The organism is Paractinoplanes ovalisporus, from assembly GCF_016834655.1.
Lineage (GTDB): Bacteria > Actinomycetota > Actinomycetes > Mycobacteriales > Micromonosporaceae > Actinoplanes > Actinoplanes ovalisporus.
Window position 1 is genome coordinate 1 of the sequence record NZ_JAENHP010000035.1, and the last position, 57,671, is coordinate 57,671.

The 57,671-nt window shown below is 65.2% G+C and carries 45 protein-coding genes (1 of these 45 running past the window's edge); 24 read left to right on the forward strand and 21 right to left on the reverse strand.

Annotation, left to right across the window (positions count from 1 at the left end):
- Positions 1–190: 190 nt before the first annotated feature.
- From JIG36_RS48515 to JIG36_RS48525, 3 genes are read left to right on the forward strand one after another with little or no spacing between them, the layout of a single operon-like run.
- A complete protein-coding gene (locus tag JIG36_RS48515; RefSeq protein ID WP_236049937.1) occupies positions 191–484 on the forward strand; it encodes a hypothetical protein in 294 nt (97 codons plus the stop codon).
- A gap of 49 nt (positions 485–533) precedes the next feature.
- Positions 534–1,793, forward strand: coding sequence for an MFS transporter (locus JIG36_RS48520; protein ID WP_203383724.1), 1,260 nt, complete (start codon positions 534–536; stop codon positions 1,791–1,793).
- Positions 1,794–1,819: 26 nt separating this feature from the next.
- Entirely contained in the window at positions 1,820–3,031 is a 1,212-nt protein-coding gene (locus tag JIG36_RS48525) for a histidine decarboxylase (protein WP_203383725.1), read from the forward strand.
- Positions 3,032–3,335: 304 nt separating this feature from the next.
- On the opposite strand, the gene JIG36_RS54560 is transcribed toward JIG36_RS48525, so the two are convergent.
- Together JIG36_RS54560 and JIG36_RS48535 are read right to left on the reverse strand one after the other, a co-directional pair.
- Positions 3,336–4,784: a deaminase gene (locus JIG36_RS54560; RefSeq protein ID WP_203383726.1), complete on the reverse strand. Its 1,449-nt coding sequence runs from the start codon at positions 4,782–4,784 to the stop codon at positions 3,336–3,338.
- 265 nt (positions 4,785–5,049) lie between these two features.
- Positions 5,050–5,424 carry a VHS/ENTH/ANTH domain-containing protein gene (locus tag JIG36_RS48535; protein WP_203383727.1) on the reverse strand — a complete coding sequence of 125 codons (375 nt, stop codon included), beginning with the start codon at positions 5,422–5,424 and terminating at the stop codon, positions 5,050–5,052.
- Between the two features lie 149 nt (positions 5,425–5,573).
- On the opposite strand from JIG36_RS48535, the gene JIG36_RS48540 reads away from it, so the two are divergent.
- A complete protein-coding gene (locus JIG36_RS48540; protein ID WP_203383728.1) occupies positions 5,574–8,285 on the forward strand; it encodes a putative Ig domain-containing protein in 2,712 nt (903 codons plus the stop codon).
- Between the two features lie 31 nt (positions 8,286–8,316).
- On the opposite strand, the gene fxsT is transcribed toward JIG36_RS48540, so the two are convergent.
- Complete coding sequence (fxsT, locus tag JIG36_RS48545; RefSeq protein ID WP_203383729.1) at positions 8,317–10,503, reverse strand: FxSxx-COOH system tetratricopeptide repeat protein; 2,187 nt, start codon at positions 10,501–10,503, stop codon at positions 8,317–8,319.
- Between the two features lie 742 nt (positions 10,504–11,245).
- On the opposite strand from fxsT, the gene JIG36_RS48550 reads away from it, so the two are divergent.
- The 11 genes from JIG36_RS48550 to JIG36_RS48600 all read left to right on the forward strand — a co-directional run bounded on the left by JIG36_RS48550 (position 11,246) and on the right by JIG36_RS48600 (position 22,265).
- A complete protein-coding gene (locus JIG36_RS48550; RefSeq protein ID WP_203383730.1) occupies positions 11,246–11,893 on the forward strand; it encodes a MinD/ParA family ATP-binding protein in 648 nt (215 codons plus the stop codon).
- 152 nt (positions 11,894–12,045) lie between these two features.
- On the forward strand, positions 12,046–12,246 hold the full coding sequence (locus tag JIG36_RS52945; protein WP_236049939.1) for a hypothetical protein: 201 nt from the start codon (positions 12,046–12,048) through the stop codon (positions 12,244–12,246).
- 488 nt (positions 12,247–12,734) lie between these two features.
- Positions 12,735–14,102, forward strand: coding sequence for a hypothetical protein (locus JIG36_RS48560; RefSeq protein WP_203383732.1), 1,368 nt, complete (start codon positions 12,735–12,737; stop codon positions 14,100–14,102).
- Between the two features lie 22 nt (positions 14,103–14,124).
- Positions 14,125–15,618, forward strand: a complete 1,494-nt coding sequence (locus tag JIG36_RS48565) for an SCO6880 family protein (protein WP_307873218.1) — start codon at positions 14,125–14,127, stop codon at positions 15,616–15,618.
- 248 nt (positions 15,619–15,866) lie between these two features.
- Positions 15,867–17,165, forward strand: a complete 1,299-nt coding sequence (locus JIG36_RS48570) for a putative type IV secretion/conjugal transfer ATPase (protein WP_307873219.1) — start codon at positions 15,867–15,869, stop codon at positions 17,163–17,165.
- Positions 17,162–19,015, forward strand: coding sequence for a type IV secretory system conjugative DNA transfer family protein (locus tag JIG36_RS48575; protein ID WP_307873220.1), 1,854 nt, complete (start codon positions 17,162–17,164; stop codon positions 19,013–19,015). Before JIG36_RS48570 ends, JIG36_RS48575 begins: the two co-directional genes overlap by 4 nt.
- Positions 19,015–19,617, forward strand: coding sequence for a hypothetical protein (locus JIG36_RS48580; RefSeq protein ID WP_203383733.1), 603 nt, complete (start codon positions 19,015–19,017; stop codon positions 19,615–19,617). Before JIG36_RS48575 ends, JIG36_RS48580 begins: the two co-directional genes overlap by 1 nt.
- Positions 19,614–19,895 carry a hypothetical protein gene (locus JIG36_RS48585; protein WP_203383734.1) on the forward strand — a complete coding sequence of 94 codons (282 nt, stop codon included), beginning with the start codon at positions 19,614–19,616 and terminating at the stop codon, positions 19,893–19,895. Before JIG36_RS48580 ends, JIG36_RS48585 begins: the two co-directional genes overlap by 4 nt.
- A 32-nt stretch (positions 19,896–19,927) precedes the next feature.
- Complete coding sequence (locus JIG36_RS48590) at positions 19,928–20,119, forward strand: hypothetical protein (protein WP_203383735.1); 192 nt, start codon at positions 19,928–19,930, stop codon at positions 20,117–20,119.
- A 463-nt stretch (positions 20,120–20,582) separates the two neighbouring features.
- Positions 20,583–21,677, forward strand: coding sequence for a M23 family metallopeptidase (locus JIG36_RS48595; protein WP_203383788.1), 1,095 nt, complete (start codon positions 20,583–20,585; stop codon positions 21,675–21,677).
- A 246-nt stretch (positions 21,678–21,923) separates the two neighbouring features.
- The gene (locus JIG36_RS48600; protein ID WP_203383736.1) at positions 21,924–22,265 is read left to right on the forward strand and encodes a MarR family winged helix-turn-helix transcriptional regulator; all 342 of its coding nucleotides are present in this window, start codon (positions 21,924–21,926) and stop codon (positions 22,263–22,265) included.
- A 264-nt stretch (positions 22,266–22,529) separates the two neighbouring features.
- On the opposite strand, the gene JIG36_RS48605 is transcribed toward JIG36_RS48600, so the two are convergent.
- Positions 22,530–23,858 carry an AlbA family DNA-binding domain-containing protein gene (locus JIG36_RS48605; RefSeq protein WP_203383737.1) on the reverse strand — a complete coding sequence of 443 codons (1,329 nt, stop codon included), beginning with the start codon at positions 23,856–23,858 and terminating at the stop codon, positions 22,530–22,532.
- 509 nt (positions 23,859–24,367) lie between these two features.
- Positions 24,368–24,880 (reverse strand): hypothetical protein, encoded by a 513-nt coding sequence (locus JIG36_RS48610; protein WP_236049942.1) that lies wholly within the window; start codon positions 24,878–24,880, stop codon positions 24,368–24,370.
- A gap of 72 nt (positions 24,881–24,952) precedes the next feature.
- On the opposite strand from JIG36_RS48610, the gene JIG36_RS48615 reads away from it, so the two are divergent.
- Entirely contained in the window at positions 24,953–28,474 is a 3,522-nt protein-coding gene (locus JIG36_RS48615) for a hypothetical protein (protein WP_203383739.1), read from the forward strand.
- Here the strand turns inward: JIG36_RS48615 and JIG36_RS48620 are convergent.
- Entirely contained in the window at positions 28,460–29,080 is a 621-nt protein-coding gene (locus JIG36_RS48620; protein WP_203383740.1) for a helix-turn-helix domain-containing protein, read from the reverse strand. The two genes, JIG36_RS48615 and JIG36_RS48620, sit on opposite strands and share 15 nt — an antisense overlap.
- Positions 29,081–29,266: 186 nt before the next feature.
- Between JIG36_RS48620 and JIG36_RS48625 the strand changes: the two genes are divergently transcribed.
- Positions 29,267–29,533: a hypothetical protein gene (locus JIG36_RS48625; protein WP_203383741.1), complete on the forward strand. Its 267-nt coding sequence runs from the start codon at positions 29,267–29,269 to the stop codon at positions 29,531–29,533.
- Between the two features lie 319 nt (positions 29,534–29,852).
- Here the strand turns inward: JIG36_RS48625 and JIG36_RS48630 are convergent, their stop codons facing one another.
- Both JIG36_RS48630 and JIG36_RS48635 read right to left on the reverse strand, forming a co-directional pair.
- Positions 29,853–30,689, reverse strand: coding sequence for a hypothetical protein (locus tag JIG36_RS48630; protein WP_203383742.1), 837 nt, complete (start codon positions 30,687–30,689; stop codon positions 29,853–29,855).
- A gap of 301 nt (positions 30,690–30,990) precedes the next feature.
- Positions 30,991–31,803, reverse strand: a complete 813-nt coding sequence (locus JIG36_RS48635) for an alpha/beta fold hydrolase (RefSeq protein ID WP_307873222.1) — start codon at positions 31,801–31,803, stop codon at positions 30,991–30,993.
- A gap of 1,247 nt (positions 31,804–33,050) precedes the next feature.
- On the opposite strand from JIG36_RS48635, the gene JIG36_RS48640 reads away from it, so the two are divergent.
- The gene (locus JIG36_RS48640; RefSeq protein WP_203383743.1) at positions 33,051–33,554 is read left to right on the forward strand and encodes a hypothetical protein; all 504 of its coding nucleotides are present in this window, start codon (positions 33,051–33,053) and stop codon (positions 33,552–33,554) included.
- A 463-nt stretch (positions 33,555–34,017) separates the two neighbouring features.
- Here the strand turns inward: JIG36_RS48640 and JIG36_RS48645 are convergent, their stop codons facing one another.
- Positions 34,018–34,758 (reverse strand): hypothetical protein, encoded by a 741-nt coding sequence (locus JIG36_RS48645; protein ID WP_203383744.1) that lies wholly within the window; start codon positions 34,756–34,758, stop codon positions 34,018–34,020.
- A gap of 321 nt (positions 34,759–35,079) precedes the next feature.
- On the opposite strand from JIG36_RS48645, the gene JIG36_RS48650 reads away from it, so the two are divergent.
- Positions 35,080–36,033, forward strand: coding sequence for a hypothetical protein (locus tag JIG36_RS48650; RefSeq protein ID WP_203383745.1), 954 nt, complete (start codon positions 35,080–35,082; stop codon positions 36,031–36,033).
- Positions 36,034–36,427: 394 nt separating this feature from the next.
- Here the strand turns inward: JIG36_RS48650 and JIG36_RS48655 are convergent, their stop codons facing one another.
- Positions 36,428–39,703 (reverse strand): hypothetical protein, encoded by a 3,276-nt coding sequence (locus JIG36_RS48655; protein ID WP_203383746.1) that lies wholly within the window; start codon positions 39,701–39,703, stop codon positions 36,428–36,430.
- A 287-nt stretch (positions 39,704–39,990) separates the two neighbouring features.
- Between JIG36_RS48655 and JIG36_RS48660 the strand changes: the two genes are divergently transcribed.
- The gene (locus JIG36_RS48660; protein WP_203383747.1) at positions 39,991–41,898 is read left to right on the forward strand and encodes an ATP-binding protein; all 1,908 of its coding nucleotides are present in this window, start codon (positions 39,991–39,993) and stop codon (positions 41,896–41,898) included.
- A 258-nt stretch (positions 41,899–42,156) separates the two neighbouring features.
- Entirely contained in the window at positions 42,157–42,942 is a 786-nt protein-coding gene (locus JIG36_RS48665; protein WP_203383748.1) for a GIY-YIG nuclease family protein, read from the forward strand.
- 267 nt (positions 42,943–43,209) lie between these two features.
- Here JIG36_RS48665 and JIG36_RS48670 read toward each other — a convergent pair whose 3' ends face one another.
- The 4 genes from JIG36_RS48670 to JIG36_RS48685 are packed head-to-tail and all read right to left on the reverse strand — an operon-like array spanning position 43,210 to position 44,923.
- Entirely contained in the window at positions 43,210–43,527 is a 318-nt protein-coding gene (locus tag JIG36_RS48670) for a hypothetical protein (RefSeq protein ID WP_203383749.1), read from the reverse strand.
- Positions 43,524–44,243 (reverse strand): hypothetical protein, encoded by a 720-nt coding sequence (locus JIG36_RS48675; RefSeq protein WP_203383750.1) that lies wholly within the window; start codon positions 44,241–44,243, stop codon positions 43,524–43,526. The genes JIG36_RS48670 and JIG36_RS48675 overlap by 4 nt, the downstream gene beginning before the upstream one ends.
- 9 nt (positions 44,244–44,252) lie before the next feature.
- The gene (locus tag JIG36_RS48680; RefSeq protein WP_203383751.1) at positions 44,253–44,582 is read right to left on the reverse strand and encodes a hypothetical protein; all 330 of its coding nucleotides are present in this window, start codon (positions 44,580–44,582) and stop codon (positions 44,253–44,255) included.
- Positions 44,582–44,923, reverse strand: coding sequence for a hypothetical protein (locus JIG36_RS48685; RefSeq protein ID WP_203383752.1), 342 nt, complete (start codon positions 44,921–44,923; stop codon positions 44,582–44,584). Before JIG36_RS48685 ends, JIG36_RS48680 begins: the two co-directional genes overlap by 1 nt.
- A gap of 465 nt (positions 44,924–45,388) precedes the next feature.
- Between JIG36_RS48685 and JIG36_RS48690 the strand changes: the two genes are divergently transcribed.
- On the forward strand, positions 45,389–46,156 hold the full coding sequence (locus JIG36_RS48690; RefSeq protein ID WP_203383753.1) for a hypothetical protein: 768 nt from the start codon (positions 45,389–45,391) through the stop codon (positions 46,154–46,156).
- A 32-nt stretch (positions 46,157–46,188) separates the two neighbouring features.
- On the forward strand, positions 46,189–47,115 hold the full coding sequence (locus JIG36_RS48695) for a hypothetical protein (protein ID WP_236049945.1): 927 nt from the start codon (positions 46,189–46,191) through the stop codon (positions 47,113–47,115).
- A 137-nt stretch (positions 47,116–47,252) separates the two neighbouring features.
- Here JIG36_RS48695 and JIG36_RS48700 read toward each other — a convergent pair whose 3' ends face one another.
- Complete coding sequence (locus JIG36_RS48700; protein ID WP_203383755.1) at positions 47,253–48,272, reverse strand: hypothetical protein; 1,020 nt, start codon at positions 48,270–48,272, stop codon at positions 47,253–47,255.
- A gap of 57 nt (positions 48,273–48,329) precedes the next feature.
- Positions 48,330–52,619: a MobF family relaxase gene (gene mobF / locus JIG36_RS48705; RefSeq protein WP_203383756.1), complete on the reverse strand. Its 4,290-nt coding sequence runs from the start codon at positions 52,617–52,619 to the stop codon at positions 48,330–48,332.
- 212 nt (positions 52,620–52,831) lie between these two features.
- On the opposite strand from mobF, the gene JIG36_RS48710 reads away from it, so the two are divergent.
- A complete protein-coding gene (locus JIG36_RS48710) occupies positions 52,832–53,302 on the forward strand; it encodes a hypothetical protein (RefSeq protein ID WP_203383757.1) in 471 nt (156 codons plus the stop codon).
- A gap of 208 nt (positions 53,303–53,510) precedes the next feature.
- Here the strand turns inward: JIG36_RS48710 and JIG36_RS48715 are convergent, their stop codons facing one another.
- The 5 genes from JIG36_RS48715 to JIG36_RS48735 all read right to left on the reverse strand — a co-directional run.
- Complete coding sequence (locus tag JIG36_RS48715; RefSeq protein ID WP_203383758.1) at positions 53,511–53,846, reverse strand: hypothetical protein; 336 nt, start codon at positions 53,844–53,846, stop codon at positions 53,511–53,513.
- 454 nt (positions 53,847–54,300) lie between these two features.
- On the reverse strand, positions 54,301–54,768 hold the full coding sequence (locus tag JIG36_RS48720) for a hypothetical protein (RefSeq protein WP_203383759.1): 468 nt from the start codon (positions 54,766–54,768) through the stop codon (positions 54,301–54,303).
- Between the two features lie 77 nt (positions 54,769–54,845).
- Positions 54,846–55,268 (reverse strand): single-stranded DNA-binding protein, encoded by a 423-nt coding sequence (locus JIG36_RS48725; protein WP_203383760.1) that lies wholly within the window; start codon positions 55,266–55,268, stop codon positions 54,846–54,848.
- Between the two features lie 309 nt (positions 55,269–55,577).
- Positions 55,578–56,507 (reverse strand): bifunctional DNA primase/polymerase, encoded by a 930-nt coding sequence (locus JIG36_RS48730; protein ID WP_307873223.1) that lies wholly within the window; start codon positions 56,505–56,507, stop codon positions 55,578–55,580.
- A gap of 331 nt (positions 56,508–56,838) precedes the next feature.
- Positions 56,839–57,671, reverse strand: the 3' portion of a protein-coding gene (locus tag JIG36_RS48735) for a ParB/RepB/Spo0J family partition protein (RefSeq protein ID WP_203383761.1). It continues 826 nt past the right edge of the window; 833 of the gene's 1,659 nt are visible here — the last part of the coding sequence; its start codon lies off the right edge, out of view — the gene reads right to left on this strand; it ends in the stop codon at positions 56,839–56,841.

Genomic DNA, 57,671 nt, shown 5'->3' on the forward strand with positions numbered 1-57,671 from the left:
AGCACCCACTAATAGGCGCAGCAAGCGTAGCAGGGTGGGTCCCAAACACGTGCACACAGAAACCGGTGCGTGTGACGTGGGACCAAAACGTGCGGCCAAGCGGGACCCTTACTCACGCTCAGAACCAGCCGACAAATGCAAAGGCGATGCGTACGCCAGCTGTATCGCGGTCAACGGAAAGAAGCTGCACGTGAACTGGTTCAAGAGTCGAGTAGCGCTCTACGCGAAAACCTGCCGATACGGCCATAGCCAGGTGCTGATAAACGGCGCCCACTACGCGGACTCCAACGGTGGCCGGGACAAGAGCTACTGCTCCAAGTCGGTCTTCGGGTCGGAGGTCACCACCGGCACCTGGAACGTCAACCGCAACTACGCCAAAGGCACCAAGATCTGCTCGAAGTTCTGGTGGAACAACGGTTCCTCCGGGCCCGGCACCGTCAACGGCTACAAGAGCTTCGGCACCGCCTGCGCGGTCATCGGCTGAACTCGAGCCGCCGACCTCATCAACTCTCGCCTTCCATGGAGATGCCAAGATGACCACGGGCGTCCACGAAGCCGGCACGACTGATGAGCAAGACGAACTACGTCGCTACCGGATCGCCATCAGCATCATGTTCGCCATCGCAGGCACAACCATCGGCACCTGGACCGCGCGGATCCCTGCCATCCAGCACAACATCAAGATGGCCGACAGCAAGCTCAGCATCTGCCTGCTGATCCTCGCAATCGGTGGACTTGTCGGCATGCACGCTGCTGGCCGGCTCATCGATCGACACGGCAGTACCACCGTCATGATCCCACCAGCCCTCGGCCTGGGCGCCACACTCCTACTCGCCGCGCACGCCCCAACCTGGACCACCCTGGCCACCGCATTGCTTAGCTTCGGCGTCCTGCACGGCACCCTGAACGTGGCCATGAACGCCGCGGCCGTCGCCTGTCAGGCCGCTTACCGCCGGCCGATCATGACGTCGTTCCACGCCCTGTTCAGTATCGGCGGCGCGGCTGGTGCCGCCCTCTCGGCCGCCTGCGCCCATATCGGCCTCGGCATCGCCGACGCCTTCGCCGCTGTGGCGGTCGCTTGCACCGCCGCTGCCGGGTGGGCCGTGCATCGCCTTATTCCGGCTCCCACCATCCCGGTCAACGAGCAGGAGCTCGGAGCCGCAGCGGCGCAGGGGATGCAGCGTCCACGGGCCAGGACTCTGCTGCTTGGCCTGCTCGCCTTCAGCGCCTTGATCAGCGAAGGCGCGGCCGCAGATTGGGGCAGCGTGTATCTCACTCGCATCGGCGCATCACCCGCTATGGCCGCCGCCGCGTACGCCGCTTTCGCAGCGAGCATGACAATCGGCCGCTTGGCCGGCGACCGCCTCACCATCTCCATCGCACCCGCCGCGTTGCTGCGAGGCTGTGGCCTGCTCGGCGGCGGTGGTCTAGCTCTCGGCCTTCTCGGCGGCACTCCTGTGACGGCGACTATCGGCTTCGCGTGCCTCGGCGCTGGCCTGTCTTGCGTCGTTCCGCTGTTGTATTCGACGGCAGGGACACTCGATCCACGGCACCCCGGCGCTGCCCTGTCGCGGGTGGCGGCGCTGGGCTACCTGGGCTACGTCATCGGGCCGGCCGTTATCGGGGGCGCAGCGATGCACATTGGCCTTGGCAGCGCACTCTTTATCCTTCCTGCTCTTGCCGTGCTGCTGGTGATTGGCGCTCCGGTCGTTCACCGCAGTCGAGGCCGTCACCACCTTCCAGCAAGAACGCGAACCAGAAGGTCGCCTCAACTCGCTGGGGTGATGAGGTGATCCATCGGGCCCAGCAGCGAGGACAGATGCTCACCGCGCCGCAGGTCTCCCGTGAGCTGATACTTCGCACACCCTTGAAGCAGCCGATCGTCGAACGGCGGCACGTTGCTCCTGCGCTACACCCGCGTTTGGCCAACATCCTGGATCGGCTCGCCACTGTTGCACCCACGAACATCGGCTTTCCAACCGCCGTGGACATCGACTACCGGCCGCTCGCGCCGTTCCTCCGGTACATGATCAACAACGTGGGTGGCCCGGAAGGAGACACCACTTATCCGGCCCATGTCAAAGACCTCGAACGCGACGTCCTCGACTGGTTCGCTGCCCTGTTCCAGGCGCCGCCGGGCTGGACTGGCTACCTGACGAGCGGTGGAACGGAAGGAACGTTGCACGGTCTGCTTAACGCCCGCGATGGTTGCCCAGAGGCGATCGTCTACGCGTCAACAGCGTCCCACTACAGCGTGAAGAAAGCCTGCGACTTGCTCGGACTGCCGCTGGTAAAAATCGCCTCTGACGCTCACGGGCGCATGGATTGTGAGCGTCTGAGGCACGAACTGTCCCGCCGAGGGCATCAGCCTGCCATCGTGGTCGCCACTATCGGCACCACGATGACCGAGGCCGTGGACATTGTGCCCGATATTCGTGCAGCTATCGAGGCGGCGAGAGTTCAGCGGAGTTGGATTCACGCCGACGCAGCCCTAAGCGGCTTACCGCGAGCTTTGTCCGGCCGTCATGACTTTGACTTGGCGGGTGGCTGTGCTGACAGCCTGTCTATATCAGGCCATAAGTGGTGGGGCGCGCCCATTCCATGCGGGGCAGCCCTCATTCGGCGTCCGCCTCGCCGACGTGGCCGTCGGATCGATTACATCGGTTGCTGTGATTCCACAATCAGCGGCTCGCGAGCGGGCCTAGCTGCGGTCATGCTTTGGCACGCGATTACTCGCCATGACGTGGCAGGGCATCGGCGCCGAGTCGAACGCGCCCGTGATGTGGCCAGCTACGCGCTTCGGAAACTCACCGACATTCGATGGGAGTGCTGGAGAAATCCCGATGCTCTGACCATTATGTTGAAGCCACTTCCCGATGTCCTACGCGATCGCTGGCGACTCCCGATTGCAGGCGGCTGGAGTCATTTAATCTGTATGCCCGGTGTTGAGCGGCAGGCTGTGGATGCGCTTACCTCGGAACTCAGCACGTCTAATGAGAGTTTGCTGCGGATGCGCGGATTTGTCGACTAAATACACTCGTCCAAGTTAAAAAGCGTCCTTTGCTAGTGTCTGGAGGTCAATAGCCTATCGCGCCGCCGCGAGGCGCCGCTGCTCGGCCTTGTCGGCAACCCGCTGTAGCATCGCTCGACCCTCTTTTTGGTCCTCTGGCGGCATGGCGTCGAAGAAGTTTCGTACCGCATGAGCGGTTTTCGCAAGACTGTCCACTCTCCGAGTGGCCCGCTTGCGACTCTTGCTAATCTTTGCAGCCATCTGTTTCTCCGTCACGGTTGATAATGATGCAGAGACGTCTGGGATTTGTCGAACGTAGCTCACGTCACTCGCCGTCATACACGGACTGTGACGCCCCGATAACTTTGCGTTCCCGCAGTGCGACTTCTCGCGGCCAAGGCGCCCCGGGAAGATAGGGTTGGGCAAATCGGTCAACTGGAAGAATGTTCCCGTCCTTTGCCTTCCGCTCGTCGGGGGCGAAGAATAAAGAATCAAAGCGCCTTGGGGCGACGCCAATAAATGGCTGAAAGTCCTTGCTTACGGCGGACCCGTACATGGCTTCGGCTCGGCTCTTTGGGTAGGGGTCAAGGTAGACAACCTTGAGGCCGAGGGAAACGAGATGTTTTGCACATCCGTGACACGGAAAAGCGGTGACATAAATGGTAGCACCGTTAATGTCCGTATTGCATTTCAGTGCGGCCATAAGCGCGCCCATCTCGGCATGGACCGTCGTTTGGAACTCTGTCAGATCGCGCACCTTTGCCTTCTTGAGAACACCCCTCAAGAGCCTCGAAACATAGCCGTCCGGATCTCCTTCGAGCTGAGATTTGGCTTCATCGCTAAGGGTCACTCCGTCGGATGACAAGAGGCTAAGCATGTCTCCGACGAGTTCGTGGATATCGAGTGCGCTAGAGTCAATCTCTGGAACGCTTGCCGTCTGTGGATGGATATTTGCGCCGGTTCCAACGATGGTGTCGCGCTGAACGATGGCTGCACCTACCCTCCGTCCCAGTTCCGGTGAAGTAGCACTAGCTCGATCTGCGATACTCATGGCGAGTTCGGCGACCGTCGGCGTTGATCTCCGCGGGTTCCTGAATATCAAGTCGATGACGCGGCCAATTTGACTATCCGGTTGAGAACTCGTATCAATGAACACGTCGGCAGAAGGCAGGGCACCAAGAACGTCTTGGCCGTGGTTGTCTTTTCCTTTCTCTGTGCGATCGCGTTCAAGTAAACCATTGATGATTAAATCAAGCTGACTGGGCGATTGTGTTGCTCTTTTGATGCGGTAGCTTTCGACAAGCTTCTTCTTGCGTAACTTCAGGCTGGCGTGGAGTCCGAAGACTATCACCGACTCCCCGTAGACCTCGCGCAGGAAATCAATCTCCTCTTCGCGTTTCAATGAATCAATGATAAAGGCTGTGGGTGGCTCTGAGATGCGTCGCTCTTCAATTATCCTTAGGATGCCTAGCTTCACGACCGCAGCGTCGTCAGATGCTTCCCGTCGTGCGCGATTCCCTTCGTTGATTAGAATCTCGGCCCTCCTGTCAGGTGAGTCAAATATGTTTAAACGGCCGGCCGATTCCGCAAGGTCGGACAATATGTGACTTAGCTTGATCAGGTGTGCGCGATAATGGTAAAAATTCAACCGTGTTTCAAGGTGTTCATAGAATCGCTCACCGGGGACACCGATTGGTCGAACTATTCCAATGATGAGGTCAGGCCTTGACTCGTTCGTGCCTAGCTTCCTCGCCGGCTTGCTCTCCCTGCTCACATAACTATGAGAGCATCCTCTCCCTGCGACGGGTCCCAAACGCTAGTTATGGCAGGTCTTCATGCCTCTTCGTCCCCTATGGTGAAGATGTAGGATTTCTGATGGGATTGCGTCCGATGGGCGGTTCTGTGCACCTAAGTGTTCGCCGGTTGGGGTGATTGAGAGGCAATAAGCAGTGATTGTCACGCTGAACCGCGACTCGCGCGTTTGTCGGGCCATCTCGTGGTGTTGCCCGGCGACTATCGGCACCGGCGGCTCGTGACTCTTATCCCCATTGACCGGTCGCCCGTCCATCAATCTCCGCGAGTTTCGACCGCACCTCCGCCCGCTGGCGGGGCTGGCTGGCGGCGTCGGGCAGGCGCATGCGGGTAAGGACGAGCATGCGGATCAGCCAGCCGGAGCCGCCGGTGATTTCGGTTAAGTGCAAGATCATGTCGAGTTCCTGGCGGACGGTCGGGGTTGTACTGGCGAGGAACTTCTCGCAGATTTCGAGGATCGTCAGCATCAAGTCGTCGTTGAGTTCGCCCGGATCAATTCCGTGCCGGCCAGCTTTTTGGGAGGCCTCGACCGAGGCCATCGTTAGCCCGTTGGTGTCGGCCTGTGAGAAGCCGGAGGAGTTGATGTTGGCTCCGATCTGCACCTTTACCTGCGCCGCTGATACCGCCCGTCCGTTGTCCGGCGCTGACGGTTTATCCGTGACTAACCCGGTCGTGTAAAGGATGCCGCCCGGCAGCGGTGAGCGCTTAACGTGTGACGTCCCGTTGAGTGCCGACAGAGATGCGAGCGACAATGATCAGGAAACCCTGGCGGGCCGGTGCGCTCGTGCTGGCTACAGTGGCCGCGACTGCGGTCGCGGTGCTTCCGGCAGACGCCGGCGGTCCACGGAGCGGTGCGATCTATGTCGCGCTCGGCGACTCGTACGCGTCAGGAGAGGGGCTGGGGCCGTTCGAAGCGGGCACAGACACGCCTAATGGCGCCAAGACCAACATGTGCCACCGGTCGAAGGTGGACGCGTACGCCGTCAAGGTTGTCAACGGGAAGTACTTGGTTAGACCGGGAGTGAAGGCCACCGAACGAGCGTTCTGGGCCTGCTCCGGCGCGACTACCGAAAGCATGACGAAGGTCGGCGACAAGACTCACTACCAGCAGCCGAAGCAAGTGCCGGACACGGTCGGCGCGAACACCCGTTGGATCAGCCTGTCGGCTGGCGGCAACAACGTGCAGTTCGCCAAGTTGGTTGAGGCCTGCTTGCTCGGTTACACCGCAGGTAGCGCCAGACCATCGGTCGTGCGACTGCCCGCTCGGCCCTTATGCGACGCCCAGCTGAAAACGTCCTCGGGCCGGGTAAAGGCCCTCGGAGGCAGCCTTAAACCCCTGTACGAGAGCCTTTTGAAGCAGGCGCCCAAGGCGAAGCTAGTGGTGGTCGGCTATCCCCGGGTCTTCCCGGCCAGCATGACGTCTGGAGTGTCGCTGAGCGGACTCACCGCCGCGCAACGCACGGCTGCGGGCATCCCGTCCGATGCGTCCAGGTTGTGCCGGACCAACCTTCCCGACCTGGGCTACTGGATCGGCGTCGACGACAGTCACGCCAAGCAGCTGACAGCCTTCTCTCAAGACTTGAACCGCATTGCGTTCCAGCAGGTCAACGCGTTGGCTCGGACATACCCGGGGCGGATCGCGTTCGCCGACACATTCAGCACCTCGGTACCGCACAGCTGCACCGGCCTGACGCGGGATCCAAGTGTGAACGGGATCCGTCTTTCCGTGCAGGGCGCAGGGGCGTGCGCCCCGTTCTGCGGCCCAGTCTCGGAGGCGTCGTTCCACCCGACCCGAGCTGGCGCCGACCGCTTCGGCAAAGTGGTTGAGGCGGCCTTCGGAGGTGACTTCAGCAGTCTGTCCAAATCCTGGAAGGTCACCGGCAAGGCCGGCGAGCCGCTGAAGGCAACGCCGTTCCTATACAGCGGTGGTACCGGTACGGTCTCCGTGGTCCCGGGTGTCGACGGGAAGATTCCACCGTGGTTGACCCTTGGGGCCAGCGCTGGTGCCATCACCCTTGGCGGTACGCCTAGCACGGGAGGCACCTGGACATTTCCAATCACCGTGCAGGACTCCGCGAAACACGTTCTGACTATCACGGTCACTCTGACCGTCAGTTCAGGTACCTCAGTCGGCCTCGGCAAAGTGATCGCGAACCTCGGCGGTGACGCCACACCGGTCGGCTTCAGCCCGACCAAGCCTCTGTTCGCGTACTTCACCAAACCTGCTGACGGCGTCTGCAATCTGAATATCCTCAACACTTCGACGAATGCGGACGATCTGATTGCGACCATGCAGACGTGCGGCAACGCGGAGTGGTCGGCGGACGGCGCCTCATTTCTGCACACCCGGTACGAGGCGTCGGCACGGCGGATCTTCGTCTGGGACACAACGAAGCGAGCCAGTTCGGAGGTCGCTCCCGCGGTGAAGAAGCTGAACGCCAGTGTGCAGGCTCCGCAGATCTCGGCGGACGGCCGGTTCGTATCCTTCACCGGCTATGAGAACGCCACTGCGGTAGGCCGATTCGTCTTCGATCGGCAGTCCAGTAAGGCTGCGCTCGCCCAACGGGGCGAGACACGCAGCTACGAGCAATGGGCGTCCGCCGGGCACCGGATTGTCGCAGCCGACATGACTAATTCAGAGACCGGCAGCAGCACGGTCTGCACCGGTGTGGCGCCCGCTTGCGATCAGATCCTCTGGCCGGACAACAACGGCAACCTCACCGTGACCGGCGACCGGGAGGGTCGGGTCGCGGTGACCAACACGGCTGCCGCCCAGGTCAAGGTGTTCGGCGCCGATGGGGATGTGACGACTGCGCCCGCGGCTGTTCAGGACGCCGTGGGCTGGGGTGCCGGCGGCAACCTGATCGGTACCGGCGCTTTCGCGACGGTGGACCGGCCGATCTATCGGTGGAATACGCGGACCGGTGCGCTCACCGAACTCGGCCGGCTCCGGGACAAGGGCAGGGTGCTTATCTCCCCTGACGCCGTCCGAATCCTGGTCACCGGTGGCAGCCCGGTGATAAGCATCGACGTGGCAACTGCAGCAATTACTGACACGCCGCTGCGCGACGACTATGTGCAGTGGGATCGGACGTCTACGCGCGTGTTCAGCGGCCCGTCCTTCAATCGGGGCGCGCAGATCTGGACGTCCGGTACGAACACTGTGTCCACGCTGGCGCCGTCGTACACATGCTTTTTCGGATTTGGCGGATCGTCGGCGTCCGGCCGTTATGCCCTAGTGGCGGACTCGCCCTATTGCGGCGGCAACCCAACGTATGAAGGTTGGCTTCAGTTCGTCGACCTGACAACAGGCAAAGTTGTTTCACAGGTGCGGGAAGAATTTATGCCGATGATCGGTTCGGTCGACGTCTGGTCCCCGCAGGGCGATGTCGCCTGGATCTACCACTACCCGACCGCGGGCAGCGACGCTCACAGCTTGTTGCTGGTCACACCTCAGGGCTGACCGACTCCACCGGCCCTGACCGCCGCCGTGGTCAGGGCCGGTGCTGGTCCACAGCCTCTCGGGACCGCATCGTGTCGGGATGGTCGGGGCCCAACACCTCCTCGCGGGCGGCGAGCACGGCGCGCAGCTCGGATAGGGATCCACGAGCCAATGCCAAGTTGTGGCGTGACGTCAGCGTGTCTGGATGGTCGCTGCCTAGGACCCGATTGCGGGTAGCGATCGTCTCCCCGTACAGCTGAAGCGCCTCAGCCACGAGGCCGACCGCCTGGAGGCCGCCGGCGAGATTGTTGCGCGACTGAAGCGTGTCCGGATGTTCCGCGCCGAGGACCTGCTCGCGCGTGGCGAGGGTGCTCTCGTACAGGGGAAGCGCCTCGGCATGCATTCCCATCGCCCGCAGGCATCCGGCCAGGTTGTTGCGAGAGTGCAGCGTCTCCGGATGAGCGTCGCCAAGTACTCGTTCGCGGGCGGCGAGGGTTTGCCGGGTCAGTGCGATTGCCTCATCGTGCTTGCCTAGCTCGCGCAGACCGATTCCGAGGTTGCCTGCGACGTGCAGGGTGTCCGGATGTTCTGGGCCGAGGAGCCGCTGCCTGTCTGCGAGTACGGCTGCGCCGAGAGACGCGGCTTCGTCAAGGCGTCCGACAGACCAGAGGCAGCCCGCTGTCACATACCGCGAGGTGATGGTCGCCGGATGGTCCTTGCCCAGGATCTGCTGCCGCAACGTATAGGCACGCTCGGCCATAGAGGCCGCGGTCTTATACCGGCCCTGCCCGCGCAGGTACATTGCGCAGCGCGCCAGAAGCTCCGCGTCCATCGCGTCCAGGGCACCGTGCCCGGCCAGGGCTTCGATATGCGGTACCAGCATCGACCACGTCTCCCAGGTGGCGACGGTGGTCTCCGGATCGCCTTGGGGGATCGCGGCGATGAGCGCCTCGGCGGCGCCTCGCCGACCGTCACCGTTGAAGGCGCGGATGGCGGTCTGGACGAGCCGGTGCATGCTCACTGCCGGGCCGGTCTGTGAAATCAAACTGTACGACGCGGCGAGAGCGACAGCATCGTCCACCTCAAGAGGATCTTGACCATGAGTAAGCAGCGCCAACGGTATCCGGTCAGGGGAGAGGTACGCCATGATCGCGAGCAGTCTGCTCGCGAGCGGGTTCTCGGCCTCGATCGCGTCGATCGAGACGTGCCAGGTGCGGGACGCCGGACTCTCTGCGGGCCTCGTCCGTGGCGCTACGTCAAGAACCCGAATGGGATTCCGGGCCAGTCTTTCGCGATACTCGGTGGTACTGACGTGTGGACGTTCGGCGAGGTAGGCCGCCGCGTGGCTCAGCGCCAACGGCAAGTCACCCAGGTCCATAGCGATCCTGTCGAGCTCGGCGCGTTCGCCGTACCGTCCCGACCGGCGCTCAAGTAACTCCAGACTGGCCTTCCGCTCAAGGACCGGGACCGGCACAGGAACCAGGCCGAGTAGATCCCAATCCAGGCCGCGCCGACTGGTCACAAGCACCCGCCCGTCGCCTGACGCAGCGAGGATCCCTTCGATCGCGACCGGGTCAACCACATTGTCGAGGACCACCAACCAGCCGCTGTGGGTGGCCAGCCAACGTAGCGCCCAAGCGGCGGTGTCGGCGATACCGGCCGAGACGGGCCAGCCCGGCCGCAGGCCGCGGGTGAGTTTGCACAACCCAGCGGCGACGGTTTCCGAGGTTTCCGCATCAATCCACCAAAGTGGTTTGTATCGGTGGCGGAAAGAGTGTGCGTACTGCAGCGCCAGCTCTGTCTTACCGACGCCGCCGAGCCCGAACACTGCCGGCCCGATCGTGATACCGGTGCGGGCCGCGTCGATCCGCTCATTCAGATGGCCAAGGATGGCGGCACGGCCGAAGATATGAGGCACCGCCCGTCGTGGCAGGTTGGCGAGGCCCTCGAAGGGTTCCACGACCGGCGAGCCCTCCCGCTCGGAGCGGACCCGCTCCCACTCCGCTCGGAAGTCGTTCGGCTCGCCCTGACACGCCCGAACATAGTCTACGACGGTGTCCCACTTGGGCAGTTGCTCGCCGCCAGCCGCCTCGGCCAACGCGCTACGCGAACGGCCCGTGTACCGCGCCATCTTCTGATACGTCGGGTTATCGGCGCTTTCCCGCAGCTGCCGCAGCCGGTTTGCGAAGGCGTGCAGCGTGTCAGCATCGGGGTGCAGCACGCGTTCCGGGCGTGGCATGCCAGCCATCGTAGGCGGCCCTGCGGCCGACCTGGCTCCACCGTCTGGTCTCCGATATCGGACTGGCAGGGGTGGTGCCATCCCCTCGGATCCGAGGTCCCGTAGTGGCAACCCTGGCTAGCGGTTCCGCCGGGGGCGCCGATGCAAATCACCTGCGGAGCGGGCCCGGGTGGGGTGTCGACATAACAAGACGGGTGGTGCGTCGGCCGGGACTCCCTAGGCGTACCGAGGACCTCGGGGGCCCATCGAAGCCGACTTTCGGTTTGCCCCCAACAAAGCGATGGTCGATGCACGTGATTAGCGCAGCTGACCGAGTTCTGTCTCCGGGGTTGTCGGCTGTGTCCGTTGGCCGGACTTAGGTAGTTGCCCGTTTTGGGCGCCACTGACGGTCTCCCCGGCCTTGTCGCACGGGAGTCGCATGCCCTCGTTGAGCGCTTCTGATCCGCGTCCCGGCCGCCAACCTTGCCGTCGGCAATTTGACGTTAGCCACCAAAGCTCTTCCGGCGTAGTCCAGACACCCGTGCTGGTCGGAGTGCCGACTCCGCTGGGAGCGTTGCCGGTGCCGCACGAATTCAGCCCGGCTGAGGTCGCCGATCGCGTGTGGCGGTGTGCGGGGGCGGTCCGGCCACGCACCTTGATAGCGGTGTCGTCAGCTGACGGTGGGGTGGGTAGGTCGACACTCGTGGCGGCATTGGGTGGTTTGCTAGCGCTGGCGGTTCCAGGCCCCGTTCTAGCCGTCGACATGAACCCTGTGCCCTGGGGCGGCCTCGCTGATCGAATCGGTCGACAGAGCACCGCCACCGTCTGGGACACAGTTCGTGACCTCAACTCACTGACGTCAGCCGAGGAAATACAGCGCTGGACGCAGCGCGGCCCGACAGGACTGTTGGCCCTGGCAGGCGAGACCGAAGGACAGGGGCGCCGTCCTCCGCAGCACGACGAGGCGGCCGCGGTCGTAGAAGTGGTCCGTCGCTTGGTGGCGGTGACCGTGTGCGATGTGATGCCAGCGCTAATCACCGGCGTGTGGCGAACTCTGCATACTGCCCAGGCACCGGTGATCGTTGCGCGGGCCAGTACCGACAGCATCCGTCACAGCCTTCGGCTGCTCGCGCATCTCCGGGCGGCCGGGTACGGGCCGGTTGCGGACCGAGCGGTGCTCGCGGTCTCGGCCACCTCGCCGCGGATAGCTCGAGAAGTCCGTGCAGTGCTGAAGCAGGCGCGATCCGCGGTGCCGACGATCGTGAGCATCCCGTTCGATGTCGGGCTGTCAGTTCCAGAGCCGATTGATGTCCGTCGGCTGAGAAAGCAGACGCGGCATGCCTTGGTCCATCTGGCCGAACAGGTGCTGCTGCGCTGCATCGCTCCGGTAGCTGGAGGCCGGCCAGCATGAGCAGCCTCTCGCGCGCCTTCGCGGCAGCAGCCACTCGGGCGATGGCCGCTCCGAGCCCTGCTCCAGCCGGGCCTGGGCCAGGTGGCGTCGACTGGAGCCGAATTCACCCTGACCCCGGTGCGGTGCCGCGTCCGGAGCTCTTCTACACGATCATGAACGGGCTGCTCTACATCGGCGTTTTTGCGGCCGGCGGCGCTCTGCTGGCGGGCCTGATCGCCTTCGGGGTCGGGCCGATCTTCGGCGCTCATATCGCGTCGGATCGAGGCAGAAGCATGATGTGGAAGGGCGTGCTGATCGCCTTCGGGGTCGGCTCCTTCACCGCGATCATGGCATTTCTGATGGGGTCGCTGTGACCGGCGAATCCGTCGGCCTTCTGCGCCTACGGCAGTGGCTGTTCATAGTTGCGACCGCCCTGCTTCTCCTCTTCTTGGGGCCGTCGCGTGCCGAGGCAGAACCGACACCTGCGCCGTCATATCCAGCGGGAGGGGAGTGCGCCGCGAAGGCTCCCGCTGCGGTGGCCTGGTGCATGCCGTGGGCATTCAGGGTGGACACACCCCCGGCTAGGAGCCGCTCGCACTGGGTAACCCGATGCAGCCTGGCCTCCACCGCTGCCGACCGTGCATCGTGTGCGGCTGCGAGCATCACACTTGCCTCGACCCCGCGTGACGGCACTGCATCAGTGTTGGGCGATGGACCCTCCGACGGGCGGGGCCCGGAGGGTTTAGTCAACTGCGCGCTGCTGACCGGGCCAGGACCAATCGGCGCGGATCCCGGTCAGGACGTGAGATGGGAGCCGAAGCGGAGCGCGTGCGCGAAGCATGTCGCGGTTTGGGCGCAGCAGATGTACGACCCGGATCCCAAACCTGCCGACTGCGGACTGACCGACGCGTCCTGCCAGATCCGACGCAAGGCACAAGATGCCGTCGCTGGCGGAGTGCGTTCCGGCGTTCAAGGTCTGGCCGATGTCTCGGTCCAGGCCATGGTGTACCTGCTGTCGCGCCTGGCGACCGTGGTCTTCACCTCGACGTCGATCTCGGCGCCGGACGACGCTTTCTACTCGGTCTACAACAGCGTCGCCGGCGTGATGGTCCTGCTGACCATGGTGTTCTTCCTTATCTCGCTGATCATCAACGGGCTCCGTACCGGCGGTGGGCCGGGACCGCTGGCCACCCTCGGTGGTCTGGTACGCGCGATCCTGGGCATCACGTTCGCCGGCGGCATCGCGTTTCTGATCGTCATCGCCTGGGACCAGGCCACCAACGCCGTGATCGCGGCGAACGCGGCAACCCCTTGGGAGCCATCGCAGTGGGTCACCGCGCTGACGGACCTTTCGGGCGGCGTCGGGACCCTGTTCCTAGCCCTCATCCTCTCGCTCTTCGGCTGCCTCGGATTGATGCTGCTGCTTTTCATCATGCTGTTCCGCGGCATCCTCGCGACCGGCGCGGCATTGTTCGGCGCTGTGGCGATGTCCGGGCAGGTGATCGAGCAAGGCCGCCCGTGGGGGAGGCGCTGGTTCTGGACCGTCAACGCTCTCGCGAGCTCCAAATTCGTGATCGCTCAGCTGTGGATCTACGGCAGCCGTTCCGCGTACGGGTCCGACGACCTGATGACGGTGCTTCGAGCTGTGCTGCTGATCTGGCTGATGGTGGCCGCACCGTGGATTCTGCTGCGGCTGACGACCATCTGGGACGGCTACCTGTCGGATGTCAACGCCTACGGCCTGATCTCGGCAGGCGGAAGTCCCTTGTCGATGGCCCCCGCGTTCGCTGATGGTCTCCAAGCCGGCGCAGCAGCCGCGCCAAGCCCAGGCAGCTCCGGCGGTGGTGAAGCGAACGCCGCCGGCTTGATGGCCGCGAACTCGTCGAGCATGCCGACAACACCCTCCGATACGGCCACCAGCGGCGGCACCAGCAGTGGGCAGCAAACCGCTGACAGCGCGTCGACTGGTGGCGACAGTGGACCGGTCGGCCAGCCCACGAATGCGGCTGGCGAACGGCCGACCGGGTCCACCGCCGACGCCCCCAACGCGGAGGAAGCCGATGGCGTGCGAGACGCCGGTCAAACCGCTGACCAGATGGTTTCCGCCGGAACGCTCAGTTCGCCGACTCAGGAAGCTCCGGGACGTGATCAGCCGACCAGCGGTTCGTCCGTACCGAGCGCTCGCGAAGCGGCCTCAGCTGCAGGCGAAGCGCCGATCGTGCCTCTGTGACATCGAAGATCAGGGAGCGAACGTGTTTCAGTTTCCGCCACGTACCACCCGCGGAGTCCTGCTCGGCTTCGCCCTGTCGCAGATCGGCATGGTTGTTGCCGGAGTCATCAGCGCGATCATCGCACTGAACCTGCTCGCTGCGGGGCGAGTCGTTGGAGCGTTGACGTTCTTCGCCGTCGCTATAGCGCTGAACCTGTTGGCGTTCCTGCGGTTCAAGGGCCGGCGTCTGACCGAATGGTTACCGATCGTGGTCGCAGCGCTGGTTCAGCGAGGAACGGGCCAAAGTGAGTACCGCGGCGGCCCCTGGGCACCTGACGCCAGCCGAGAGCACATGGATCTCCCAGGGCCGGCGGCCGGATATCGGTGGGTCGCAGCGACCGCACCTGATGGGCTGACCAAGGTCGGACTGTTGGTGCACCGTGGCGAGCGAACCGTGACGGCTGCGCTCACCTGCTACGGCGAAAACCTGATCCTCGCTGACCGAGACGTGCAGACACGTCGCCTGACGGATTGGGCCCAGCTCCTGAATATCCTGGGCACCGACTTCACCGACGCAGGGCTGGTGAGGTGGGCGGTCACCGCCCGAGCGGTGCCGGACACCGGCAACCGGGCGCAGCGGTTTCTCGCTGACCGAGCCGTTGAGACAAGCTCGCCCGCGTACCGATCGCTGTCGGAGCTGACTGCTGCCGCCGCACCAGCGGCGCAACGGCATGACGTCCACCTCAGCGTGGTATTCGACCTTTCCCGCCTCTCAAGCGAAGTACGTGATGGAGGCGGCACCGATGAGGCGTTGGCGGGCGCCGTGTACGAGCGGCTCGCCGGGATCGAGTCAGCGGTCGCCGAAGCGGGGGTGGTGACCGGCGGCTGGCTTTCGCCGCGGACTTTCGCTGCGCTGCTGCGTACGCAATTTGACCCTGATGACCAGGAGACCATCGACCTCCGCACCAACACTGCAGAGGCGGGGGTGTCACCCAGGTTGGCAGGCCCGGTCGCCGCTCGTACGGTCGGCTGGACCACCTACGAGCACGACTCCGCGTTCTCGCGGACGCTGTGGGTGGCTCAGATGCCACGACAGCCAGTGGATGCGACCTGGTTGACGCCGCTCTACATGCGCACCACGTGTCGACGCACTGTCACCTTGGTGGCGCAGCCTGTCCCCTCGGGGCTGGCGGAGCTGGCTACCCGCCGGGACAAGGTTGCTCGCGCCGGAGACGAGGTGACCAAGCGCAAGCTGCGTCTCGTGCGAACTGCCCGCGAGGATGCTGAATCCCGTGCGGTCGAGCAAATCGACCGGGAACAGGCCGCAGGGCACGTCCGCTATCGGTACGCACTCATGGTTGCGGTCACAGCCCGCACCCTCGAGGGCTTGGACCAGGACGTCCATCAGGTCAAGAGAGTCCTGTCGCGTGCCGGGTGCGAGGCGGTGGTGCTGGCCGGTGAGCAGGACCAAGCGTTCGCCGCGGCCGCGCTGCCGCTCGCCCGCGGCCTCAAGCCGATGCGAGGTTGGAGCGCATGAGCCGTCTAAATCGGCTACGACGTGAGGGATCGCTGGCCGACCGGATCAGCCGGCGGGCCGCAGCCCAGGATCTGCTCCGTGCCGAACGGACTCTCGCGTACGAGCAGCGTGGGCTCGACCAAGCGAGCGCGCGTCTCCTCGGACCGCCTGCGGCCGGCAGGCACGGCGGATACGGTCGCAGGGCCGGGCGGGTGACCCGACTGCTCGGCCTCCCTCCTCTCGTCACAACCTCCGCCCAACTTTGTTCCGTGTTCCCGTTCGTCACGGATCCCGGGCTTCCGGTCGACGGACCGTTGATCGGCACCGAGGTCTACAGCCGCTCTGCCTTCACCTTCTCCTTGCACGAGCTCTACCGGGCGAAGGCAGTCACCGCGCCCAACATGGCGGTCACCGGCGAGATCGGCTCGGCAAAGTCCTCCCTGCTGAAATGCTTGGCATTCCGATCGATTCCGTTCGGCGTTCGCTTCTACACCTGCGACTACAAGGGTGAGTACGAGCTCCTGGCTGACCTTGCCGGTGTCAAGCCGGTCCGGATCGGACCAGGACTCGGGGTCGTGATGAACCCGCTCGCAGGAATCCGCCGCCATCCCGGACAGACCGAACAGCAGTGGCTCCATACCCAGCGCGCACGCCGCCTGCTCCTGCTAGAAGGCCTGCTGGAGATCCAGCTCGGCGGGCCGCTGACGGAACCAGAGCGATCCCTCCTCGAGTACGCCGTCGACGCCGTTACCCAGGAGCACGAAGCCTCCGCTGGTCGGATGGCTACGCCAACCCTGTCCAACGTCCTCGCCGCCACAGGCCGGCCCGGGCTGTGGTCGCACCGACTCGACCGGCTCGCCTACCCGCTGGAAACCTTCGTCGCCGATTCCCGGCGGGTCCGCCTCGCTCTCGAACGCCTTGTGTCCGGGGCGCTCGGCGGCGTGTTCGACGGCCCAGAATCCTCCTCTGCGTCTCTGGACTTCACCGAGGCCGGCGCAGTGCTGGACCTGCGGGCGATCCGATCGTCTGACGCCATGACCGCGATGGCTATGACCTGCGCCCAGTCGTGGCTCGAGGCCGAACTCTCCTCGCCTGACGCGCCCCCGCGGGTCTGCTTCTACGACGAGTTCGCTCTGATCGCTCGGCACCTGCCGTTGATTCGCCGTACACGTGAGCAGCTCAAACTCGCTCGTGCCCTCGGCGTGGCCAACGTCCTCGCTTTCCACCGCTTCAGCGACCTGGCCGCTTCCGGGTCCGCCGACTCCGAGCAGGTACGCATCGCCCGAGGGCTCATTGAGGACTGCGGTGTCCGGGTCTCGTACCGGCAAGCCACAGGCAGCCTGGAGCAGGCCCGCGAATTCCTCGGCACTTCCGACGTGGAGACCGACCTCCTGCGGTATCTGCGCCAAGGGGTCGGCCTCTGGAAGATCGGCGTACGTTCGTACGTCGTCAAACACCAGCTGTCCCGCACTGAAACTGCGATGGTTCACACTGACAGCCGGATGACCGCGGACGAAGCCCCGTACGCAGAAGCGCGGTCGCCCGAGACCCCGGGGGCGGCGTCGTGAAGCCGCATCTCTCGACCCCGGGGCGTCGTCTCCCCCGACAAGGCCATATCCGCGCCGACGTCAGGGTACGGCTGGCCCTGCTCGCCATCTTCACATGGCTGTTGTTCGGTGCAGCCCTATCACTGTGGCTTGCTGGTCAGCTGAGTGCACTACTCAGCTGGAACCGATGGCCCGCAGTTGGTCTTGGCGACGTGCCGGGGATCTCCCTGCGCCTCGCCGCCCACTTCAACGACCCGGCCGCCGCCTGGCCTACCGACGTTCGTGCTCATTTGGGACCGGCGTTGTTGCTTTACAGCTGCTGGCTCGTCACCTTCGCCGTGCACGTGGCGGCTCCGAGCGCCGTCGCCATACATGGGGCGCGTACGCGGCTTCGTCGAGCGGGCTTCGCGACGTGGCGTGATCTGCGCCGGCTCTTATCAGCTGAGGCCGTGCTTAAGCGGGTCGACGTTGTCCGGCCCGGTCTGACCGTCAGCGACGCGGACAACCCCGCCGTCGCGTCCGCCAAGGCGCAACGCCGTACGGATCCACTCGAGGTTGCGCGCTTCCTCGGCACCGACGTCATCAGCCGCCGGCCGCTGTATCTGGTCAACGAGTACACGATGCTCGCAGCCGCCGTTCCTCGCTTCGGAGGGAAGACCACCCGGTACGTCATCCCCGCTGTCGCCGACGCTCGCGGTGCAGTGCTGACGACCTCTACCCGCTTGGACGTCGCCGAGGTCACCTATCACCGCCGCGTACAACGTGGGCCGACGTTCATCTTCGAACCGCAGGGTGAGATCCCGGGCGTACCTCGGTTGCGGTGGTCACCGATCGAAGGCGCGCAGGACCAAATCGTCGCGATGCTGCGTGCCACCGGCCTCGCGTCTGGCTCGGGGATCGGCGACGAGAGCGTGGAGAACGGCCGGTGGTTTCGGGACCAGGCCGCAACGATTCTGCGCGGACTGCTGCACGCTGCAGCGCTCGACGACGCCGCGACTATGGTCGACGTCCTCGCCTGGAGCCAGAACCCGACAAACCCCCGCCCCGAGCGGATTCTGCGGGCGCACGGCGTGGACAACTGGGCCGACCGGCTCACCCGGCATCGGGAGACCACCGGCCGTGCCCGCGACACCATCCAATCCGTTGTCTCCGGCGCGCTGGACGCATTCAACGACCCGCGAGTCCTGAAGGCCTGCTCGCCGCCGCGCGGAACCCAGTTCAAGCCCCTGGACTGGCTGGCCGAGTCCGGCACCCTCTACCTGGTCGGCACCAGGGACGCCCAGGCACTGATCGCACCGCTGCTGGCCGCGATCTGCGAGGACCTCATCTATCACGCCAAGACGCGGGCCCTGACCATGCCGGGCGGACGCATCGAGCCGGCCCTCTATTTCATCGGCGACGAAATCGCCAACATCGCCCCGCTTCCGTCATTGCCGAGCCTGATGAGCGAGGGCGGCGGCTCTGGCATCTCTGTCAGCGTCTTTGCTCAGAATTTGCCTCAGCTACGGGAGCGATGGGGCGACAAGGGCGGGCAGGCGATCGCCGACGCTGCCAACGCTCGCCTGATCATCGGCGGCAGCAGCGACGTCGGATCCCTGCGTGACGCCCAAGCACTCGCTGGGCAGATCAGCGAAGTCACTTCCGGCGCCAGCTGGGGCGGCGCCCACGCCTCCATCAGCGAATCAGCCCGCCGGGAACACCTCCTCGACCTCGCCGATCTGCGGACCCTGCCCGAAGGGCGGGCCGTGGCGTTCGTCGGCAACCTGCCTCCGGTCGAGCTCGCCGTGCCGGCCTGGTGGGAACGCGCCGACGCCGACGACCTGACCGCCGGCCGTGATGCGTTTCGCCGCATGCTTGCCAAGGAATCCTGATGGACACCTTCAACTTTCAGCTGCCCGACGACCCGTCACCGGACATGCTCGCTACGGCACAGCTCGGCGGCGCTGTCAGCCAGCTCGCCGCCGCGGTCGAAAGCCTTCATCAGCAGCATCTTCAGCTGCGCCGCATCGTCGAACAGGCCCACTCGACCGGCGCTTCCCGCACCGGAATGCGCGAGCTGCCGTGGCCGCTGCGCTGGCGCAACCTGAATCGGCCCGCCGCGGCACAGACGTGGGCGTGGCTGATCGACTGGGTCGGCTGGTTCGTTGACCGCTATCACCTCACGGAGGAGATCCCGGCTTGCTGGCCGCAACATCCACCACTGGTCGATGAACTCACCGCTTTGGCTGCTGCCTGGCACAGCTGTTACGACGACAATGCCCACCCCGACGGGCCGCTGCTGTGGCATGAACGCCTCACCCGTGCGCGCGACCGGCTCCGCGAGTGGGATGACTACAACCGGTGCCGGAACGGCACCCACTCCGCCCGACCCCGAGACCTCACATGGGCCGACGGCTGGCACGCCAGCGCCATCGAAGCGGCCAACAACGACCTGACAGGTCGTACGGAGCCTGTTGCATCGGAGCAGCCGTGAGTCAACCAGCCGAGGTTACGACCGCACATGACTGGGATCGCCTCAACGCGCTGCTCGCTGCCCTGGTCTTCGACATCGAGGAGCTCTGGGATCAGATCACCGATTCCAACCAAGACTCCAGTGAGCAGGAGGAAGCCGTGCCCACCGACGACGCCGACATCGACTACGACTTCGATCGCGAAGCCTGGCTGGATGAAGAAAGACACCGCCCTCTCGATCTTGAGGCCGGGGGAGGGCACGACCCGGCCTTGGCAGACGCGCCAGAGCTCGACGGCTGATGGCTACTTCCAATTCGGGTGTTGGGGGCCGGATGGAGTACCTCGATGCCTTGCGCGACATCGGCCTGCATGGCGCGGCCGCGTCGCTCGCACTCACCGAGGCCTACACCGCCGACGGGCCTGACCAACAGCAAGCCGCGCTGAATGCACTGGCCCGTCACGTCGAAGACACAGCCGCCGCCGTCAGCCGCACGCTGGCCGACTTCAAATGCGGGGCTGTCTGATGAACCGGAGATTTGTACTCGTTGGTGTCGTCGCTGCGCTCACGGCCGGAGGCTGCGGAGTGAGTTCCGAGAAAGAGCCGACCCCGCCCACGACGTACACGGTCCCGGCTGAGCCGTACGGGGACAACGAGGACGGCGCACGTATAGCCCCCAGCGTGCCGGCGGCGAGGGCGGCAGTCATCGCCGCGGTAAGGTACGTGACTGCATGGGCGCGACCTGGCCTTTCCTGGCAGACGTGGTACGACGGGGTTCGCGAGTCGGTCATCCCGCAGTACGCCCGCTTGCTTGCGGACACGAACCCGGCCAACATCCCCGCGCGAGCCGTGATTGGAGCTCCCCGTGCACTGTCGGCAACGACTACAGTCGTGATCGTCGCGATACCGACCGACGCTGGTCCTGTTGACGTCACGGTCGTCAATCGGGACGGCCAGTGGCTGATCGCCACCGTCAGCCCAGCCTCGTCATGAAGTTTGGTGCGGCGTTTGGCTCGGCAGGCATGTTGCTGCTGGCGATGTGTGGTCTCCCGCTTGCCGCCGTGCTCGGCGACAACGCGGCTGCGGCCGTCTGCACCGCCGCTGTGCCGGGAGCGAGCATGCAAGCACGTACGCGGCAAGGGCCGGTCGGCCGTTGGCCCAGCGCCCAGGTCGACAATGCCGCGCTCATCGTCTCCGTCGGCCAGAACGCAAAGGTTCCTGCCCGTGGTTGGGTGGTCGCGGTGGCGACGGCGATGCAGGAGTCACGGCTGACGAACCTGGGCGACCTCGGGGCCCGCAATGACCATGACTCCCTCGGTCTGTTCCAGCAACGTCCCAGTCAAGGTTGGGGCTCACCGGCCCAGCTTCTTGATCGCGTCTATGCCAGCACCGCGTTCTACAAAGCGCTCCAGCGCGTCCGAAGCTGGGAAGCCCTACCGATCACCGTCGCCGCACAGAAGGTGCAACGCAGCGCCTACCCCGACGCGTACGCCAAGCACGAAATCGACGCTGAACGCATCGTGGCCGCGGTGACCGGCGCCGCCTCGATCACCGAGCTGCCGAGCGCAAGCCTTGCTGACTGCGGCCCGATCGCGGCCGTCTCATCGGGCGGCTGGACCCGACCGGTCGATGCCCCAGTCGTTTCTGGTTTCCGCACCCCCGGGCGGCCAACTCACCAAGGAAACGATCTCGGCGCGGGACGCAATACCGTCATCCGAGCAGCTGCAGCCGGCAAAGTCGTCTTCGCCGCTTGCGACGACGACACCGGCAACTGCGACATCGACGGCAGTCCGTCTACCCCGGGCTGCGGCTGGTTCGTAGAAATACTGCATGCCGGACAGATCGCCACCCGCTACTGCCACATGGTCCGTAAACCCGAGGTGTTCCTCGGGCAGCGTGTCTCCGCAGGTGAGCCGATCGGGCTGGTCGGCACCAGCGGTCACTCGTCCGGACCACACCTGCACTTCGAGGTACACATCGACGTCACGTGCGGCGCCGTTCGCTGTCGGCTGTCAAGCGCCAACGCCATCGAACCGTCCGGGTTCATGACGGCGCGTGGCGCGCCCCTGCGCGGTCGGCTATGACCGCGGCCTGGCTCGGTGTCGCGGTAGCGTCCGTCGGACCGCTGCCACTACCGAACGGAGACCCGATGCATTATCGGTGTCAGGCGGGCGGCAAGGGCCGTCGTGACTAGCTACAACGGCTATGTCTCCGGGCGTGACGGTGTACGGGAAAGAACCGTGTCATCGCCTTCTGCGCACGACTTGCTCTACCACGTTGCAGTACTCGTTCGGGCGAGTAACCACTTTCGGCGGCATCTGGAGCACGCTGTGCTGCGCGATGAACGCCTGACCTGGGCCAGCTATGACGTGCTCCAACTTGCTGCGGGTCGGCGCCCAGTCGACAGCCGCATGATTGCCGACGTCACCGGTCTGGCCAAACCCACCGTGACCCTCGCCGTCAAGGAACTCATCACACGAGGGCTGATCTGCCGTCTCCCTCGGCCCGGTGATCACCGGCGCAGCGTTCTCCAACCCACTCCCGCTGGCCTGAGGTTCACTCTGGAGCTGCGAGCTCGCATGTCAGTCGCACTGACCGAGCTGGTCGAGCATCCAGCTGGCGAGGCCCAGAACAATGCCGTTGTGGCGTTCAAACGCTGCGTCTCGCCCTGACTGGCTTGGTTCGCGGAGTTTGGGCACCAGATGTTCGCTACTTTCGGCACCACTTCGCCAGCACCGCTCGCCGCAATGTCCGCGAGAACCGGCACCACCTGCGGATCATGTCCACCGGGTGGGCGCCAATGACCACCAGAATCCCGCTCACGCTGCGTGCGAGCGATCATGAATCCGCTTGGAGCGTGGACGCGCGGATCTGCCGAGATGAGTGCACCTGTGAACTGGACATAGAAATCTTCGTTGTCCTTTCCTTTCGTCAGCCTATTGAGCTGTCAGAATCTCGACACCGAATTCTGCGGCCCACTGCCGGATAGGTGCCTGAACATCTCGATACCAGTACGGAAGACGGATCCCCCCTTCGCGGGTGACTAGCATCGTTTCCGGCGTCCCGAAGTCCTGGAAAAGGCCGTTAGCGAGCCGCCAAGTTGCTGCGACTAGGCCGGGCCCGTCAACCGCCAAGTCATCGAGGTCCGCGACGGAGTCGGAAGTCACATTGCCCTCAATGAATCCACGGCCGACCGGCTCATTCGGCCATCCGACGCTAGATACCAACATCAACTTTGTTGGTGTGCGAGTCCATACGGTGGCCTGCATGTTCGCTAAGCCGCCGGCACCTGCGGTGTCGCGGGCATGCCTGCCGAGGCGCCGTAATCCCGTGGCTATACCCATAACCAGCTGGTTACTGTCGACGAACCTTTCTTGTCGCTGGACGTCATCTCGGGAGACAGATTCGACGCTCTTGGCGAAGGCGCCGCTGCCGTCTGCGTGTAACTCGCATACTTTGTTCGTGGTGGGCTGACTGATTTCGGGCGAGCTGGTTGCGACGAGTCGACGCCGGCGCACGGTGGACTGCATGAAGCCGCCCATCGGGATACCAAAGGCGCTGAGCTGGCGGCTCGCATTACCGAGCTGGAAAGCGTCGAACGCTGCGGTATCAATCGTCATCTCCCCGGGCATGTCAGGAACCAGTGTGATGACGACGAAAATACCTTCGCTCGCGAGCCGTGGGAGGAGTTCGGCCTCGATGGTCGCAACTCTTGCGAATTGATCGGCGAGGCCAGCGAATCGAACCCGGTACGCTTCCGCGATCTCCGCCTCGCCGAGCCAAATTTTCTCGGTGCCGACCCGCCTCGGGTAATACCTGGCACTTCCCTGCGGGGAGTAGGCGTGTGGCGCTGCGGTCGAGCGGGCAACCCAAATGATGAGGAAGCCATGGCCAGGATGTTCTGGGTCTTCAACGGGGATGACGTCGAAGGTGGGAGCTGGGTGAAGGTTGCCATATAACGTCTGGCGGAGACGCTGACGCTCGCTGTCCGAAACATCCACGGGACTGTAGCTGGCTGCGCGGGCCTGATCGTCCTCTTCAATGCCGATGACGATGACACCGCCGCCAGCGTTGGCCATCCCGCCGATGTCGCCGCACAAGTCTTTCTTACCCCTGTCCCCGGACGGGTAAGTGTCCCGCTTGAAGTCGAGGTCTGGGCTTTCACTGGCGTTCGGGATGAGACCACGAACCTGGTCGAAGGTGAGATTCGCGTTGATAGGGCCACCGAAAAGGCTTTCGAGCCTCCGGTTACGCAGTGACTGCATCGGATGATGATGTACCTGCGGCCCAGGACTGCGCAAAGCCGTTCATCCCGCCGCCAAAGCGCGGGCCAGAGGGCGATACGGATGAGCTCCGGTCGTTGGCGGCCGCTCGCCCGCAGCGTCAGTTCGCAACGCCCACCAGTCCAACCGGCACCGGCCTTCGACGCGGTCCCTTGGCCTCGTCGTCTCGCAGCGACCACGCAGATCGCCAGCGGAGGGCGCTCGCGGCGGCTTGATCACGTGCACTCTTCTAGCCGCCGACCGTGCGCGCCAGCCGGCGGAGATCCGTCACGCTGAGTGGTCGCCATCCGAGCGCGGTGTTCCCTGAACTGCCGAGTTCAGTGCGTTCATCGGCGCGCCGATGGCGCCATGCCCGGGCGTGATTCTCTGCGCGCGTGATCGCTAGCACGAGCAAATCTTCAAGCTTGTCAGTGTCGAGCCGGCTAACCGCGCGCCCTGACGCCGTACAGGTGAGCGTGCCGCTCTTCGGCAGCGCGTACACCGCCCCGCGGTCAGAGCGATACGGCGGTGAGGGCGATGCCGGCCACAAGCAGCAGGCCCGGCAGGAGCAGCCAGAATTGTCGGGTGCTGCCGCTCAGGCCGCGGGTCCAGCGATAGAGCGGGGTTTGCTGATGTTCGCGGTCCGAAGTCGCGAGCAGGGTGCGTATCGACCGCGGCTCCCCGGCGAAGTGTTCGTCGTCGAGGGTGGCGCGCAGCAGCATGGCCCGGCGCCGGTTGCGTTCGTGCAGTTCGGTGTACCCGGCCGCGAAGATCAGCCCGATAGCGCCGACGATCGTGATCATCGCGCACGGGATCAGGTCGGCCCGATCCACGCTGCCGTCCCGGACCACCGCCGCCACCAGGACCGAAGCGATCACGACCATGAAGTTGACAACGGTGGAGCGCAAGGTCTCGGCGTGCCGGGCGTGCGCCTGCAAGTCCGTGTACAAGCCCCACAGGAGGTCCTTGCGCAGCTTGACCGCATCCGGGACGTCTTCCGCCATGCCGCCGTCCTCCACGTGCATAATCAGTCACTTCAATCGATGGCCCGCCGTCTCTAGATTGACGGTAATTCCTCTCTGGGGAAAGGCGAGGGCATGACGGAAAGCCGGCTCGAGCAGTGGGAACCGTGGGCTCAGATGCTTGGCGAGGTTGGCGCCCGGGCGCTGGCCCACGGCCTAGAGGCGACCTCTTTCACGCTGGAGCACATCCGGTGGTTCAACCTGGGTCGCAGCGGCAGCCCGGTCGCCCTGGTGGTCCGCAAGGACGGCTCGGCGCACGATCAGCTGGTGCTTAAGTTCGTGGATCCACCCCACGTCAACCAAAAGGTGCTGAGCCTGCGCGAGGCGTGGAACAAGTCCGACCCACAGTTTCGCCAACGGCACCTGGTCGAGGTCGTGGAGCCAGTGGTACAGGCGGGACGGTCGAGCGCGGTCTTCCAGCGGCTGGCGTACGGCGAGCTGTCGGCTTCCCGGCCGTTGGAGGATCTGCTCGGGATGAAGGGCTTCCGCAAGGCCTGCCAGGTGATCATGCAATCCGTCATCGCGGAGTGGAACGACAACAGCTGGGAGATCAGCTCGGACCCGCGGCTGGTCACCGTCGGTGCGGTGCTCGGCGCGATGGTGGGCCGCAAGGAACGGCGCGACACCGCCGTGGCTTGGGTGCACCGGTACGGCCCCGACCTCGGCGGCACGAACCCAGCCGACCTGCTGACTGGCCCGGAGTCCGGCACCGAGCTGCGCAAGCTGCTGATCGGCAGGGCGCACGGCGATCTCAACGCCCGCAACATCCTGGTCTCGGGCAAGCCCGGCGACTACGTGCTGATCGACTATGACCGGTTCCGGCTGAACGCCCCGCTGGCCCGGGATCCGATGCATCTGCTGGTCACGCTGGCGCTCGACGAATGGCAGTACCTGGCGCCCGCGCTGCGTGACGAACTGATCACCGTGTTCGTGGATCCACGGGACCGGGCGGCGAGCGAGCGGGTCCGCTATTACCGGGCGGTGTCCGCGGCGACCCGCGACGCGTGCACGTCGAGCGCTCGCGGCAGCGGCTTCGTCACCGAGTGGAACCAGCAATGCCTGCTGGGATTGGTCGCCGGCGCCCTGCTGCACATCGGGCGCGACCTGAAGAAGAATCGGAAGTTGACCGCGGGCCAGGAGCGGGAGGCCAAGGTCTGGTGCTACCGGCTCGCCCAGGCGGCGGCCGAACGCTACCGGCGCGAAGCCAAGCCTGCCCCCGTCGTGGCCAAGCCCCGGCCCAGCGGGCGGGGCGGCCGCGCCAGCCGGCAACAGATGGTGGACCGAGTAGCGGAGAGTGAGTTACTAAGCCGTCGCCTGACCGACGGGCCGCCCGGGGTCACCGTCCTGCGCGGCGCCCGCGGCGTCGGGAAGTCGGTCCTACTCGACCGGGTGCTCCACGAGCGCTGGATCGGCGCGCCGACGGTTGTCCCGCACGAAGTGACCGCGCACTGTCGGCTCGACCTCAGGACCCTGACCGGGTACCTCGAGAAGGTGCTGCGCGGGGGCGTGAAGCAGGAGCGGCCGGCCGCACCCGCCTCTTTCGTCGCCCTGGAGAATGCGCTGGACGAGCTGGGGGAGCGGCCGGTGGTGATCGCCGTCGACGGCGCCGAGCACCTGCTCGATCCCCGATCAGGGCGGCTGGCCGACGTGGACCTCGACGAGGCCCTCGAGATGATCGACCAACACCCCGATCACCGGGTCGTGGTGCTGCTGGCGACGCGCCGGGAGCTGATCTCGCCGGGGCACCGGTTCTGGCAGCGCCACGGCGCGGAGTTCGGTCTCGACCGGTTGGAACCGCCCGCCTTCCTGGAGTTCTTGGAGGTGATCGACCCGGACGACATGCTGGGGGTGCGGCGCTCGGACAAACGATGGCAGGGGCACTTCTGGGCCGGAGTGCAGGGTAACCCCCGCAATGCCGAGCTGCTCTTCGCCACCAAGTTTCTCGATGACCGCTTGAACGTCCGGCGGTTCATCGAGGGGCTGCTTACCGGACCCGCGGACGACGTGCCGGACACCATCGTGCGGGCGCTGCTCGACTGCCTGACCGAAACGCGAACGGCGGTTCTGGAGGCGGTGGCGGCGCTAAACACGCCGGTCGAGGCGGCCACCATCGTGGCGCTCGGCCCGGAGTCCGAAGATCCGGAAACCCTGACGGACGCGCTGTCCTGGCTCGAGGCTAGACGGGTGGTCTACCGTTCCGAGGATCGGCGGTACTGGCTGCCGGAGGACGACGCCGACGTGGTGCTGGAGCGGATGGCGGAGCGTGCCGACGGCGCGGGGCAGCGGGTGGACCTGCTGTGCCGGGCGGCCAACCGCCTGACCAAGCTGCGGACCAGGAAGCCCGCCGAGGTCGGCGACCTTCGGATCCATTTCGCGGAACTCGGTGCGTTGCTGCGCGCCGGTCAGTGGCGGTCGGCGTACTCCGTCGTCGAGGGCATCGATAGGATCGTCGGCCCGTGGAACGCCCGCCACCTGCTGCTGGAGCAGCGAACGACGCTGCATGAGCAGCTCGGGGACGCGCACCTGGAGATGTGCAACGACATCGCGCTCGGCGAGATCCACCGGGCTCAGGGCCGCTTCGCCGAGGCCGACCAGGCGTTCGGCCGCGCGCTGGGCAGTGCCAAGGCCCGCGGCGACGACCGCAATCGGCTGCGGATTTACGTAGACTTTGCCTCGCTCAACCTGACGTTCCACCGCACCGTGGAGGCGGCGGGCTACTACGAGCTGGCGCGTGACGAGGCCACCCGCCGCGGCGACCTGGTGACCCGGATGGGCGCGCTGGAAGGGCTGGCCGACTGCCACCGCCGGCACGGGGGCTTCCGGGCGGCGATGGGGCTGGCGCTCGAGGCGTTGAGCGTACCGTCGCTGGAGGGCTTCTCGCGCCGCGCGACCGACCGTGCCTTCGCCGCCACCCGTGTCGCGGCCCTGCGCACCAAGCTCGCCCGGTGGTACTCGGAGACCGGCAAGTGCGAGGACGCCCGCCGGTTACTCGCCGTCGCGGCGCAGGAGGGCGGGGCCTCGCTCGCGGCCGGCCTCGTCGTTGAGGCCGACCTGCTGTTCGACGAGAAGAAGTTCGACCGGGTCGAGCCGCTCGCCAGCCGCGCCGTCGCGCTGGCTCGGGAATTGGACGACCTCGTCGTGCTGACCGCGGCCCGCACGACGCTGGGCGTGCTGGCGTTGCGCGACGGCCGGTTTGATTCGGCTGGCAAGGAGATCCGCCGGTTGAGTCACTACCCCCGCCCGAGAGGCGGGTCGCTGATCATCCCGGCGATGTCGGCGCTGGTCGAGCGGGGCCTCGGCAGGGCATCGAGGGCGGCCTTCGAGGCCCTGCACGACGAGGCGCGGGAGCGGATCGGGTCGGATTCGGACGACTTCGCCGCCTACGACTTCCTGGCCTTCGCGCTGTGCGGGCTTGCGCTGGACGGCGCCGGCGGCCTCGAGTCGGCCGTGGCCGCCGTGCGCGACGCACGTGCCGCGCAGCATGATCCGGCTCCGGCGCTCGTCGACCGGATGGTGGTGTTGGTGGAGGCGCTGGACGCGACCGGCCGGCCGCGCGGGCAGCTGCGGCCGGTCCTCGCGGCGCTACCGGGCGGCTGAGGGGTCGACCGTCCGCAGCAGCCCCTGCTGTTGCGCCTTCATGATGGCCTGAAGCCGGTTCGCCGCGCCCATCCTGCGGTAAACGTCCTGCAACAGCCGGAACATGGCCCGCTCGGAATAGCCGACCCGCTCGGCGAGCTGCGCGACCGTACCGCCGGCCGCGAGCGCTTCCAGCCACGACACCTGGTCGGTGGTCAGGGTGCCGCCAGCGGCGCCGGTGGTGGCCGCCGCGATCCCGGCCGCCACCGCGACCGGCATGAGCACCTGGCCGTCGAGCACCGCCTCGATCGTCCGCAGCAGGGTGCCGCCGGTGGCCGCCCGGGACAGCACCGCCCGGGCGCCCGCCCGCACCGCGTGGGCGCCGAGCGGGCCGTTCTCGTCGTCGAGCAGGACCACCACCCGGTGGCCGCCGGCGACGAGTCGATGGATCGGCTCCCAGTGGTGCGGGGCCGCCACGGTCATCACGACGACGGCGGATTCCCGGCTGTTCGCCCACCCCAGCAGGTCGGCGGGTGCCTCCGCCGCCATGTGGGCGGTGGCCAGCGCGTGCACGACCCCTTCCGCGAACATCGGCAGCGGGTCCATTACGGCGATTTCGACCGGCACGGGCGCCCGGCTTCCTTCCTCACGGGCGGAACAGGCCATCAGCGTAGGTGGCGTGGATCGAGGTGACGACCCCCGATCGTATGGCAGCAACCTGTCATCCGAAGTCATAACTATGCCGGGACAACGTCGTGGACCCGCGTCCCCGCCGCTCCCTACCGTCGAGACCAGGCGGCAGAGGAGGACATCGTGGTCTACGACGACGATCCCGCGGAGCCGGTCTACATCCCGGTCTACGACGAGGATCGACCCGACGATCCCGCACTGGTGTTCCCGCCGAGAACCCAGGACGAGTACGACCTGATCGCTGAGATGGCCAGCGAATACGAGGAGTGGGACGCGCTGCGCATCCACAGCGAACTGATGCGGGAAGGGGCCGAGGTGGAGCTCGGAGCGGTGCGCTACGTCGTGGCCGAACTCGAGGAGCGGGAAGCGGGCTTCGAGCAGGGGTTCTGACGAGCGTTCCGGCGGAAGCCGGCGGCCAGCTTCGCCCAACTCGGACCGTGCCGGCAGGCTGCTGCCCGCCGCCGCGGACGAGTTCTTCGCCGCCCGCCGCCCGCCGCCTGACGCCGCCGGGCCGCTCCGGCTCGAAGGCCGGCTGGAGGCGATACGCCTGGCCGCCGGTAGCTGGCCTGGCGCCGCGCGTGAGACCCGCACGACACGGCAGCGTGCTCCCAGTCGCCACCACCTCCTTATACGTTCCCATCACCGACCTTGAACCGGGCGTACGAGGCCGTACCCGAGACGATCAAGTACAACGGCGAATGAAAGGTGTTCAGTTCCGGAGTCGAATCTGGTAAGCAATCTTGACGGAAACATGAGGACCGCCACCGTAATCGACCGTCGGTTCGACGTCGAGGACTTGGCATAGGACATGCCCCGTGTTATTCCGGAAAACCGCGATGTCGCCAATACCTACTTTGGCAAAGTGGCTGCCGTAATCCAGTGCGTCCGGGTCGTCTATTTCGTCGAACTTCCTTGCGTACCGAGCAAGGGCCACCACGCCGGGGTGTCCCGCGTTCGCATACACCGAGTCGGCACCACAAGTCCCCCAGCGCGTATTCCAGCATGGTGAGTCGATGCTCTCATCGACGGAGAAAACGTACTGTCCACCATTTTGCGTGTGGTCGAACTTTGCGACCCCTTCGAGGCCGTTCCGGCGAAGGAAGAAGCCCTCGAAGCGGGCGGTGATTAACTCCAACTCATCTCGGAAGTCGGCGTCGAAATCCCAGCAATGGATACCATTGTCAACCAGGGCCCGCCAGCCCAACCGGTATACCTGAGGGTTAATATCGTATCTGCCAATGTATACGTCCGATACTCCCGCTCCGGCCAAAAGGTCCGCGCAAGGGACCCGGCCGGTGCGCGAATTGGAGCAAGGCTCCAGAGTGGTGAACGCCGTTGCGCCATGAAGGCTGATACCCTGATCGTTCGCCTTTTTGAGCGCGACCTGCTCGGCGTGTAATCCGCCTGGCATCTCCCCGCGGGAGCCGGAGCACAGAACTTCTAGGTTGCGCGCGATGACTACTCCGACGCGCGGCTGGCCCTCGGGTGATTTAAGTGCCTCATCCACGGCGAGGCGCATGAACCGCCTGCGAAATTCTGCATCCACTTCGCCATCATCTCATAATCGAGAGCGCGGGTCGAAGCAATGCGATCACTGATCGAGTAAGATGTATTCTTTAAGGCGCGTTTATCATGGCATGAAATCGCAGGGCCGACTGCTGCAACGGCTCGCAATCGCCGCCAAAGCAACGCGCTCATTTGCCGCCGTCCGTGTTTGACGGTGCAATGCTTCGCCTTTGACGAGCGGTTCAGCGTTGGGCGAGCGCCTCGTTGACCATTGCGCGCTGAGCGACGGCAACCCGGGGCCGCGCTGACCAGCCGATGGCCATGATCCATGACGTGGCTCGTCAGCGGGTCAGGAGTACTGCCTGGAGGAATTCCTCCGGTTGCTCGATGTGGCCGAAGTGCCCGCTGTCCGGCAGGACGACCAGGTTGGAGCCGGAGATGCCGGAGTGCAGCATCCCCGCCCAAGGCTGGCCACCGATGAAGTCCTTCGCCCCGGCGATCACGACGGTCGGGGCTAAGATCTCGGCCAGCCGGGGCCGCAGGTCGAACGGCGCCGGGTCTTCCGCACCGGCTGGTTCCGACCAGACTCGCAGATCCTTAACGAACTGGGCGAATTCCGCACGGCGGGCCCAGTAGTCGGCGAAGTAGACCGGGATGGTAATTCGCAGCCCTGCGCTGAATCCCTCGTCGTCTGTGGCTGATTCCGCCTCGTGGAACGCCGCAGGGATGGCGGCGGCCTCGGGAACGTCCGGGTAGCGGTTGGGATAGGCGGCCACTCCGGCCATCGCCGCGGCCCAGAAGTCCGGTCCCGTGACCGGCGAGGTGTCGTAGAGGATGAGGCCGGCGATCCGATCCGGGTTCTCGAGCGCATAGCGTAGGGCGACGAAACCGCCGTACGAGTGGCCGAGGACGTGCACCCGCGGCTCGGCGAGGTGGTCGATCAGGGCAGTGAAGTAACGAACATAGGTGTCGAGCACGTACCCGGCTGGGTCGGCGAGGCGGTCGGAGGTGCCGGTGCCGATCGGTTCGAGGTAGACCATGGTGAAATGCCGCTCGAGCTCGGCCGACCGTAGGTAGCCGGCGTCCATGCCCGGACCGCCGGAATGCGCGACACACACCGGTCCTTGGCCGGCCACATGGTAGACCTGCCTCACACCGTCGACGGTGAACTCGTGGGTCGAACTCAAGACGCGTCTCCGATCCAGTTTGAGCGAGTCGCTCCCGATTCAGTGATCCTGCTGGGGAGGGTACGCACGGAGGCGGGTCGGCGGACAGAAGCTGCCGCGAGCAGTACAACTCCGGATCCGGATCTGCCGCAGACAAGGCGCGCGCCGGGCTACCGGACTCGAACCGGCTCATACCTCGCGGTCGTCAGCACAGAAGCGCCGATAACGGACTTTCCCATCCGCCTTTCCCGGCGTGCCGCACTAGGCTGGTCGCCGACCAGCAACGATGCATGAGAGGCTTCTGTGCGTGCGCTCTCTTGCCGCGGCGAGAGGCCGTTACCGCGCTCGGTTCCAGAGTGGCAACCCCATCGAAGCGTCTAAGACGGCTCGCTCAAGTGCCACTGCGGCCTGCCGGTCCGCGGTTGTCGCCCATCGGATGTGTAGGTCGGACCACCGTAGAGCGTCTTGGGCCCACACCGCAGCGCGCTTCTGCCGGCCCGCGAGGAGTTGCTCAAGGTGCTCTTGCACGAAGGCCACATCGGCGAGCGCACGGTCCAGTACGGCTTCTCCGAGGCCGCTTACGGCTCCCTTGCCTCGGCGATACACCGTCAGCCGTCCCCGAACGCCTTGCCCACGACGCTCGCCGGCCATCCCGACGTAGACCAAAGCGCCGTGCTGCCCCTGCCGAGCGAGGTAAACACCGGGCAGGCGCGGCGCGGACGTTGCTGCATCGTGGAACGGCAGCCACGGTGACCAATCTGCGAGTGGAGCTAAAGGATCGCTGGTAAACACCGAAACAGCATGCCGCAACCATCTTCGCCAGAGCTTGCGCCAGACACATTCATTTGCCGCCGAGCGGGCGCGCTAGCAGAGTCATCGGCTCACGTTCCGTGGTGGAGCCTTCTGTCGTCTATCTGCATCCACATGAGCTTGCCCACGCTGATACGACGATCGTCTGCCACGCACCGGGTGACGTCCTTTTGTCCGAAGGGCGCGGAGGACAACACCGTTTGGCGAAGGATTGTGACGGTTTGGTGGCGGCCATTCGGCGATGGTAGTTACAGAATGCAGGCGTGAACGATGGAGGATCATGAAGCAGGTCTGTCGGCGCTCTTGCCTCACCATCACGCTCCTTCAATTTGGAGGCGGCAACGATGCCCCGCTCTTCGATCGGCCCTGAAGAGGTCACCGCCCCAGCCCCAGACACGCAGCTGTTCCGGTCATCACCGGCATGGATGTTCCTCGTCATCTTCGTCGCGGCGATACCCGCCGCGACCGCTGCGATCTTGCTGCTCGGCCTGCTGGACGGTGATAGCGCCAGCTGGCGCCGGATCGGCGAGGCGGTGGGAGAATCGGTGCCGTACTGCCTGCTCATTGCCGCCGGGGCGGCATGGCAGATCCGGCGTCGGCGTACCTGGGTGCGGATCTCTTCCGGCGGTATCGAACTGGCGGCGGACGGGGGTGACCCGATCCTGCTCGACTGGTCCGAGACGTCTTCCGCGCAGGTGCGCCGCCGCGGGTTGTGGGCCGTCCTCGACGTCGTCCCCACCGACCCCGATTCTGTCCGCAGTACCGACCCGCACCGGGACCTGCCGCGGTTGCGCGATACTGCGGACGGGACAGCCTTTACTGTCCCGGTTGGCAGTCTGCGGCCTGGCCCAGCAGCTTTGCGGTCCGCGCTCGTCCGCCACCTGCCCACCAACCCGCTTGAAGACGACCAGCAGGGGGAGCCGCGGTGACTGTCCGGAAGCGGTCGTGGCTGGAAATAACGCAGACACCCGCGTGGGGGTTTAGTCTGGGCGGATTGTGGCTGGTCATCGCCGTGTTGCAATGGGTAGCGCTGGTGGGCGACGACGAGTACGGGGCGCGAAGCGTCATTTTCGGCGTGGTAGCAACGCTGGCCGCGATCCTCTACTTGGGTCAGGCGTTTATGCGATTACGACGGAATCGACTCGGCCCTCGGTGACAGTCTCGCAGCGCTTAGCCAGGGGCGCGGTTACTGAACCTACGAAGTGTCGTCCCTTCTTAGAATGCCTCCGTAACCGACATGGCCGTGCTCATTCGGCATGGCCGTCCTGATCTGCCACGAGTCGCGCATGAGCGGGCTCGGTAAGCGGGACAGGACCTGCGGGGCGGGGCATCTTTCTAAACGCTTACGTTTTGGTGGCAGCCGGCCGGAGTAGACGTGTGCCAGGATTTCGCTTACCAGGAAAGAGTCACCGTGCGCACGATGCACTCGGCTAGGACCAGCGCTGCCGAGACCACGACCGTAGCAAGGGCTGCGGTTCTCCCTCGACGGCTAAGCCAAGCCGCGGCGGCAATGCCTGCGCCCCATGGCAACCCGTACAGAAGTCCGTTCTGCCCGACCATGGTCACCGACCTGAACTCCACCCTGAACAAGGCCAGCGCCAGGGGCAGACCCAGCGCGACGAACAGAGCCACCACCACATAAGCCGGCTTCTTAGGCCGAACAGCGCGCCATCCGCCGGCCGGCTCGCGCCACAGCAGCGCTGCAGAGATACAGGCGGCTACTGCCCCACCCAGCGCCACCACCGCGGCGAGCCCAACCACCCAGGCAAGATCAGTCTGCCGCATGCCCGCGCTGGCTCCGGACGTGTTAAACCAGTCCCGCACCGCCACGAGCCCGTGACCGCACAACTGCAGCGCCAGAACCAACGCGCTCGCCGCCGCAGGACGCCTCCACTGCGGCCGGACCGCCAACACGATCCCAACTGCCGCCACGGTTGGCCACAGCAGCCACATCACCCAGAAGTACTCCCATAGCAACACCCAGCCGCCGACGCCGGTGAAAACCCGGCCCGGCACCGCAGCGGCGGCACCAGCAATACCCGCGCACGCCGTTACCGCAACCCCTGTGACCACCGACGTCACTGGGCGATCTGCCGGCACATCCTTTTGAACGGTCACCGCTACCCCCGCCATCGACTAACCCTCCGGAGAGCAAACGGCCAGTGAGCGGCCTCGACACGCCATGATCTAACTGATGACTCGAACGAGGTTTATGCATAGCGGCCGGTGTGCACGTATCCAGATTTGCCACTGTCCATGCATGGCAGCCGTCGGCGAGCTGTCACGCGACGTCACGCACATCGGGGATGCTCAACACACGCTCATGCCGAATTGAGTGCATCAGGGCAGCCCGCTGCGGGCGGCGGATTTAGATCGGTGCTCCTCAAATGGCTTGGTTTTCGGGTCTCGAAATCTTCTGATGACAGGCACCTTGAACTCCGCTAGCTTGGCCGGATGGCACCCCTCGACAAGGACGAACTCGTACGGTCCGCCAAAGACCGCGCCAAGACTTCTATTGAACATTACATTTCTAGGGATTGGGGACGTTTTTATGTTGACGCCGCAGTTTCACTGGAGCACGTGTCAAAAGCGCTTCTAGCCTCACATAATCCGGCACTACTTATCGACTTGCAGCGAAAAGACTTCGACTCACTGCTTCATCTTTGCGGGCTGGGAATGCACGCACGCACTGCATCACCCAAGACGATTAGCGCTGCGGAGGCAATGAACAGAGTTCGTCGCATCCTACCCGGACTATCCGCCCAAGAGGAATCCATCCGGAATCTCATCGACACTCGAGATGGCGTGATCCACGCGGGATATCGTCCGCAGCAATCTACTCGCGACTCTCTTGTGGCATTCCTGACAGCTAGCAACGACATATATGAAGCGCTCGGCGTCCCCTCGGCAGACAGATGGATCAGCCATCATGACTACATCGAGTCCGTTCTGGAACTGGCGTCTTCCGGCATCGAAGATCTTGTCCAAAAGAAGATCAAGAAGGGAAGAGATGCATTCGCCATCGTGTCGGCTAGCGTGTCGGCACAGCAACTGGCGGAGATTGTACGGACGCGAACTAACGCCGCAGCCTTCCCGACTGATGAGGAGGAGGCGTTTTCGCATGTCACGTGTCCTGCCTGTGACTGCAATGCAAACTGCGCGGGCGGATTCGACATCGACTGGGACTTTGAAAGCCTCGAAGAAGAAGGCGAAACTTACTATTCACCCAATCCGAGAGTGATCATCTACCCGCGCCGGGTGGCATGTCCCGTATGCGGCTTGAAGCTGGACGAGCCGAAGCAGTTAGCCGCTGCCGAGATTCCCGCTCAATGGGAGGTCCCGATCGACGCGGTAAGCGAAGAGGCATTAACGGCGCAGATGGAAAGCCAACCGGGCGAGAGCGAATAATACAAAGTCGGCCCAACCGGAGCAGTGCGGCGTAGTAAATTGGATGATTCGAGGCAGTTGGACCGAATGGACACGTCGAGATCTCAATTCGGATAAGCAATGACTCCCCAAGTGCCGCGAACTCAAAGCTTTCAACTGCCGAGCAGACGGCGGTGCACTGTTAGCTAGCCGGGGTCTTTGCTATCCAGTCGGAAGCTCGGGAGTGACTCGCTGACCGAGTCCGGAAAATGTCCGGATACATGTGGCGTACCCGCCTTTGCCGTGGAACCCGTACGCCGACACACGCCGGTGTCGAGGAGGTCGGCCCGCGTGACGAACCCAATTCCGATCCTGACCTCGGCTGAGAGGACCGCTGGAGGGCTGATGCTTTGGGGTGACCTCCGGAAGGTTGGGTTTACAGGGCGGAGCGCAGTTGCTCGGTTCCGCGGGCCGCGAACCGGCTGACGATGTGTTCTACCCGGATTCGTTGCTGCTCGCCGGCGTTCGCGGCGGTGTGGAGAACCGTTTGCATGTCGTCGAGGCTGCGGGCGTAATCCCAATAGGCCGGGTCGTGGTCGAGCCACAACTCGAAGATGTCGAGGCACACCGCAGGGTGCTGCGCAGCGTGTTCGGTCATCTTGGTCAGCACGCGGGCGCTCGGATGGAATGTCGTGTCCCTGGACATCGCGGCGTGCAGCTGGGCGAGCGCCCACGCCGGGTCGAACGCGTCGCTGAGGTACCAGGCGTCGATGTTTCCCAGCTCGTCAGGGGCGGCGGCCGGGTCGGCACTGGCGAGCCGGAATTCCCACAGCGTGATAAGGCGTTCGCGGCGCTCGGGCTTCAGCGGTACGGCCGTGGCGAGCACCCTGCCGACGCTCTCGACGATGACCGCCGCTGCGCGCGGGGGCGCCTGCCGGTAGAAGCGGCGCAGAAGCTGGTCGGCGTCGTCGAGGCCGATGTGCCCGAACCAGTATCGGTGACCGAGGTGAAGAGCGAGCCGGCTGGCCCGGTAGATCGCCCACTCGTCTCCGGCCGGGGAGAGCTCGGTGACGGCGCGGTCGTAGTGCGGCAGCAGCATCTCCCACAGGTCGTCAGGCGGTGGCTGGTTGTCGATATAGCCTCGCCATGTCGCCGTCCAGGCCGTCTCCCGTCCGGTCGAGAGGGGCAGGATGTCGGGCAGGTGCTCCCGCGTCCATCCGGCGTCGAGGTGATACATCAGCGGTAGTGCCCGTCCCAGCGTCCCCTGCACTGCGGCCGAGTCGTCGCCTGTGCCGCAATGTTGCTCGACGAGGCTCAGGACGTCGGCCGACGTGGCGGCCGGGTCGACCTGGGATTTCCATACGGCGATGCGAAGTATGACGTGCAGGGCGGTCGAGCGGACAGCGTCAAGCGCGGCCGACGAGTCGTCCCGCTCGATCTGTGGATCGGGATCGGGGTCGAGGCTGGCCGAGCCAACGATCGCCGCGAGCGCGGGCTCGCACGCCGCCGGTATGCCGTCCTCGGGGTAGCTCAGCCCGAGCCCGATCAGGTGCAGGACGTTGTAGCGGGCCCGCCGCCACTGCCGGTCGGCGCGGCTGGTTCGTCCCGCGAACAGTTCCGCGACGGCCTGTTCGTCGATCCACGTGAGGAAGCCGATCAGCGTCGGCCAGTCGAGCGCTCGGTGGTCCGTGGCCGCGACGGCGAAGCCTTCGAGGATCGCGGCAGCGTGCGCCGGCTCGACGCCGATGAGCGCGACGGCGTCCCGCGAGCGCTGCTCGGCGACGGCGACGACGGAGGCGCTCAGGGCCGAGTTGATGGATGATCGGTCGAGTTCTCGCCAGTCCTGCGGCGGTTGCCAGCTCGCGAGGAAGCTGACCAGATCCGTCGTCGACATAGGCTCCAGATCGTTCGCGTCGACCGGGGAATCCCCGCTGCTCCATCCGAAGGTGACCTTCAGCGGCGCGACCGTCAGGTCGGGCGCCGGCCCATACTCGGCGATCAGGTGCTCGTATCGGCTGCGGGCGTCGGCGTCAAGGACGGGCTCAAGCGGCGCCAGCCGATCACGAATCCACCGGTCGGCGCGGTCACGCAGCCCGGCATCGACATCCAGATCATCACCGGTTCGGGTGTGCCGGTCTCGCCAGTTGTCGAGGTCCGGGCCGGCCAGAATGACGGCGACGAGTTGCTGCACCTCGCGCGTCTGCAGCCGGCCGTGAGCATCGGCAAGCAGCAACTGAAACTCGTACGCGGCGCCCTCGTCCGCGAGCAGGCCACGCTCAAGAAGGTAGCGACGGACGGTTTCCGGCTCGCCGTGGCCGTGCTCGCGCACCAGGTGCAACGCCATGCGGCGAAAGATCAGCGCCCGATGCTGCTCCAGCAGGCCGAGAATCTCGTCGAGGGTCGCGGTGCCGGCGGTCAGGAACTGGTCGGCGATCGAGAGGGCCGTGTCCAGGAGGGCATCACGGACAGAGGGGCCGTACGGCTCGTTCTCATCGGTCAGCAGCGACGGCCGCCAGACTCGCGACTGGTCCTCACCGTCATCGCCGTAGACGGTGACCGCGGTGTCGAGCAGGCCGAGGGTGAATTCCATCGCGGGCAGCCCGACCATGGCCGCCACCGTCGGCAGTGCTCCGCGGACCACGCTGACGTAGTCGTAGACGCGGATTGGTTCGTGCCCGCGTCCGGGGACGTCGTTGAGGACGCTGCGGACGAGTTGGTCTGCGGCGTCGGCGTGGCCGGCGCGGGCAAGGCGCAGGGCGAGATCGCCGATCTGTTCGGCGGCGATCATGCCGTACGGACCGGGCACGGACGCCACGATGGTTGGCACGAGCTGTGCGCCGAAGTCGGTCGGCAGGACCAGGGCGACCTTGGTCAGGTCCCAGATCACGTAGCTGTTGTCCGTCGGCGGGATGTCGAGCACGGCCTCGGTCGTCGCCGCCGGGTCCTCGGCGGCCATCCGAACCAGGTATTCCGATTCGGGCCAGCGGTTCAGGGCCAGGACCTGGCCGTCCAGGTCGGTAGTCGGCTGCGGCGGGTTACGGAAGAAGTCCTTCGCGCGCAGCGCGCTGAGCCACGCGGGCGAGGCATGGGTGAAGAAGTATCGTCGGGCGGTCTCGTTGGCGGGGAAGTTCTGCGCGAGACGCTCAGCGTGGTTCTCCGTGGGGTGCTGTTCGGCCAGGAGCAGGTCGAGGTCGTCGAGGACCGCGCGGTAGCGCCGCTCGAAGCGCTCGAGAATCAGGTCGAACAGCGCCTCCATCTGCCCGAAGAAGGCCCGGAAGTCGGCGTCAACGGGGCGGGGGTAGTCGAGGCCGTTGCGGTGAGCGCGCCGGTGCAGGCCGATCGGCATCTCCGGGTTCTGGCCGAGCCAGAACGCCCTCAGCGGGTGCGTCGCGGGAATCTGCAGGTCGTCGCAGATCGCCGCGATTTGCAGGTTTCCCCTGCTTCCTTCTTTGTTGGCTTTCTTGATCTCGCTCGGGTCGACCAGCGTCATGGCGCGCTTTTCCAGGACGGCCCGGATCGCGCTGTCGACCTCCCGCAGGGCGTGACCGACCATGTGGCTCGTCGTCGGGCGTACGGGCGTCTCCATCATCCGGTCGCACGCCTCCCGCCAGAACTCTGCCGCTCCGGGGCTGACTAGCCGTGTCAAACGCCGATGGATGTCGGCCTGCTGTGCTGTCAACGCCGGCCGCATCGCGTCGTCGCCCTGAACCATGACCGCCCCCATCGCCGGTACCGTGCGAGCCGATCGTAGGGGGACGGCCACCAAACACGCGCACGATTTTCCGGTTCAAGGGCCGAGGATTCGACGTTCGGTGGAGCCCGCAGTCGCCTTGTACGAGGCAGGTTCGCCCTTCCGCCCGGCCTACTCCGCCGAATCGGCGACCGGTCGAAGGAGGTGGAGCTTCCGCGGGCCGGCCTCTTCACGACGCGAGAGCGGGGCCGCGCTCTCGCACCGACCCCGGAACGTCGAAGGTCACGCAGTGCGACCACAATGGTCTCATGAACAACAGCCCAGCGGCGACCGCGCGAGACTGGGTGTCGGCCCGCAGCTGGGACCGGTTCGTCGGAATCCCGGAGTCCGCAGTCCTCGATGTGAAGTCCGGCGTGTACCAGCTCGACGACCCCGCCGGGACTGGCGAGCTGATCAAGGACGTGGCGGCGTTCGCGAACAGCCGGGGCGGTCTGCTGCTCGTCGGATTCGGCACGCGGGCCGACGGCGGTCGCGAGATCATCGACGAGGTGAAGCCCGTCCCGGCGCGCCTGGTCGACGTCGACCGGTACCGCAAACTCATCCGCGACCGCGTCCGACCACACGTTCGTGACCTCACCGTCGACTTTCATCCCGTCGATGACGAGCGGGGTGTGCTGGTCATCGACATTCCGGCGCAACCCGAGACGGCCAAGCCGTTCGTCGTGCCCGGTCCCGACGGCAGGAAGACGCCCACGACGGTCGGGGTCCCGATCCGGGATGCCGACGCGACGGTGTGGCTGACTCACGACGGCCTTCAGCGGCTGCTCTCGACCGGCTGGAATACCGAGGGCGGCCCACGAGCGGACATCATCGACGCGGTGAAGAAAGCCGTCGCCGCCGCAGTTCCCGCGCCCGCCCCCGCGCCCCCGCTCCCGGCGCCGACCCATCCCGAGGTAGGCGAAGGCGCCGGACGGCAGCGCCAGCAGTTCACCACCGCGTACGCCGCCGCAGGCGGACAGACCGCCCTCGGGCATCCGACGCAGCCGGTCACCGCGGTCGGCCCCGGCCTGATCCAACCGCTCGCCAGCCGCAACGGCGCACCCGGCCCGGTTCTGACCGTGATGCCGGACCGGGCCGGCGCCGTTGTTCCGAGCGAGATCTGGGAAGACCTGTGCGAAACGGGCGACACCGCCGACCCGCAGGTGAGCATCAGCAACGTCGGCCTGCCCTCGGCCCCGGCCGGTACCCCGCTGGTGATCCGGGCCGACGCGCGGACGGTCGAGCTGGAGGGTGGCCGGTTCGGGCCCGGCCGGTTGGCCCAGGTGTCGCCGGGCGGCCGGTTGCTGTGGCGGCCGCATACGCGCCGCGATTTCGAGACGCACCACAACAACTTCGCCACCGGCGAGCTCACCGAGCTGTATCTGCGCGCCGTTCTCGACGTCGCCTGGCAGAAGTGGACGTACGGGCCGCAGTCGCTCCCAGTCGAAGCCCGGCACCGGCACCGCGACCTGCTCGCGCAGTCCGGCCTCGCCGCGCACATGTCCAGGCTCGTACAACGCCACACTACGGCAGTCGAGACGCCGACGTGGAGCCTGGCCACCGGCTCCGACAGCAATCACTCGGCGATCAGCTCCCACGTCCGCGCCCAGATCACGGAGCCCGACGGCCGGTCGGCGGTGACCGCGAACTCGGTGCTGCAAACCGGCAACTGGCGTTCCCCGTCGTCGGTCCTGGCCACCGTCGACCTCGGCCTCAACCTTCGACATCTCCCGAAGACGCCCGGCCCCGACGACGCGCAACCGACGCGCTATCGCCTGCCGATCGTCGACCTCGTCGACGCTCTGGTCACACTCTGGGAGGCCATCATCGCGCTGCCCGAGCCGCTGGAGCCCGACTTCATCCGGCTGCCGTACGCGGCGCCCCCGTTCGTCGTCTTCTACATACACGCCGGAGCGGCTGCGCCCGCCGACGGAGACGGGGCCGTTGCACGCCAGCTGAATCTGGCGGACGTCTTCGATTTCGCTGCGCTCGGCGACGGCCCGCACAATGTCTCCCGGACACAGACGGCGCTACGCATCGTCGGCCCGTTCGACCCGGACCACGCAGCCCGTCAGCGCCTGGTGGCCGACAGCCTCACCGATCTGGCCCTCGGCTGGGGTTTCCTTGCCGCCGATGTGAACGGTTTGCTCGCCAAGAAGTGCGGATCGCCTGATTAGTTGGACAGCGGCAGAAGCCACTCGGGGGCGGCGGGTGCGCGAATCTGCCGAGAACAGGATACTCGATCATTTCGATGTGTGTGCATCTACCTGCTAGGCGGGTTAGCCTCGACTGAGCTGGCGCAAGTATTGGCATCGACAATCAACAATAGCCACTATGTGCTCCGTTCTCGCCAGCTAGCTGGCGAGCGAATCGACACACCCGGGAACGAGGATCGCCGCTCCTGCGATCGATACGACTTAGGGAGAGATATGCGGTTGGCTATCATCGAGAAAGTTCTGGCTGCCGCAGGGGTTCCTCCTGCATCGAAATCAGGCGTTTATGCCTGGCTTGAAAGCCAGGATAAAAACGCGCAAGTTCTCTATATCGGCGAGGCAGAAAGCCTTAAAAAACGAATAGGCAAAGAAAGTAATTTCGTTCAAAATTTTGTGTTGAACCGCAAAAAAGGGGCTGGACTTTGGGAAGCGTCTGGCTGCGGACTAGAACCAGTATTGGCAGCATTTCCAGAAAGGCGTTGTCTGACGTGGCCGGTCGAAAAGTCAGAACGACGACACGTTCAGACGGCTCTCATCCGATTGTCCGCCTTGACTGGCGGGACGCCCCCAGCCCAGGGGGCAGGGTGGGATTACGATCGTGGTCATACGCATACCGACAGACGCGCAAGCGAGCTGCTGTACACCTGGTTCGCGAATCCGACCGTCACACATTTAGCTGAGCGCAGCCACGCGAATCTCGGGGTTCGCGCCGCTCCGTCGTCGACAAGGGGTCATAATGCTGGCATGACGCAGCCCACCCAGGTGACTAACCACGGCAATGCAACTAAGTACGTTGCTTCCATTGAGTATATAGACGCTATCGCAGATAGCGGTAAGAATAGATTTGAGATTCGTAACCCTACAGGAGGTGGAGATCTCGTTGTCTCCATCTACGACAAGAGCGGTACTCGGGTAAATATGGATGTACAGATCAAGTCGGATGTGGTCGTGCTAACGACTGGGCGCCTGCCAGAGGACTTCAAGTACAGTGTCGTTCTAGTCGGCTAGAGCACGACGGACCTTAGTTGTCATTCAGCTGCGGGATGTGCATTTGCACCCAGACCCAACACACTGATTTGCCGCAGATAAGGGGTGACCTGTCTCAGGCACTGGTCACTGTGCGTGAATGATGGGGCCGGCCGACGATGCCTTAGCGGGTCTCGCTGAGAGTGGATCCTAAACTCACGAACATCGAAATGGGGTGAGACCTCGGCGGTGCCGAAGCTCGGCGACATCTGGTGCCCGAACCTGCGAACAAAATCACCCTGCGTCGGCTTACGCAGTACCAGGATCTTCAAGCTGTTCTTGTGCCTTCCGCTCCAGTTTCGCGCGCTCTTCTGGAGTCAGCTCGCTCCGCCACTGCTGGAAGCGCCTGAACGCCGCGGAAAGCTGCGGACCGTATGCCGCGCTGTTGCCGATCTCCCGAAGTGTTGTTCGCCCTTCGAGCAGGTCCTTCGCCATCTCCGCGAACGCTGGCCCGCCGGCACCGTCACGCAGTCGCTGAAGGTTCTCCTTGACCGCTCGCGCTTCCTGAGCGTTGCCGACCATCCGAAGCAGCTCGTCGTCGATGGGCTGATGGTCGGTCACGCTCATGCTCCAGGTGCCGTATAAGGGGCTGAGGGTAGCTGTACGCCCGAGAGGTCGCCGCCTTGTCCGGCTACGACCATGCCGCCGCCGAAGGCCGCGAGGATGACAGTGCCTGCGGTGTTGATGATCTGGGACGCCTTGTTGACCAGGTCGAGCAATTCGATGACCTGCCAGGCAGCGACGCCATATCCGACTACGGCGCCGACTCCGGTCTCTGCGGTAGCCGTGCCTACAGCGGCCGAGATTCCGATGATGATCGCTTTGTCCGCGATGGCCTGGAGCAGGTTGCCGAGTTGGTTGGAGAGCTGCCATGCGCCCTTCGCGGCTTCGTGATAGCCCTTGGCTGCTTCGTACAGCGCGACCTGTTGCTCGCTGGTGGCCTTCGCGAGATTGGTGAAGTAGTTGAAGGCGGCATCGTTGGCATTGCCATCCCAGGTGGCATCCACCCTGAGGATGCCGCTCTGGATCTGGATGCCAAGTTCCTGCATGTATTGAGCCAGCGAGCCCAAGGCGTCGCCGAACTTGTAGAGCGCGTCCCATTCGCCGGTCAGGGCATCGGTGGCGTATCCGAAGATGTCCACCCCGGTGCTCTTCTCGATGATGTCGTTGACCCAGGCCGACGGGCTGACGTAGTTGAAGATGTCGATCGGATTGACGAATCCGTTGGTAACGCTGTCGTCGGGCTCGGCCGGTGCGACCAGGTAGCGGCTCGGCGCGGTCATCCGATCGCTTCAGCGTTCCATGTGGGGTCGAGGCGACTCGGGGTAAGTCGCGTCGATGCGGGCGGAAGTCGCTTCGTCGGTCTCTTGGTAGCGAGCGCCGATCTCACTGAGCGCCTCCTTCGACCGCAAGAGAATCTCCTCGAGGTTGTCGTGGAGCTTCTGCAGCTGATCCATGAGGTCGGCGTGCTGGCCGGCCAGGCTGCCGATGATCCCTGACTGGTGAAAGCTGAAGTTGCCGTGCTGCTGTATGTAGCTCTCGGCCCGGAAGACGTCGTCGTAGAGGTAGCTCAGCTGGGCCGAGTAGCCCACGATGTCAGCGCCCGCGACCTTGAAACCCATCACTGTCCCAACTGGTAGATGGCGTAGGCCGAACCGATCAGAAGAACCAGCCCGGACACTCCGTACACCAATGTCTTCGGCCAGATCTGCCCGAGTGCGTCGGGATCTGACGTGAGGTGCAGCCTTACAGCGAAGTAGGCGGCGGGCACGAAAGCGCAGCCAGGGAGCAGCGCCATGACGACGTTGAGAGGTTTGAACTCGGCGTCCTGAGCCGCTCCAGAGATGCCGGAGATGAGCACTACAACCCAGCACAGCACGAAGAACAGCACGACCTTGCCAACGAGCCTTCGCGTCTCGATCGCGGACTGTGTCACGCCTCGCTCACCCTTCGTGCCGACCATCGCGCCGACCGTACCAAAGAGAAGCACGCATCGATGTCCGCCGTAGGTTCACCAACATGTGGAGCCCCGCAAGCTTCGGTCCGTCGCCCAGCGTGTACGGGGGTGAACCTTTCTTGCGAGCGTTCGCCTTTGTGCTGCCGTGAGTAGAGTCGATTCCCGCAGCTGACACCGCATCTGCGCCCGCAGGAACCTCGTAAGCGTTAAGAGTGAATCAGCGCCTAATCGTGCGTTGGCGCGCGTACGACGTGCGATGGTGAGGCGGTGAGCGGGCGAATAGTGGTCATCGGCCGCTGAAATTGCAGGTCCCGTCACTATCGAATTCGCAGGCGGGGGATTGGGGCGTACGCCGACGCACGAGTTCTGTCGGTTCGCGCCCCGTGGACCAAGCCTGACAATATCTCCTCAGCATGGAAAGCGACTACGAGGACTGAGTCATTGAGTCGAATGGGGCACCGGGACACTGCGATGGGCGCAGCCGTTCTTCTCGCCGCAGCCGTTCTCGTCGCGAGCTATGGCCAACGGCGTGCTGCCGCGGCGAGAGCCCAGACCGCTCCTACGCTGCTGCCAGCGGCGTCTGCGGCGCCTAGCGAGCGGGATACCCCGTCCGGCACGCCGCTTTTGGACGGCAAGAAGACCGAGTTGCAGGCGTCCTGGTCACAGGCGCGCGGCGCTTGGTTTAGCGCGGTGGTGGGCGCCGTCGCGCTCGCGGCCTCGTTGATTGCTTTGGTCGGGCAAGTGCGTATCAACGATCAGCAGATCGGCTTGAACAGGCAAACCGCATTGCACACCGCGCAGGAACACGCGGCTCGCGTCGCAATCTGGCACACCGACGGTCGATACTCAGACAGTCGCGTCCCGAAAGGCATCGACGTCTTCGTTCAAAACATGTCTCCAGCGGCCCTCTTCGATATCCGGATTCTTGCGGCGACTGACTCTGGGGCTGGGGCTGGCGACGCAGAACTCGACATCGGAACCATCCCTCCGTGCACCACCGTACGGGTCCGGGCAGCTGCACCTGCCTTGCAGCACCTGCGTCGCGTCACAACGGGAAGCGCTTCTTCGGTACCGCTCAAGCTCTACTTCACGGAAACGAACCGGACTTGGTACGCCACCGGCGGGACGCTAGTGCTCAAGAGCAACGACAACGCTGACTGGTTCCCACCCTCGGAATCATTTCCTCACCTGCGGTCCGGCGGCGGCGTCCACGCTACGCAAGCGCCTGGTTGCGGATGACACATACGACGATCGATTGTGGAGGTCCTTTCATGGCGCACCCCGCCAGGATGTGCGCGGCTGTCGCCGTGGCAGCGACGCTCCTTGTACTTGTCGGTTGCTCGAGCGGTGACAAGGAGAAAGCCCAGCCCGACCCGCCAGCGCCCGCGCCGACCGGCACGGCCATCGAGGCCGATGACCCTCTCGTTGCTCCTACCGCGAACTGCCCTCGACCGCCTCAGGAGCCGACCACCGCTACCGAACCGGAAAGCGGCGGGCTCACCGCACGCACCACCTATATGCTCGGCGGCGGTGAAGCAGACTTCGCCTACGATGTAGCCGCGTTCGACCGGCAACGCACCGCGTTCGAGGTTGCGGACATGCGCAGTCTAAGTATCGATGACACATTCGCCCAAGGTGCGTACGCAGTCGGCGGTGGTCACGCGATCGTCGTCGTTGCCAACGCCAGTGATCAGCCCATCGATATCGCGGGGATTCATCCGGTCAACCTGGTCCGTGAATGCATGCCGCTTGCGGCGGCTTTTCTTGGCGGTGGTGAAGCCGGAGACGAGCCGAAGATGTACTTCGACCTCGATCTGGCCGCTCCTGAGGCCCGTGCATTTAACAACGAAGGCGAGGATCCCACCTTGTTCTTCCAGGAGAAGAGCTGGCAGATCCCTGCGCGAGGCGAAGACGAAGGTCAGATCGATTTCGATACGCAGCTAGGTGCGTACAGCTTTGACCTGGCCATCGAATATCAAATCGACGGCGAGCAGTATTTAGCACTGCTTGACAACAAGGGGCAACCGTTCCGCATTACGTCCAGCTTGTGCGCAAGTAGTGACGACCTAGTCGGTCTACCTGATGCGGCGGTGCAACGACTCAAGAGTCTGCGGTATCAGCGAGTCCGTCAGCGCGGACTTGAGTTTGTCATGGCGGATGTCGACCCGGAACAGGTCGCAGCGGACTGCCCTTGGTGACAACCCACATACCGGGTAGCAGCCGTGCGCCCGGCGAGTGGTGGACGGCAGTCTGCCTCTTGTGACCGCACTCTATGCCGCAGACAAGGCGAGCCTCCTTCCGGCGCCATCACAGAGTGTGGATGAGCCCGCAGTGCTCACTCGATTTCGGGTGCCGTCCACTCTTGAACGGGCGCACGGATGTGTTCGGTTGTGTCAGGGCCGCCGAGTCCGACACCAGCCGAGCGGGGCGGATTGTGGGGATGACTGATGGAAGCGATGGTCGATGCGAGTCGCTCGACGTTCGCCGCGAGTGTGGCGACGCTGGTGCTAAGAGTCGAATTGTCGAGTGCAGATTTCGCGTCGAGCGCCTGCGCCAGCAGGCTGGTGTAGAGGTGACCTGGCCCCTGCGAACGGTTCGTGGTTCCGCCGTTCAACGTATAGAATGTGTTCGACGACAACGAGTTCTGAGCACTTTGGCTCGGAGTTTGGGGACCGCGTTCGCCTGTGGGTGGAGCGGTCCTGTCGTTTGTCAGGGTGAGTTCTCGGCCTGTCGCGGCGTCGTGGATGGTGGCGACGCCGGCGACGCGGCTCCACCACTGCGGTTCGTCGAACACGAGTGCCCGTTGAAAAGCCCACGCCGTGACGTCGGGCAGCCACAGCGCGGGCTGATGCCGATCGTCGACGTGCTGCAGCCGCATCCGGCTGCTGATCTGCTGTCCTCGGACGAGCCGGCGGTAGGTGGTGATGTCAGGCAGATCGCTTGGGTTGACCTTTCGGCCTTGCAGTTGGGTGTCGAGCTGTTCGCGCGGGCTGGCCCGGGTGTCGAGCACGACATCCCGAACCTTCTGTTCGTTGAGACGGTGAAGCAGCTGTGTCAGCGCTGCCTGCCTGGCGGCCTCTTGGTGCTCGCCGAGGGGCACCTGCGCGGCCAGCAGGGTCCAACCAGCGTGGGCTTCGGTTGCGCTGAGCATGTCTTCGATGGGTTGGACATGGCCGCGGCGGTAGAGGTTGCTGGCGTGGAACTCGTCGTGCGGGCCGGCGGCTTGGCGGGCGGCCTCGACGACGGTGGGCAGGTCGTCAGGTTCGACCAGGACAGCGGCGAAAAGATAGGCGCCGGGGTGCCCCTGCAAACGGATGAAAGCTTCATCGACAAAGGCAACAGGATGCGTGCTCATGGTCGAGTCCGGTCCTCACGGCTGGCACGGACTGGGCCGGTGCGCAGAGTGCGGGGCTCAGACATGGTCGGCCTCCGGCTCCGAACGGCCGCTCGGTGAGCCGAATTCCTCGAGGACGCGATGCTGTGCGGCTTCGGCGCTCGTAGCGAGCGCTTCGGGAAGCGGATGACGATGTGGCTGCGGACGTGTCACGTCAACAGCGCGGACCCGGGCCACGGCCAGCTGGACGGTTTCGGCGAGGTCGCTGGCAGTGTCGGCGGACCGCTGTGCCCGACGGGCCAGTTCGGCTGCCGCGGCCAAGCCGGCATAGCGGGTTGGGAGCGCGTCGTCGTACCAGGCCGTCCAGGCACGGTGCTGGACTTCGAGGTTTCGCACTGCTTCGCGAGCATGGCCCAGCCGATCAGCGGCGTGGTCCAGTCGGGCACGTAGTTCGCCGACGGCACTGGCGGCACGTAGTGCTGTGGCTCGGGCCTGTTGTTGCTCAGACGCGGCACGTATACGCGGGGGGCCGACACGCCACCAGCGCCGCCGAACCTGGTCGGCACGGACGTCGGCGGCGCGCGCGTTGGCTTGCGCGATGGCAAGGTCGAGACGAGTGCCACGCAGGTTTTGTTCGGCCACAACCAGCTCCACGTGCGCAACCCGCAACTGCCCGGCGACGTACTGAGGGCCACGCCTTTCTTCGTCGCGTTGTGCCGTGATGAGCTGCCGTAGCCCGTTCTCGGAATCGGCCGTGATTCGGCCGGCGAGGGTGGCGACACCAAGAACGGTCTGCGCCCGCCGCCATGCTGCCCACCGTCCAGGGTCGCGATGAGAGGGCTCGGGACCAATCGGGTCGTCGTTGTTGTGTTCGAAGCGGTCGCGATAGGCGATGACAACGGCGGCGCGGCTGATCCATTGCCGCCGTCCGGCTGGGTCTTCCGGCACTGCGCCGAGCGCGTTCGACCATGTCGGAAAGCGTGTAGCGGCGTCCTCGGCAAGGGCCTCGATGCGCCGATCGGCGTGCTCGGCAATCTGCCTCAGGGCAGCGCCGATGTCGCCGTCGAAGGTCAGAGCACGATCGGTGTAACTGCCGGTCTGCGACGAGGCGGCGGCTGCCGCGGGGTCGGGTACGACTAGGCCGTACGTTTCGTCGATGCGCCAGGCCAGCACAGAGGCAACGTCGCGGGCAGTTGCCAGTTCCCGCTGCGCGCCGGCTTCGGCCAGGACTTGGAGGGGGTCGTATCCGGCGATTGCGAGCGCTTGCAGCCGCCCGACGAGGGCCGGCAGAGCAGGGTCGTCAGCTAGGCCGGCCGCAGCGGTTGAGCCGCATGTGGCCCGGACGACGGCTGTGTAGCGAGGCATGGCGGCGCGGGCGTTGAGGTCGTCGTAGATCGGCCCGAGCCGGGCGAGTGAGTCGACATCGGCCCAGAGCAGTTCCTCCGTCTCGGTGGCTGAGCGGTCGGTGGTGTCGGCGCGCAGGATGTCGGCGAGAACGGTAATGCCGGCCGTGGGGGGTGCTGGTGGGTGTGACTCAGGCGATTGGTCGATGGTGACTACGGCGAGTTGGTTGAGCAGTCGACCGCGGGTCGCCATGACGTACAGCCGGGCGTGGCTGGTGGCCGCGTCGACGATGGCGCGAGCAGTATCGACGGTACGGCCTTGGGCCGAGTCGACGGTGGCTACGTATGCGAGTTGTACGTGCTGGGCGGCGTAGCTTGCGGGCAGCGTCGTTCGATAGCCGCCGCTGACGTCTTCTACGAGGAGATTCCCGGCCCCGCTGATCTCGAGGATCCGCCATTGGGCGCGGTTGGCGACGAACTTGTCTCCTGCGATCAGGGAGCGTTCGTTGCGTCGAGTTACTACTAGGTCCCCGATACCCGCGCGGGTTCGATTGGCCAGCTTCACCGAGTCGGCCGGGTTGACCTGACCGGCGTTGATGAGCATCTGGCGGGCCCGGATCGCGATGTCGGCGGCCTCCTGCTCGGTCTCGACCAGGATGAGGCTTTGCCGGTCATGCAGGGTGTCGGCCGCCCAGCCGTCCAGGACCTGCTCGACGAGTTGGGTGCGTTCCCCGGAGATGACTCGGCCTCTCCGGTCGTACTCGGCCAGGGCTGTGGTGTCCCCGTCACGGAGCCGGAGGCTGGCTGGGCCTTCCCACGACTCCTCGAATCGGCGGACCTCGCGCAGGGTGGTGGTGTGTCCGAGCGAGGCCAAGTAGCGGAACATGCCGCCAGGACCGATGGCGCTGATCTGTGCGGGGTCGCCGACGAGAATGAGCTTCCCCTCGACCGGTTCGAGAAGCCGGGTGAGTTCGATCAGATCAAGGGTGGATGCTTGGGAGGCCTCGTCGACGATGAGCCACTGCCCAGGTCGGAACGTCCAGTCGTCGTTGGTTGTGCCGTTCGGGGGTGTGTGCTGGGCGTGCAGCCACATGGCGATGTTTTCGGTACGTATCCCCGGCCGGCCGCCTTCGCGGGAGGCGTCGGCCAGGACGTAGGCGGCGTTCTGCCCGACGGTCAGTCCCAGAAGCGGAATACCCGCGCGCTGCGCCGCGACCGCGACCGCGGACTGCAGAAAGGTCTTGCCGGTGCCGGCCGGGCCGACGATTCCGGTGACGCGCCTGTCGTCGCCGACCGCGAACACGAGCGCGGCCCGTTTCTCGGCAGAGAGGTCCAGGTCGCTGGCAACCTGTTCGAGGAGCGCTGCCGGTGCCTGGTGCGCGTCCCGGCGAGCGGCGAAAGCGATGAGTTCTTTCTCCGCAGCCAGCACCGGGACGGTAGTCAACTTCAAGTCGCGGTGCCTGCTGTAGATACTTTGCGAGTCCGATGAGCGAACCAATGTCGGTCCCCATACGGCAAGTTCAGGTGGAGTGATTAGACGCAGCTGGCCGGCATGTGTCCGCACTGCTTCGGAGGCCAGCAGTTCTACCCTCCGCCAGTCCTCTCGACGATCGCCGGTTGTCTGGACGTGCAACGCGCGACCGATCGCGAGTTCCAAGTGTTCCAGTTTGAATACGGCTCGCTCGGCCGTGACATCCTCGATAGCCTGCTCGACCGCCAGATGAGGTACGCGGCGAACGGCGGCATTCACGATCAACCGGAGCTGTTCGTGGCTCGCAGGTTCGGTGCGGAGTGCTGCGGCGTACAGGTGCTCTCGTTGTAATTTGCGGTCACCCGCGGCGTGCTGTGCTCGATGGATCACTCTTCTGGCGGTGCGATCGACATGGTCAGCGACTTGTCCCCCGGCAATCCGCTCGACCTCTCCGGCAGTGTCGAAACCTGCAGAACGGTCTTCGCGTCGCCACCGTGCGACCGCTTGGGCCGTGGATTCCGGCTCGTCTTTGCGTGCGCGGGTACGCAGGGTGGCGTCTTGGGCGCTCCGTCGCCATCGGCTGATCGGCACCCATTGCCGGCCGGCGGCCGGTTCGGTGAGTCGGTCGGTCATCTCGGACTCGATCGCGGTCCGGCGCTTGGAGTAGTGCGTAATCGCTCTGGCGCTGATTCCGACGATCTCTCGGATCGACGAGTCTGGCCGGGCGGCGAATCGAATCCCCAGCCGATGGTGCAAAGCGTGTTCAACCGCCCGTTCGTACGCGATCCGCGCAGTGACGGAAGCCTGGTAGAACGCCTTCGAGTCCAGGGCCAGCCAGTCCTCGCGACCGTCTCGCTGCACGCGGACCTTCGCGCTGACGATGATGTGGGAGTGGACTTGAGGGTCCTTCTCCCGGCTCATGCGATGGTCGAACACCATGGCGGCGAGACCGTCAGTGTCGACCTGTACGAGCCCGTTGGTCCCCAACCGGGTAAAGGCGCCGTGGATGCGGAGTTGCTCCAAGGTGGCTCGGACGCCGTCGTGGTGGGCGGCCATCACATGTTGCTTCACGGTGCCGTCGCCGAACGCCCACAACAGAGAGACAGACTTGACGGGTGAAACGGTGACATCGAATCCTGCGACTGGATGCCGCTCTGGAGCCGTCCAGATCCTCAGCCAAACCTGCGCGATCTGTTCGTAGGTCGCGTCCGGGGCCAACTTCGCCCAAGCCTTGTCTACTGCTGCTCGCCGTGCGTCGTCATCAAGGGCAGGAAACCGACGCCACAGCCGGCCGAGCTGTTTTCCGGTTTCGGGATGCTGGCCGCTGCCGATCAGGTAGAGCATTTGCGACTCGGTTACCTGGCCGGTCATGCCGAACATCCGCTCGGCTTGGCCGGCCCACCAACCTGGAGCCTCACCACGGGCGCGTGGGTCGGCGTGGTACGCAACAAGTCCGCCGTGCTCAGCCGTCCGAAAGTCGTGTTTACCCGCAGCGATCTGTCGAGTCAAATAGGCGATCCCAGCCCCAGGCGAGATGCGCGTGACCGTGAGCATGCCGGCGACCGTAGCGCGCGCCAAGCTCCCCTATCGACATTGAGAATGCCAAGGGGTGTGCTGGCTCTGGAAGTTTTGTGGAGGGTGGATAGGTGTTAGTGCTGGATGATGTTGGTGTGGCTAGAAATAGCCAGACGATAGGAAATGTGTGGCTAGTTTTAGCCGGATGTAAAAGCCTAGGCAGAGGGGCATGGGGCATCTAGCGTCGGTGGATGGCAAGCAACGCAACGAATGCGTCGATTGACAGGCTGCGGGAGCAACACACGTTGCAGCAGCGTGAACTACGCATGCGGCACGCTGCGCAGAAACGGGCCCTGGCAAGGGTGACCGTGCAACAGTCGGCTTTGGAAGCGGCGGAACGCGAGCGGGAAGCGGCAACGGAACGTCTGAATGCGGCTGTAGCGGAAGCGCATGAAGGGCGCGATGTCGCGGTGGCCGTGTTGACGCGTCTGTGCTCCTCGGTGCAGGACGTTGCGGGGCTGATCGGGCCGTCGGTGGCTGAGGTCCGCCGCGCGGTGCAGCGCGCGCCGGAGGCGGTCGTCAATCGGCAGGTGGAGCTGCTGTTGGCGAGTGGTGCGAAGCGGCGGCGGTTGCGGGCGGCGCCGGTTGAGGAGCGTTCTGAACCGGTGTCCTTGTCCGGTCATGGAGGCGGCGGCGAAGCAGAGATGGCGGGACCGCACTAGTCGGTGGTTCGAGGGTGCGGAGGTCAGCGTCGGGGAGCTAGGTTGGATGCTGACCGTTGACGATGCCTTTGGTGTCGGATGCTTGGTCGACGTTTAGGCCGACGGACCTTGCCGGGTACACCTTCGCGGGTTGTCCTCCTTCGGGAGGCCGTCGGCCTTCTTCACGCCTCAATGCGGCCGGGGACCCTCGGTCCCCGGCCGCGATGAGCTAGAACGGAACGTCTGTGTCGCTGAGCTGGTAAGCGGCCGAGGCTGGCTGTGCGACATCGAAGATGGCCTGCATGTCGCACACGCCTTCCTTCTCGGCGTCGGCGCGGAGAGTTTCGACGAAGCCGTCCGGCGCAGTGGCGTATCCATCGAGGATGGCAATGACCCATTCCGGTTCGGTGATCGGCGTGGTGTCGTCACCGAGCTCGATGCTGGGGCAGGGCCACGCGTCGCCTTCTTCGTAGATGTGGACGTAGTACGACCCGTGCCCGGGGCTCCATCCCGTAACAACCAGCCGGATGCTTGCTGCCAGGTCGTTCAGTTCGTGTGAGCTCACGATGAACCGTCCTTCTGATGCTTTTCGACGTTATCGGGAGTTGCCGCTCCCGATGAAGCAACTTTATCAATCAAATAGCTATATATCAATGCACTTAATAGCTATTCTGGTTTTAGTATCGTGAGATTAGAAAGCGCTAAAGAGGGCGTTTTCGCTGCTGGAGCGCGCCCAACTTGATTTTCAGGCGCTTTTTGGCCGGTGGGGGCGACCTGGGTCGCCAGGTTTCGCGGCGGCTGGAGCCAGGGCCGTGGCGGGGGTTTCGGGGAAAAGATCATGCGTCTTGTGCATGATGTTTTCCGCGCCCGTCGCGGCATTGGTGGAAGCCGTCGCGAAACCTATCCTGTTGGCGTAGCCAACGGCCAGAGAAGGCCTTTGTAGTGCGGCCGCAGGCCGCTCCGATGATGCCTTTGAGGCCGGCCCGCAACTGAGGGCCGGCCTCAAAGGGCTTGTGTGCCTAGCGGTGATGCACGAGCTCCGGGTCGGTGACGACATCGGGCCAGGCGTCGGCGGCGATCTTCTCGCCGTGCGGCGTGACGACGAGGTCACCGCTTCGCTGCCGACGTGGTGTGCCCACGCCCGGGTGGCTGCTCTTCGGCAGGAGCAGAATCTCCGCCGGCGTTATGTTGATGACCGCTTGGTCGCTTCGATCGAGATACGGGAAGAACTTCTTCACCGTGACCAGGACCTCGGCGCCGGGCTGCAGCGAGCGGGCCAGCAGCATCTGCTGTTCGTCCCAGCAGGTCACCTCGAACTCCATCGGTTCGGTGGCGACCCACTTGCCGTCCTTACGGTAGCCGGTGCGGTGGGTGATGCGGAACTTGACGAAGACCCGGCCGCCACGGGCTTCTCCGTGCTCACTGCGGCCTCGAACCGTGCCCTGGATGAGACTGCTGAAGACTTGCTTGGACGGTTCCTGGTGCACGACTAGCCTCCTGGGATCTCGAGCGGTGTGGTGCGGGAGGGGACGGGGCCAGCCGTTGGACTGGCCCCGGCTCTTGGTCAGGCGGGCTGCAGCTCGGGTTCGAGTTCGGCGGTTGTGGGGTCCCAGGGATCGCCTTCCGCCTTGGCGTCGTCCGCCGGGCGGGCGCCCTTGAACCGCATAGACAAGGACACGTTCTCGGCGCTGACCTCGAGGACGCCGCCAGGGGTGCCGTCTTGGCGGACGAATGGCCAGACGCCCAGGTCGTCGCGGGCGCGAACGGTGACGGTGTCGCCCTTGTTCAGCTCCGCGCACCGCTCGGCGAGGTCGCCCCAAGCGGTGACCTGCACCCACATCGGGGTGGTGTCGACCCACTCGCCATCGACCTTGCGGCGGCGGTTGTGGGCGACGCGGAGCCGGCACAGGGTCTGTCCGGTCTTGGTCTCCTCCAGCTCTGGCTTGGCGGCAAGGTTGCCCTCGAAGGTGAGATTGAATTCCGACATGGCCGACTCCCGTCCTGGTGGTGCGGTGCGGCGCTACGCGCTGGCCGGATCGGCTGATCGGGGCGCCGCGGTGCCGCGCTGACGGGGCAGGTCCGAGCCCGCTCGTAGGCGCAGGGGTGCAAGCCCCGTTCGAGCCAGAAGATCTTGGCGTCGAGCAGGGCGAGACGGTGTTGGCCAAGATGTTCTGCCGGGGCTTGCACCCCTGGCCTGGGTGGGCTGACCTTGGGGTCCCTCAGCGGCGACATCTGCGGACGTCCGCAGGCCTGCGACCCGTGTGCGCGTGCGACGTCCGGTCACCGGGTGACAGCGTCACGGTCCAGGAGTGCCCTGCCGGCGTGGGCTGCGCAGTCCGGCGTGCCAACCCGAGGCGAACGTGCGGTGGACTTCGGCGCGTCCGAGCCCTGCGCGTAAGGCTGCTTGTGTGAGTGCGCGACGTGCGGTGGCCTCGGTCATGCCCGTTCGCTCGGCCAGTTGCCCGAGCCGGAACGCGGCCCGGTTCAGGGTGGCATTGCGGCCTCCGCCGCTGATGCGCCGGCCGTCGAGAATGACCGGCCGAGGCGCGCGCAGCACACGCTCGACTTCCCCTGTCAGCGCGGCCTGCCCATATCTGCTCACGTCCGCGATCGGAGCCGCCTCGGGGACAGCCGGTGGTTGCGGAGCCACGAGAAGGCTTAGGGCTGGTGGGCAAGCTGGTAGATGGGCGGTATCCCACGGCTGACGGAACCTGTAGCGGATGCCGGATACGTGTAAAGACGGCGGGGCTACTACGAAGCCACCGCGTCCTCGCCAGTCGACGCCGGGCAGGATTGCGATTCGACTGGGTAGGCCGGCAGAGGCATACCACAGATGCCAGCCGCGTCCGGTGCGGATCAATGGACCGCTGAGCCGGATGACCTTGAGAAGGTCGAGGATCTGGTGGAGCCCATCGTTGGTGTCGATGTCGCATACGTCGAGGACTGTCCCGGTGGCCAGGCCGATGTTTGCGTAGGGCCACAGAGACCACCAACGTCTAACGACCTCGGGATGGCGGGACGCCCCATGCAAACCCTTCCGTAGGCGCGGATGTTTGCCCGGTGACGAGCACCTTGCTCCGGCGCGACAGCTGCACCGACCGTCCACGCCGGGGGAGTGCAGCGGCAACACTGGCATTCCTGCCGCGGCATAGGTGGTTGCGGCGGCGACGAGCTCGGCGTGGGCGGTCGATCCGCGACTGGCGTCCTGCCCCCAGGCGGCGGTCACGGTGCGTCCTTACGGCCACGAATGACGTGGAGCGCCTGCGAAACGACGCTAGAGCAGGGCGCGGCAGCGTTGTGGCAACGCCGCAGCATCACCGGCGCCGAAAGGGGATCACAGATGCCAGGTCTGCGTGCGAGACGTGGGTGGTGAGACACAACGGGCTCCCTTGCCGCGAACGGGCGACGTGTGTCGCGGCGTCCGGCTGACCGAGCAAGGCCGTGAATCACAGCGGCGCCGCGGATTGCGTGCGGAATCGGGGGTAGGCCGCGGTTACGGTCCTCGCCCCCGGGCTGTGATCGCGCACGCCGTGCGCGGATCACAGCCGTGAGGACACTCAGCCCGCGTCAGGGATGTCCTGATCGTCATCGGCGTGCACCTGCAGTTGGACGTCCGGTATCGGTGGCATCGCCTCGTCTGTGTCCTGGTCCGGTTCCATCTCGGTGTCGTCGGCGGTCCAGGACTCGTAGAGGTCCTGCTCGTCGGCCGTCAGCGGGTATCCGAGATCGCGCAGCTTGTCGTACCAAGCGACGGCTCTTTCTTCGTTGACCCACATCCGATGCGGCCGAGCCAAGTCCTCCAGGTTGTCCTCTGACGTGCAGATGTACTTGGCGACCAAGCTGCGGCGCAGGCGGTCCTCACCTGCGCCGTCAAGGACCTCGTCGTCGGAGCCGCCAAGAGCGCGGTACAACTCGTCGAGATCACCGGAGTAGTTCATCGACTTGCCGAGCATGGCGGCCCGCAAGGCGGGCACGAACAGACTCCGGGCGGACTTGGCGGTGCCGAACATCGCGACAATGAACTCGCGGCGTACCTTCGCGGCCAGCCGCAAACGTTCAGCGCGCTCTCTCGTCTGCTGCGCTTCGAGCTCCCGAGCCGCGATCTCCTCCGAGTTCAGTCCTCGATACGCCGTGGGGACAGGCTTACGACGTGCATAGCCACGCTCGGCTGGGTCGTCGCAATACACCACAGCCTGGGCCTGGCCACCGCTGTCCTTCTCCACGAAGGCCCGGAAGCCGGGTTGAGTCTTGACCGTCTCGATGTCGACCGGCTGGCCGTCGGAGTCCACGAGCAGGTCAGCGCGCTCCGCGGTGCCGTCGTATCCGAAGCCGCGCGGCTTGGGCGTCACCTCGACGCCTTCGAGCACCAGCTGTGCTTTGACCAATTCTT

Bases quoted from the DNA above. Each gene is read 5' to 3' on its own strand.
- JIG36_RS48650 (WP_203383745.1), top strand. From the start codon at position 35,080: ATGGCACCCCTCGACAAGGACGAACTCGTACGGTCCGCCAAAGACCGC.
- JIG36_RS48640 (WP_203383743.1), top strand. From the start codon at position 33,051: ATGTTCCTCGTCATCTTCGTCGCGGCGATACCCGCCGCGACCGCTGCG.
- JIG36_RS48520 (WP_203383724.1), top strand. From the start codon at position 534: ATGACCACGGGCGTCCACGAAGCCGGCACGACTGATGAGCAAGACGAA.
- JIG36_RS48660 (WP_203383747.1), top strand. From the start codon at position 39,991: ATGAACAACAGCCCAGCGGCGACCGCGCGAGACTGGGTGTCGGCCCGC.
- JIG36_RS48685 (WP_203383752.1), bottom strand. From the start codon at position 44,923: ATGGTCGGCACGAAGGGTGAGCGAGGCGTGACACAGTCCGCGATCGAG.
- JIG36_RS48690 (WP_203383753.1), top strand. From the start codon at position 45,389: ATGGGCGCAGCCGTTCTTCTCGCCGCAGCCGTTCTCGTCGCGAGCTAT.
- JIG36_RS48595 (WP_203383788.1), top strand. From the start codon at position 20,583: ATGAAGTTTGGTGCGGCGTTTGGCTCGGCAGGCATGTTGCTGCTGGCG.
- JIG36_RS48675 (WP_203383750.1), bottom strand. From the start codon at position 44,243: ATGACCGCGCCGAGCCGCTACCTGGTCGCACCGGCCGAGCCCGACGAC.
- JIG36_RS48605 (WP_203383737.1), bottom strand. From the start codon at position 23,858: ATGCAGTCACTGCGTAACCGGAGGCTCGAAAGCCTTTTCGGTGGCCCT.
- JIG36_RS48525 (WP_203383725.1), top strand. From the start codon at position 1,820: ATGCTCACCGCGCCGCAGGTCTCCCGTGAGCTGATACTTCGCACACCC.
- JIG36_RS48540 (WP_203383728.1), top strand. From the start codon at position 5,574: ATGATCAGGAAACCCTGGCGGGCCGGTGCGCTCGTGCTGGCTACAGTG.
- JIG36_RS48680 (WP_203383751.1), bottom strand. From the start codon at position 44,582: ATGGGTTTCAAGGTCGCGGGCGCTGACATCGTGGGCTACTCGGCCCAG.
- JIG36_RS48670 (WP_203383749.1), bottom strand. From the start codon at position 43,527: ATGAGCGTGACCGACCATCAGCCCATCGACGACGAGCTGCTTCGGATG.
- JIG36_RS48550 (WP_203383730.1), top strand. From the start codon at position 11,246: ATGAACCCTGTGCCCTGGGGCGGCCTCGCTGATCGAATCGGTCGACAG.
- JIG36_RS48580 (WP_203383733.1), top strand. From the start codon at position 19,015: ATGGACACCTTCAACTTTCAGCTGCCCGACGACCCGTCACCGGACATG.
- JIG36_RS48655 (WP_203383746.1), bottom strand. From the start codon at position 39,703: ATGGTTCAGGGCGACGACGCGATGCGGCCGGCGTTGACAGCACAGCAG.
- JIG36_RS48645 (WP_203383744.1), bottom strand. From the start codon at position 34,758: ATGGCGGGGGTAGCGGTGACCGTTCAAAAGGATGTGCCGGCAGATCGC.
- mobF (WP_203383756.1), bottom strand. From the start codon at position 52,619: ATGCTCACGGTCACGCGCATCTCGCCTGGGGCTGGGATCGCCTATTTG.
- fxsT (WP_203383729.1), bottom strand. From the start codon at position 10,503: ATGCCACGCCCGGAACGCGTGCTGCACCCCGATGCTGACACGCTGCAC.
- JIG36_RS48610 (WP_236049942.1), bottom strand. From the start codon at position 24,880: ATGCACGTGGAGGACGGCGGCATGGCGGAAGACGTCCCGGATGCGGTC.
- JIG36_RS48725 (WP_203383760.1), bottom strand. From the start codon at position 55,268: ATGTCGGAATTCAATCTCACCTTCGAGGGCAACCTTGCCGCCAAGCCA.
- JIG36_RS48615 (WP_203383739.1), top strand. From the start codon at position 24,953: ATGACGGAAAGCCGGCTCGAGCAGTGGGAACCGTGGGCTCAGATGCTT.
- JIG36_RS52945 (WP_236049939.1), top strand. From the start codon at position 12,046: ATGAACGGGCTGCTCTACATCGGCGTTTTTGCGGCCGGCGGCGCTCTG.
- JIG36_RS48700 (WP_203383755.1), bottom strand. From the start codon at position 48,272: ATGAGCACGCATCCTGTTGCCTTTGTCGATGAAGCTTTCATCCGTTTG.
- JIG36_RS48560 (WP_203383732.1), top strand. From the start codon at position 12,735: ATGTACGACCCGGATCCCAAACCTGCCGACTGCGGACTGACCGACGCG.
- JIG36_RS48710 (WP_203383757.1), top strand. From the start codon at position 52,832: ATGGCAAGCAACGCAACGAATGCGTCGATTGACAGGCTGCGGGAGCAA.
- JIG36_RS48695 (WP_236049945.1), top strand. From the start codon at position 46,189: ATGGCGCACCCCGCCAGGATGTGCGCGGCTGTCGCCGTGGCAGCGACG.
- JIG36_RS48590 (WP_203383735.1), top strand. From the start codon at position 19,928: ATGGAGTACCTCGATGCCTTGCGCGACATCGGCCTGCATGGCGCGGCC.